Here is a 57,671-nt window from a genome sequence, read left to right as displayed (position 1 = left end):
ATTAGTCAGGTACAGAGTTAAGAATCAAGAGTTAAGAATCAAGACAGAAAATGCCATTTGCGCAACAAGTGAAATAGCGATAATTAATGCCTGTTTATTAATCAGGAATTTACAAATTGTTATTAAAAAATAGAAATCGCAACAGTTAAGCTATTGTTGGCCCTGTTAATTCCTACCACTTTTTTCGGTCTTGATTCTTGACTCTTGATTCTCGATTCTTCATCAATTTTCCCATTTCCCAAACTCAAAGTACCTGGTAATTTTTATGCTTACCTTGCTGCCTACCTTATATTTGCCCCTGTTGTAATTCATTACCCGCAGGGTAACATCGTTATAATCAATAATCAATTCTTCAAAAAAGCCTTTAAACAAAATCATTTTTACCAGCCATTTTTTGCCAATCCTTACAATTTTTACGTGTTCGGCATAAACAACTACAATACCACGGCGGCTTTTAATGCCGCAAACTTTGGCCTGGGTTGATGTAAGCACACTACTGCTGGCCAGTATTTGCGAGGTATACAGCAATTTGGGCGAATGATACAATTGATCTGGCGGACCATGTTCAACTATTTCGCCTTCTTTTATTACAATAAGTTCATCTGCCATTGATAGTATCTCGGCCGGGTCATGAGATACAAGTACCACGGTTGTTTTCCACTCCCGTACAATCTGCCTGATATCATGCTGCAAGGCTTCCCGGTAATAGGCATCAACCTGGTTAAAAGGTTCATCAAGCAGTAACACCTGCGGCCGGCTAATGAGGGCTTTGGCAATTGTAACCCGCTGCTTTTCGCCACCGCTCAGCTTACCAAAGGGATAATCCTTTAGCGGATAAATGTTAAGCATATTAAGGGCCTCGGTAACCAGTTTTATTTCCTGGCTCTTGTCCTCAGGCGCCATTCCATCGCGTACCGTTTCCCAAACAGACGACTTGGGGTTCATATCAACACCGTTTTGGGTAACCATCCGCATTACCTTGTGGGCATGTTGTATACCATGCTCACGGCTCAATACCTGTTCCTCTTTAAAAAAAACCTCGCCATGATCGGGCTGTAGCGTACCAAACAACAAATTAAGTAAGGTGGTTTTACCGCTGCCGCTTTCGCCCACTATCGCGGTTATCTTCCCTTTGGGCACAAATATGGTTATGTTGTTTACCCCGGTTGATTTATCGCCAAAAAAGTTTTTGGTAACAGATATGGTTTCCAGTATCAAATCATCTTGCATTTCTGTATACTTTTTATTGCTTAAGTTTTGATGCAGGCAAATAGTTATGGCCTTAAAAGTACCTAAGCTATAAAAAGTTTGCTACCCGCAAAAGCTAAAGCTTATATTTTGTATCCCGGCAAACAATTTACAACTATGGCTATTCCTATAATAGCGAAACATTTAAAATTATAAACATGAACAAGACCATCGGTATAGCACTTATCATTATAGGCGCTATCATGCTCATCTGGACGGGCTTTACTTATACCAAAAAGGAAAAAGTTATTGACGCCGGTCCGCTCCAGGTTTCTGTTGATAAGCAAAAAACTGTAAACTGGCCCCCGTATTTAGGTGGCGCATTAATTATCGGAGGCATAGCGGTAGTGGCCTTTTCAAAAAATAAATAGCCTGGAATTAAGTAATAAGTCTTTAGTCGAAAGTCTTTAACCTGAGCTGAATTCTCTTTTCTGACTTTCGACTAAAGACTAAGCATGACAAGACACTATTTATTGTCGACCGCCTTGAGCACGCTGATATCTTTACCGGCCAATAACTGCGCGTAATTAATCATCCTGAATTTTTTGCCCTCCATCGCCCTGAATTCCGGCGACAATAACATATTCAGCTCCGTTTGGCGATGAAGGCTGGTAAGGGGTTTACCATCTTTAGTATTCATCATGTTGCTGTTCATATCCACCAGCGCATCCATTTCGGGGCTGGGCGTAGCTGTATGGATAACTACCAGATTTGGCTTGGTAGGGCTAAGTTTGGTGCTTACATAATTCAGAAAAACCTTTTTCTTGGTGGCAATCGGTTCGCCCCACATTTCCATATAAGTTTCGCCAAAATAGGTAACGCTGCTTAGGGTTGATATAGCCAATTTATATTTATGGGCCAGCTTTTCGGTTAACGCCCGCAACTCCGGTGTCGAGAGCGCTATCCCCATGTGCGGGTCTATATAGGTAATTTTAAGCCCCGAGGCTATTGCGCGTTCAATTTGTGCCGATAGTTCGGTTTCTACTTCATCCATTTTATAACCGCTTTTGGCAAATGCCGATGTTGAATGCGGAAAATAGCCCACTTCATCAACTAAACCTGGCACCGCGGTGCGCCCTGTAACCGGCCCCCAGCGGTAGTTTTTCCATTCGGATGTGAGCGTTAGGTGTACCCCAATACTTACGTTTGGATATTTTTTCAAAATCTCCACTGCCTCCTGGTACCACGGACAGGCAAACTGCAACGATACCGAAAAGGGCAATCCCGTTTTAGCCATTTTTTCGGCGGCCATATTTACGGAGTGGTTCATGCCAATGTCGTCAAGCCTTATCAACAACTGTGGTAATTTATCAGCTTGCTGCGCGGTCGCCGGGTTTAACCAAATAGCTATTATTAGTAAAAACAGGTAGCGTACATGTGTTTTTTTCATTAAATCAGGGGTTTATCAATAAGAAAATAAAAGATTAGATTAAAAATAGCCGAAAAAGTATAAAAAACTATCATTAATGACTATAATGCAATATAAATATTATAAAAATCATCCACTGCCGCATTTATTCGTGTAAATTTTACATTTATTTAATATCTTGTAGCGCACAATGCCGGCCTTCCCCTAAAATACCGGCATTTACCGCTATTGATGCATTATATATGGCAATATTATAAAACCCTGGTTAACCGTAACTGTTTAGGTAATACCGAACAACTGCATGGTTTGCCCTACTGGAGCAACAAGTTATTTGCAGTAATAATGACGTACCTTTTGCCGCTTTTTATCGTCGCCCTGGTCCCCGGCGAGTATATGAGCATGGTAAACCATTTTTACGCACTTGCTGTTTTTGATTTACTTATTGTAACTGCTATTTCGGCCGTAGCATTATTGCAAGGTATAAGTATACCGGCCCGTAAACTACTGCTTATTACATTCCTGTACCTGCTTGCCGTGTTTTTGCTTTACTACCTTGGATGGTACGGGCCAGGCTTGCTTTATTTGCTGGTAATAACCATTTTTTGTTTGCTTATATTTCCCGGTAAACGCCCATTTTGTACTGTTTACATCAACGCGGCCATTTGCATTTCGGTAGGCATTTGCATTCACTTTAAACTTTTATCTGATGGTATCGCCTTGCAATACAGTCTTGGCTCGTGGATAGCAGTATCGGTAAACCTTATTATTTTAAGTGCCGTTACAGCGCAACTATTACCCACGCTTTTTAACGGGTTGCAGCAAAGTAACAACAGGTATGAAACGGTTGCGCAGGCCACAAGCGATACCATCTGGGATTGGGATATCATTAACGATACCATTCAGTACAATTATGGCATGAACCAGGCTTTTGGGTACAAATTAAGCGAAGTTGCCAATGTAACCAACTGGTGGAACACCAAGCTGCACCCAGACGATGCCGAAAAAGTTACCGGAGGCCTTACCAGAGCGTTTACAGGCAAAAACAATCACCTACAGCTTGAGTACCGTTTTTTATGCGCCGATGGCAAGTACAAACATATACTTGACCGAGCTTTGATTATCAGGGACACAAACGATAAACCCATACGGGTTATTGGCGCCATGCAGGATATTACCCGCCAAAAAGAAGAAGAACAATGGCTGCGCCTAACCGAATCTGTATTGAAATATGCCAAGGATGCTGTTTTAATTTTTGAGGCGGATGCCAATGAAAATGAGCAAAGGAAAATAGTTTACGTAAACGAGGCGTTTACCAATATTACCGGTTACACCCGGCAGGAAACAATCGGAACTGCAACCGATGTTTTATGGGGCAGCAATAATGCAGGCACAGGCCAAAACGATTTAATAAACACTTTTGATCAGCACGCTGCATTTGAAGTTGAAGTAATTAATTATAAAAAGAATGGCGAGCGTTTCTGGAGCAGTAAATCGGTATCGCCGGTTAAGGATTCTGCCGGCAATATAACCCATTGGATCTCGATTGAGCGCGATGTTACCCAAACAAAAAATCACGTAAATGCTATTGAAAAACAAAACATCAAACTTAAAGAAATAGCCTGGACCCAGGCTCACACTGTACGCACCCCAGTTGCCCGGCTTATGGGCCTGGTGGATTTGCTGAACGATGAAAACAACCTGTCAGCAGATTTTAACCAGGTGCTGCGGTTCATTTCCCTGTCGGTACACGAACTCGATGGTGTCATATTAGGCATCATCCGAAAATCGGAAGATGAGCAGCTGAATTTTAATGCATGAATTAAAACAACCTGGAAGGGAAAGCTTAAATAAAATTCCAAAAACCTAACCTAACTGTAATCTTTCAACCTGAAAGAAAAATCGTGTCATTATTCCAGCAACAGGGTATCCTCGTCGTCCGTTAAGCTAAGCTGAATGCTATCGTTACCGGCAATACCTTCAATACTGCCCTTAATGTGGGCGGCATTCAACAATACTTTATCCAGTTGCTTCTCGCGCGATTTCCACATTTTCTCCATCGCGTCGCGTTCTTTTTGGATAGATAGGCGCATACTCATGTAACCTTCCCTAATGGCTTTCCATTGTTCAGAAAATTCGCTGCTGGTTAGGTAATCATACAACAGGTGCATTTTGTCACCTTTATTGTCCTGCGATTTGATAAGGTTTGATAACTTGATCACGCCATCACGCAGGATATACGATACTGCTTTTACCTCGTCGAAACTACAAATCCAAACCCCGTCCTTCTCGCCAAAACAATCCATTCCTTTAGGGTAGCATTGCGTAACAATAACCGCTACATCAACGCCAACGCTGCGCATGTCTTTTTTGAGTTTATCAATCCAGTCGGCGCCAAAGGTAGCGGTACGCTTACTTTCATAAATAATTTTGCCGCACTCCTGCCCAAACTGGTTACGAACAGTTTGCACGCAATCGGCCCCGCGAACACCCTTGCCAACTTCGCTTATTATATCAAACGGGAAATAGTTACGCAGCAATTCTTCCAGTATCAGCTCCTGTACCTCGCCCTGCAACTGCATACTCCCTTGCTCGGCTTTGCGCTTCATCTCTTCGGCAAGCTTCTTTTGGTCGTCCAGCTGTTTCTCCAGTTCTTTTACCTTTAACTGGTACTCTATATCCTTTATGCTATGCCTTTCGGCTTCCTGGCGGCGTATCTGCTCGCCCAGTTCGTTACGTTGCTCCTGTAACTTGCGTTGCAGGGCAAGCTCCATCTCTTCCTCTTTTAGCAGCAGTTGCTTTTCGCGTTGTAAAAACTCAAGCTCTTTCAGGCGCGAAAGCTTTAATTTTTCTTCGCTCTCCTGTGCCGAATTTTTTAGCATCAGCACCTGGTTTTCATAATCCTGGCTGATGGATTTACGCAAATTTTCCTCCAACACCAGCTGCAATTGTTTTTTTTCGGCATTCAGGCGTTGTTCAAATTCAGCTTTTTGCTGCCGCTCTTTATTTAAAAAATCCTCGTCTTTTTTGCGGTATTCCTCCTCCTTTTGGCGGGTATAATCCTGCATTTTAACCCGGAGCTCTTTTTTATACTCCTCGGCCATCACCTCCTCTATCGGAAAACCAAAACCACAACTGGGGCACTTAACTTCTGTAGCCATACTTATTATCACGCGAAAAACATTTTCGCACCTCAAATATAGGAATTTATACAGCGCCAAAATTTGACAAGAATGTAATACTTGCAGTTATCATTTATTATTTCTATATTACATCAATGCAAATTTTACAAATTGGCAAGGTCTTGTGGAGCTACGATTACGAAATCGCGGCGCTTACATTGATCGACGAAGCCGGAGCCCTTTTTTCGCTAACTCCGCCCCCCCACCATCGTGAGGGTGAAATCATATTGACCCCAACAAGCCTGGTTATTGATGGCTACAACTACTTAAATATCCCTTTAAACAAGCTTGAGCAAGTATACCTTGGATTTGATGAAATTTATAAAAGATCATTAGTCAGAAATAAAGGTTTGTTTTGCCAGCCCTTAAGGTTACGTTACAAACAAGGCGACGATACCGCCGTTGTTTACCTCATTGTAGATCTTCGCTTTTTTGGTACAAAAAACCAGCTTTGGTTTGATACCTTAAAACAACTCCTGGCCGATTAGTGTCGTGTCAACGATAAATTGACGGATATTCTTTAGCCCAAAGTCTTAAGTTCTAAGTCAAAAGAGAAAAAAAAACAACTTTAGACTTACGACTTAATACTGCTGACTTAACTCTACTATTCCCACTTTCCCGTCTAAATTATTCTTCCTAAAATGCATGCGTATGCCAAAAAAACAGGCTGTATTGTGCCATCCACGAAATAACGAATCAATCTCAAGAATACTCCGGACTTTCCGACTACAGACTTCGGACTTCAGACTAACGGCTTAACGGCTTAACGGCAGTTTAAAATACCAAATTGTGGGTATTTTTTGCTAAGCATCAATTTGCCATATTTGAGGCCGCAAGCCATCACTAAAACCTTTATCTCCCGATCCTGATTTAATCGGCCATTTGTAGCGAAGGCTTACATAATTATAAATCATTATGAAAAAACTCGCACTATTAAGATTATTTACCTGCTTACCACTTATCGCCCTCATTATCCCAAACATCACCGAATCATTAATTAACCCCAATTACCAGGTACCGGTTATACATGTTATCACAGGCGCGGCACTGGTAGTAGTGGTTGGTATTTGTACTGTCATTATCTATTACCTGCAAAAACAGCAGCTTAAGGTACAATACCAGCGCAACAAAAATTAGCAAACACAAACGGCGTACCCATTTTACAAGGTACGCCGTTTGTGTTTTAAAACAGTATTGTAATTATTTAGCTTTAGCAAATTCGCCGTTAGCTTTAATAGTAACTTCATCGCTTAACATGGCTGAGCCAAATTTGCTGCCAAAGTTAAAATCGGCACGTTTGATTGTACCTGTTAACTGGAAACCTGCATCATCGGCTTTGCTCATTGGGTTTTGAATAGTACCACGGTACCAAAGGTCGAAAGTAACCGGTTTGGTAACGCCAGCTAATGTAAGGTTACCGGTAACCGCATAATGTTTATCAGATGTTTTTGTGATACCTGTGCTTGTAAAGGTAATTGTTGGTTTATTGGCAACATCAAAAAATTCAGCAGATTTTAAGTGATTGTCGCGGTAATCGTTATCTGTGCTTACAGATGCTGTTTGTACAGTAAACGACACCTTAGCATCGCTAAAATCTGGCTTTGCAGCAACAATGGTAGCATCATAAGTTTTAAAAGTACCATCAACATCATTTACTAATAAGTGGGTAACTGTAAACTTAACGTTTGAGTGTGCTTTGTCAACAGTCCAGGTAGTTTGTGCAGATGCAGCAGTATATAAAAATGCTGATGCCAACAGGATAAAGATTTTTTTCATTTTGTTTAATTTTTTTTGAGACTTGATTTTTTTTATGATCCAAAAGTATACAAAGAATTGGAATAATAAGCGATTAAATGTTTAAACATTTAATTATTAAATTAGCATGACAAATAACGACTGATTTAGTGGGGTAATATACAAATCTCGGTCAACACATACGTTATCAATACTATTAAATTTTAATATCCAGTGATAAAAATCAATAACCTTTATCGGCGGCCATGTTTATTTGAATTAAGGCGGATAAATACTATTCGCTTATCTGCCTTAAATGAGTTAAAATTTATTTAGCGCTAAATACGTAGAAAACAGAGAGTGCCAGGTTATTGCTTATAAAATTAGCGTTAAAATTATCGCTGCTTCCATTTCCCTGTTTATCATTATCAGACTTAGTATGATTATAGGAAAGATTAGCCAAATTGGCCGAAACACCAAGACTTTTAGATGGGTAATATACCAATCCAAGATTGATACCAGCACTGTAACCGTTAATTTTCTCCGAATTATTATAAATGACATCCGCACCACTATAGGTATACTTGGTATTGTATCTGCCATACCCAAAGTAAGGGCCTGTGCGTATTCCTAATTTGTTTCCATACATGAAATATTTTCTTAAAAATATTTGCGCGCTATATTCGTGCGAATCGCGGTTAGTTGGATAGTTTGGGGAATTATCGTCCAGGCTATAACCGGCATAGTTCAAATTAGCACCAATATCTAATTTATCGGCAATAAAATAACTATAGTTGGGCCCTATAGAAAAGCCAGTGGTCTTGATAGTAGAATTAAAGGACGAGTTATCATACGGATTGATAGATAAGTTTTTCGACTTTTGGTAGTTAAAGCCAACATTCACACCTAATGTTTGCGAACCTTTTTCGGTTTGGGCTTTTGAAATTTGAAAAGCCAGTAAAAATGCAGGGATTAAAAGAAGTACTTTTTTCATATTGTAATAATAGTTTGTTGAGCAGTTGAAACGGCGTTTGTTTGCCTATATTTTGCCAAAAAGTCTATTATTAAATAAATATTTTTCGTGATAATATAAGATTATAAGTGACGTTTAATTGGGTTTTGTTCAGCCTCGGCTTACCTTCCCTCCAGGCTATCCCTGTACTCCTTAAGCGCCTTTAATATCGAAGTAGCAATTGAAAACTGACCGTCTTTCGATTTCAGGTATTCTTCATCAGCCGGGTTATTGATAAAGCCTGTTTCAACCAGCACCGCCGGCATACCGCTTTGGGCCAATACCAATACACCCTGCTCTTTTACACCAAAGGTATGGCGACCATCCGCTTTTTTTACCTGGTGAATAATCATATCGCCAAAATGGATGCTTTGCTTACGGTACTTTTGCTGAAAAGCGTTCAACACAATGGTGTTCACCACGTTATCTTCGCCGTAACCATTGTATTTGCTCTTGTAGTCATCTTCAATAAAAATAGAAGCGTTCTCGCGCAGGGCCTCACGCTGTTCCTGGCTGCGGTGAAAACCGTAAACCAATACCAGGGTGCCATGTTCTTTGGCCCTTTTTTTTGGCGATGAATTACAGTGGATAGAGATAAACAGGTTGCCATGGTTGCTGTTGGCAATGTCGGTTCGTTTATGCAGTTCAATAAAAGTGTCTGTGCTGCGGGTCATGATGGTTTTAATTCCCGGCATCTCATTATTTACCAGGTCGCGCAGTCTTTTGGCTATGCTAAGGGCAATATCTTTTTCTTTTGAAGTAGCACCATGCGCGCCGGGATCTTTACCGCCATGGCCGGCATCAATAATAACTGTTTTAAACTTAAAGTGATTTGTAACCGGGTTGGAAGTACCGCTTTGCTGCCCGTATGAACTATTAACATTAGCCAGGCTGATCAAAAAACAAACAAGTGCGGGTATACGGGTACTTTTTAAGCAGATAGCAAACATGAAGAATAATTGTATATAAGTACGCTGATATTTTAATTATAAATGACATAATTAAGATATTGTTTGGTGTACTTAGTTTAAATGTATGTTTAATTAAATTCCGCAAAGGTAGTATTAGTTAACATTTTAACGTCATTTCGGTTCAAAAAATAACAAAACTGCAAAAGCGATACCGGCATGCAATACATATCATATTTAAATTTTTATATTTATGTTTTACTACTTACCATTTGATATGTCAATTAAAAAACTACTATTTACCCTGTTCGTTTCCATCTTTTTTGTACAAACCAGTTACAGCCAGCAAAAACAATTGCCTTACGGCGACAATGCATCGGTAGGCAAATATTACAGCATACGTGGTATTAAGCTGTATACCGAGACTTACGGAAGCGGCAAACCCTTGCTGATGATACATGGCAATGGCGATAAAATGAGCGCTTTCAAAAACAACATCCCATATTTTGCTAAAAAATATAAAGTTATAGCGGTGGATAGCCGGGCGCACGGCAAGTCGACCGATGCAGCCGACTCGTTGAGTTTTGAACAGATGGCCGATGATTTTGCCGCCCTGCTGGATGCGATGCATATCGATTCGGCTTACGTTGTTGGCTGGAGCGATGGTGGCATTAACGCACTGGAACTGGCCATGCGCCATCCTGAAAAAGTGATTAAACTGGCATCTACCGGGGCAAACCTGTGGCCCGATTCAACCGGGTTAATACCCAGCTTATGGAAAGGTATGCAGAAAAACTACGCGGCACATAAAAATGAGGTTTGGAAAACTGCGAAAGAAAAAAACGACTGGAAAGTATTCATGCTGGATTATGACCAACCGCACATCAAATTAACCGAACTCCACCAAATCAAGTGCCCTTCGCTTATTATAGGTGGCGACCGTGACCTTATCCCGGTTGAGCATACGGTAATTATTTCTCAAAATATACCCAAATCCTATTTATGGATTGTACCCAACTCAGGTCATCCTACGCTACAGGAGCATGCAGATGATTTTAACAAACTGGTTGATGACTTTTTTGAACAGCCATTTAATAAACGATGATCTTCTCAGTATAAAAATCAGGTTATAGACTGATAAAGCCGATTATTTATCAGCCTATAACATGAAATACATTTCATATTTTCAGGTTATTACCTTATATTTGATGAACCTTTAAGGAAATAATTTCATGAAAGATAAAAAACAACAGCTGGTTATTGGCCAAATGGACAAAAAACTAACCATGTTTCGACCCGTGGAGCAGGTAATTGTGCCGGACAAAGGCTGGTTAAATGCTGTAAGAACATCTTTAAAAATGACTTTACAGCAGTTTGGATCCCGTTTGCATATTACACCTCAAAGCGTGAATGAACTGGAGTTAAGGGAAGCATCGGGAAACATTACCTTAAACCGGCTGCGGGAAGCAGCGGATGCTTTGGATATGAAATTGGTTTACGGCATGGTACCAAAACACGGTTCTATCGAAGCAATGATCGAGAAACGAGCGAAGGAACTGGCCCGAAAAATTGTTTTAAGAACATCAAACTCCATGAAACTTGAAGACCAGGAAAATTCGGCCGAAAGGATAGAGAAAGCTATAAACGAGAAAGCAGAAGAAATCAAAGAAGAGTTGCCCAAGTATTTATGGGAATAAATTTTGAATACGAGGATGGGCAAACCCCTTTGGACGAAGAGGAAAAAGAGGGTTTGCTCATTACTACCATCACTACACGCGCAGAACTGGATGAGTTTGAACAACTAAATATTCAAAAAGCTATTGAGTGGACCTTAGCAAGAAGATTTAAGGTCGAAAAACTACTGACAGAAAATTTCATAAAACAACTTCACCAAAAAATGTTTGGCGATACCTGGGTATGGGCAGGTAAGTTCAGAAACTCAAATAAAAATATGGGTGTCGACCGTTTTATGATAGCTGTAGAACTAAAATACCTGTTGGATGATGTTAAATTTTGGATAGATCATAACACTTACCAGCCAGACGAAATTGCAATTCGGTTTAAGCACCGCATAGTAAGTATCCATTGCTTTTCCAACGGCAATGGCAGGCATTCCAGGCTGATTGCAGATGTAATTATTGAGCATCTTTTCGATCAGCCTGTATACTCCTGGGGCAGCACAAATTTGATTAAGGCCAGCGAAGCACGCAAACAATATCTAACTGCTGTTAAACAAGCGGATAAAGGTGACGTTTATCCACTAATTCAGTTTGCCCGTTCATAACCATATGTGTTGCAGACAATCCCCCCGCCCCCGCCCAACTCATGACAGTCCATGACAGTTCCCGGATTACTATTGCCTACATTAGCTTTACCAATTTAAACCAGTTAAGAGTATGCAAATTATTTTTGGAGTCTTTTTCCATTTTATCGGCGGGTTCGCTTCGGGGAGTTTTTATATTCCCTACAAAAAAATTAAGGGCTGGGCCTGGGAAAGCTACTGGATAGTAGGCGGCATTTTTTCCTGGTTCATCGTTCCGCCGCTGGCCGCTTGGTTAACCATACCCGGCTTTGCCGATATCATCAGCCACACCAGTGCATCCGTTATCGGGTGGACGTATTTAATGGGCCTGCTCTGGGGTATTGGCGGCCTCACTTATGGTTTAGGTGTGCGATACCTTGGGGTATCATTAGGCAGTACCATCATACTGGGGCTTTGTTCGGTATTCGGGGCTTTAATACCATCGGTATATTATGACCTGGTTCCAAAAGCGGGCAAAGACACTTTTAGCATGATGCTGCATAACCAATGGGGGCAGTTTGTATTATTAGGCATATTACTATGTGTTGCAGGTATAGTTATATGTGGCAAAGCCGGCATGATGAAGGAAAAAGAACTATCATCCGATAAAACCATAGCCAACGAAAACAAAGAATATCGCTTTGGGCTGGGCATCCTGGTAGCTGTAGTATCTGGCGTGTTAAGCGCTTGTTTCAACTTTGGCATCGAAGCCGGCAAATCAATGGCCGATACGGCAAACCATATTTGGCAGGCTGCGCACCCGGGGCAGGGTAACTTTCTGTATCAAAACAATGTAACGTACATTATTATACTATGGGGTGGCTTAACCACCAACTTTATCTGGTGCATGGTGCTAAACGCCCGCAACAAAACGTTTGGTAATTATACCGATAAAAAAACGCCACTGCTTAAAAACTACCTGTTTGCAGCGTTAGCCGGTACCACATGGTTTTTACAGTTCTTTTTTTACGGCATGGGCGAAAGCAAGATGGGCAACGGGGCCAGTTCCTGGATCCTGCACATGGCTTTCATCATCCTGATAGCCAATACCTGGGGCCTTGTGCTAAAAGAATGGAAAGGCGTTAGCAAAAAAGCATTTGCTACTGTAATTGCCGGTATAGCGGTAATTATATTATCTGTGCTTGTGGTGGGCTACGGTAACTCGTTAAAATAATGACTGAATTAGTGAGTCAGTGAATTAGTGAATTGAACTGCAACGCGGCTTTTTCAATATTTGTTAAACAGTAAACATTCACTAATTCACTAAATCGCTAATTCACTAATTCACTAACTAACTCAATCAATAATTCACTAACTCAATAATTCAATAATTAAACACACATATGTCTGTCAAAACAACACAATTTAAGCACGTAAGTTACCTGTGGGATGATGCCAAAGCAGCCGAGCTTGCCGGCGACGAGGTAGCATTATTAATATACCGGTCCAACTTATTAGGTGCCGATCTGAGGTTAACCAATTACGGCGGTGGTAATACCTCCTGCAAAGTAATCTCCAAAGACCCTTTAACCGGCAGCGATGTTGAAGTAATGTGGATTAAAGGATCGGGCGGCGACATTGGCACGTTGAAAAAAAGCGGTTTGGCAGCCCTATATGTCGATCGCCTGCGCAGCCTTAAAAATGTGTACCGAGGCGTGGAGTATGAAGACGAAATGGTTGAACTGTTTAACCATTGTATTTACGACCTTGCCTCCAAAGCCCCCTCTATAGATACTCCTCTGCATGGCTTTTTACCCTTCGCGCATATCGACCACCTGCACCCAGATGCCGCGATCGCTATCGCCGCAGCAAAGGACGGTAAAAAAATAACACAGGAACTTTTTGGCGGCACCATAGGCTGGGTAGAGTGGAAAAAACCAGGTTTTGAGCTGGGCCTGCAATTGAAACAATGCCTGGACGAAAATCCCGGCATCCGTGGCATCATGTTAGGTTCGCACGGTTTATTTACCTGGGGCGATACGGCTTATGAAAGCTACGTTAACACATTAGAAGTAATTGAGCGCTGTGCCGAATACCTGGAAGAAAACTATGGCAAAAAAGCCCCTGTTTTTGGTGGTCAAAAAATTGAAAGCCTGGACGAAGCCGGCCGTAAAAAACAGGCTGCCGCCATTGCCCCAATCCTGCGTGGTTTTTGCTCAAGCCAAAAACATATGGTTGGTCACTTTACTGATGACGCACGCGTGTTAGAGTTCATTAACTCCAATGATCTTGACCGTTTGGCACCTTTAGGCACCAGCTGCCCTGATCACTTTTTGAGAACCAAGATCAGTCCGCTGGTATTAGACCTTACACCGGGCGAAGATTTAAGCGACGTTAAAGCTTTGCAGGAGCGCCTTACCCCCGCGTTTGAGGCCTACCGCCAAATGTATACCGATTATTACAATACCTGCAAACACGATAACAGCCCGGCCATCAGGGATACCAACCCCGTAATCATTTTATATCCTGGTGTTGGTTTATTCTCTTTCTCAAAAGACAAACAAACTGCCCGTGTTGCGGCAGAGTTTTATACCAACGCCATCAACGTAATGAAGGGTGCCGAGGCGATATCGGAATATACTTCGCTGCCACGCCAGGAAGCATTTGACATTGAATACTGGTTATTGGAAGAAGCCAAGCTACAGCGCATGCCAAAACCAAAGGCTTTATCGGGTAAAATTGCCTTAATAACCGGCAGTGCAGGCGGCATAGGCAAAGCCATCGCCAAAAAATTTGTTGACGAAGGCGCTGTTGTGATCCTGAACGACATGAATGCCGAACGTTTGGAAAGTGCAGGCGAAGAATTTAAAAAACTATACGGTAAAGACTCCTATGCCACCGCCGTGCTTGATGTTACCAATAGCGAACAAATTGATTCGGCTTTAGCAGTTGCGGCCCTGGCTTTTGGCGGGGTGGATATTGTAATTAACAACGCGGGCTTATCCATCTCCAAATCCATCGGCGATCATACCGAAAAAGACTGGGACCTGTTATATGATGTTTTGGTAAAAGGCCAGTTCTTTATTACCCAGGCCGCCGTGGCCATCATGAAAAAGCAAGCTATCGGTGGCGATATCATCAATATTGTAAGCAAAAATGCATTAGTTAGCGGGCCAAACAACGCGGGATACGGCTCTGCCAAGGCCGCACAACTACACCTGAGCCGTTTAAACGCTGCCGAGTTAGGCGCCGATCATATCCGCGTGAACGTGGTTAACCCGGATGCGGTTATCAGCGACAGCAACATCTGGGCCGGTGGCTGGGCCGAGGGCCGTGCAAAAGCTTACGGTATCACCGTAGCCGAACTGCCTGCCTACTATGCCAAACGTACCTTATTAAACGAAGTAATTTTACCGGCGGATATCGCCAATGCCTGTTTTGCCTTTACCGGCGGGCTGCTCAACAAATCAACCGGCAATGTGTTGAATGTTGATGGCGGCGTGGCGATGGCGTTTGTTCGTTAAGCAAATGGTTCATAGATCATGGTTCATGGTCTTAAATTAGCCAACAAATAAAATAAATATGTCATTGCGAGGCACGAAGCAATCGCGAACTATGCCGGGCACATATGCAAAGTTCACGATTGCCACGTTCGCAAAACGAAGGCTTGAGACTTACGAAGTTTTAAAAACTTCGTAAGTCTGGGATTTACAGATATGTCATTGTGGGTAAATGACATCAAAATAAAAAACTGTCATCCTGAGGAACGAAGGATCTATTCGCGAACTTTTCTATCGGTCATGCACAGCTGATAGATCCTTCGTTCCTCAGGATGACAGGGAAATTGAAGAGAAGAACATTATAAACCGATAAACATGCAATTAGAGAAGAGCATAATCGAAGAATATAACCATCAGCACCAGGCAGCGCACCAACGCAAGTTTGATTTTATTGCTGCTGATGTAACCGGGCTGGATACCATCCTGAAAAAACTGGTTGATTTTAATATAGCTATACCAAGCTGGGCTTTAGGTACTGGGGGCACACGTTTCGGCAGGTTTTCTGGCGGTGGCGAACCGCGCAGCCTGGAAGAAAAAATTGAAGATGTGGGTTTAATTCATGCATTAAACCGCAGCAGTAATTCAATTTCACTGCACATTCCCTGGGATATCCCTAAAAATGCGGATGCTATTAAGGCACACGCTGCACAACTGGGGTTGCATTTTGATGCGGTTAACTCCAATACTTTCCAGGACCAGGCAACGCAGGAACTGAGCTATAAATATGGCTCATTGCACCATGTAGATAAGGCTGTGCGAAAGCAGGCTATTGCCCACAATATCGAAGTTATTAAGTACGGTGTCGAACTGGATTCAAAAGCTTTATCGGTTTGGTTATCTGACGGATCAAATTTCCCGGGGCAGCTAAACATGCGCGGCGCTTTTGAGCGTACGCTGGAAAGCTTACAGGAAATTTATGAGGCCCTGCCTGCCGATTGGAAAGTTTGGGTTGAGTACAAGCCTTACGAGCCTAATTTTTATTCGACAACTATTGGCGATTGGGGTCAATCGTACCTCCTATCATCCAAATTAGGCGACAAGGCTCAAACCCTGGTCGATTTGGGGCACCATTTGGGCAGCACCAATATTGAGCAAATTGTATCTTTATTGCTGATGGAAGGCAAGCTGGCCGGCTTCCACTTCAACGACTCTAAATATGGCGATGATGACCTTACCGTTGGCAGCATCAACCCATACCAATTGTTCCTTATATTTAATGAACTGGTAGAGGGTATGGACGCCCGCGGCATGAACCATGCAACAGCCATTGGCTGGATGATTGATGCATCGCATAACGTGAAAGACCCTATCGAGGATCTGATCCAATCGGTAGAAGCCATTAAAATTGCCTATGCACAGGCCTTATTGGTTGATGTAACTGCGCTAAAACAAGCGCAACAGGATAACGATGTGGTTAAAGCACAGGAAATATTACAGCATGCTTACCGCACTGATGTACGCCCGCTATTAGCCGAGGCTCGTTTACGCGCGGGTGGGGCGCTGGACCCTCTTGCCTTGTACAGGGCACAGACGGTACGTAACCAATTGATTAAAGAACGCGGAGCAAAAGCTGTGTCAACCGGATTATAATATGGCGCAAATACCCGTTATAGCTGTTTTTGATGTGGGAAAAACCAACAAGAAGCTGTTCCTGTTCGATGAGAACTACAAGATAGTTTTTGAACGCACAGCCCGCTTTACTGAAACCCACGACGAAGATGGCGACCCATGCGAAAACCTCGATAGCCTGCGCCTGTCGGTATTTGATTCGCTGCGCGAGATTTTTAAGCATAAAGAGTTTGATTTAAAAGCGGTCAATTTTTCTACCTACGGCGCAAGCTTTGTTTATGTAGATGAAGATGGCACCCCGCTAACCCCCTTGTATAATTACCTTAAACCATATCCGCCAGAGCTGAGCAGGCAGTTTTACCAAACCTATGGCGATGAAGCGCGGTTTGCACGTGAAACTGCCTCGCCGGTTTTGGGTAACCTCAATTCGGGTTTGCAATTGTACAGGCTTAAATACCAACAGCCGGAGGTATTTAAAAAACTTAAATACGCCCTGCACCTACCCCAATACATGAGCTACCTGTTAAGCGGCCAAATGGTTACCGATTTAACCAGCATAGGCTGCCATACAGCCCTTTGGAACTTTGCAGGCAATGATTACCATCAATGGGTAAAAGATGAGGCTATACTACCTAAAATGGCCCCGTTAAAACCTGCCGATAGCATTTTACCTTCTGTATTTCCGGGTACCACTTTTTGTGTGGGAGTTGGCCTGCATGATAGCTCGGCAGCGCTTATCCCCTACCTGGTAAGTTTTAACATGCCCTTTGTGCTCATATCAACCGGCACATGGTCTATTAGTTTAAACCCATTTAACCAAACACCCCTTACTGCTGATGAACTAAAAAACGATTGCCTCAACTACCTGCAATACAAAGGCAGCCCGGTAAAAGCATCGCGCCTGTTTACAGGGTACGAATACGAGCAACAGGTAAAGCGAATTGCAGACCACTTTAACCAGGATGTAATTGTTTACCGGACCATTAATTATGATACAGCTGTAGCCGCAAAGCTAACCCGGCGTGATAGCGCTTTAACAAGTAACAAAAAGGATGGCGAGCTACAAAAATCAGCTTTTGAACAGCGGGATTTAAATGATTTTGCCGATGATATTGAAGCCTATCACCAACTGATGATAGATATTGTTAACCAGCAAACCATATCAACTAACTACGTATTACAAGGCTGTAAAGTACAAAGGATTTTTGTTGATGGCGGGTTCAGCAAAAACAGCGTGTTCATGCACCTGCTGGCGCTGGCGTTTCCGCAACTGGAGGTTTATGCCGCATCAATGGCCCAGGCTACAGCTGTGGGCACGGCTTTGGCTATCCATTCCTGCTGGAATAGCAAAACACTGCCGCATGATTTGATTGAGTTGAAGTATTATTCGGGAGTTCAAAATGAGGTTGCTTAACACCCCCCATGTCATTGCGAGCGCAGCGTGGCAATCGCGGACTATGTATGCATTGCGAATATGCATTGTCCGCGATTGCTTCGTTCCTTATAATGACATCGATATAAGTTATTGATTATCAAACGCATTTTTTATTCCCCTCTCGAGAGGGGGCGGGATTGGGAGTGCGTTGCAGGGGTGTGTTTTTCCGCGTTTCATTGCGCATGCATTAACACACCCCTCCGCCCCTCTCAAGAGGGGAATCGCACATTTCCACCGCTTTTTTAAAAGGGATCCGCAAAATTTTTCGTCTCTACATTAAGCCCCATTTGCAATCATGTCATCTCCATTTTTTTCAGGTTTACCTGATGGATACTCGCAATGACATAGTTTTAAATCTTCTTCACCTATTTTATACCTCCTTCACCAACCCCACTATATCCCCCACAATCCCGGCATCTTTAATAATCCTTTCGTGCCCAAGTCCAAAATATTCGTGTGTAACAATCTCCGGGTTAAAGGTCAAAAACTCCTGCAGATAGTCATAAGGCGATACCTTATCTTCCTTATCAAAAGCCAGCCAATGCTTTAGTGCCCCGGTTATATGTTTGGTGTTGATATCAAAGTATGAAGCATCCAGTTCAAAAAGCTCCCTGAAACTTTCAAAAAACTTTTCCTGCGCCGATAACGGTACTTCGGCGGCATTCATCGTGGCTTTAAAGTTTTCTTTAAGTTTAATTAATGGGGCAATGCTTATCTGCAGGGCCGGTTTAATATTAGTTTCGTTTATGGCGATCACGTTGGCCATAGCCCCCAATGAATGGCCTATCATAACCTCCGGTGCGCCATACCGGCTGATAATCGCCTCGGCAGCTTTTGCAAATAGTATCAGGTTGGATAGTTCTCCTTCCGAACTGCCATTACCCGGCGCATCAAAAGCAATGATCTGGATATCGTCAATTGCTTTTAACCCGGTTATCACCTCATCAAAATCAATGGCTTTTGATCCCCAGCCATGGCTTATCAAAACCTTTTTACTGCCATCGCCCCAAATAAAACCATTAAAGTTTAATACCGATTTTGCAAAATGCGGATCATCAACCGGCAATGTAAACTTTTGGGCTTCATCTAACAATTGCTGTTGCTGTAACCTCGGCAGCATTTTGGGCGAATAGCAGATGAGTTGCCAAAGCATATCTGTTAAATCAACATTTTCTTTATTCTCTAAAGCGAGGATGTGGCGGTGCAATAGTTTTAGTTTCTTCATTTGGCGGGTAGCATGTTTGGAAAGCTAAGGTATTAAAACATTGCATCCGAATCACCTGCTACCGGCTCAGAAACTTACGAAGTTTTAAAAACTTCGTAAGTTTGGTATAACCAGTTAAAACTTCTCCTTTATAAACCGGAACTCCTACTTCCCCCTCCCCAACCACAACAAACTATTGATAAGCAACTGGTTTTGCGTATCGTTATCAAAAGTGTATGATAAAGTACGGTCGGTTCCGCCATCATAATCCATATCATTATGGCCCATATTAAAATAAACCATACGGTATTTTTTGTTTGTCCATACAACAGGATAATAGCCGCTGTGCCAAATCTCATGGGGTTTAGGACCATTGCCCAGCGGGAAACTGGTTGAATCCACGGATAATAAAATATCGATATCCGGATTTTTACGCAAATCATGCTCCCAGCGGTACCACTCGTTGGGTTGCGTTTTAAAAGTTACCGGTATGCCTTTGGTTACCGGGTGCTTGGCATCCTCAACCCTTAAAATAGCTGCTGTAGGGTGCCATGTATTGCTTGCATACTGCCCCGATCCCAGGAACTCATTGTGATACCAGTTCCAGTTTTGAGGATAATCTGATGGTGTAAGCGCAAAGGCCGAGAAATGGAACCCCATCCAGCCGCCGCCGTTTTTCATATATTGTTCAAACGCTGCACGTTGTGCAGGGTCATCCGGCCGGGTATCTAAAAACAACACTACCTGGTATTTGGCCAGGAAAGCAGCATTCATATTACTCCAGTTACTGGTAGAATCATAAGTAAAATTGTATTTTTTGCCCATCTCCGGGAAACGTTTATTGGCCTCGTGCATAAAACTGATGTGCGCCTTATCGTTACGACCGGTATAAAAGGCTATTACTTTAAAAGGCTTATTATTTTGAGCGCAGGCCCTATAAAAACCAAGGCAAACGATACACAGTACAATTACGGGTACAACAAGTTTTGAAATACGGATAGTCATGGTTGATGCTTTGGTTTATTTGGCATAAAACTAAGTCATTTTTATTTAAAGTGGATGGATGCCTGCCTGTTAAGCAGGGAAATCGCTTTTAAAGCGAAAGATAAAAAGGAGGCACCTACGGAGCCAAAATTGTGTGGGTGGATGTAATGCTATAAACACGTGACTCCGCTGGAGTCGAAGGCTCCGGGTTTATAACTCCAGCGGAGTTTCGTGTTTATAGTAAAAAAAACAATAGTTTTAGGCTCCGTAGGTGCCTCCTGTTTTAAAAGCGATTTCCCTGGCCTGTTAAGATTAAAGTAGGCGTCCCATGAGCCACAAATCGATGAAATCTAAACTAAAAAAACAGCCGCTGCATGAATGCAAACGGCTGCCCTAAGCTATTGTCCCTGATTTCATAACTTATTGTTCAAAAGTATCCTATCTACAATTTAAAACAACCAGGGGTACTACGGATTTACCATTCGGGTTTTACGGTTTTATAATTGGGGGATTTTACGCGCAAACACAGTTGCACCCAACAAAGATGCCCGGCCCGGGATAACCGAATATCCGGTGTATAATTAACTACAAGCCAAAGTAGTCGTCGATGCCTTTACCTATTAATTGCAGGGGAATTTGCCGATTGCCGAAACGGTGCTCAACCACCTCCCAGCAATTGGCATCTGCCTTGATTATGGTATGAAATGAGGAGTGGCTAAAAACGCTAAAAACCGTAGTTTTGCCAATAGCCGACTGGATAATCTTATAGGTTCTTTTATAAACTTGTAGTTCAAATGATTCCATTGTATAGTTTACCAAAACTATTACGCGGAGTACTTATATGCAAGCGTAACCACCCCGTGTTTTAACCCATAGCGCAGTAGGTGTTTTAACGGGGTGCCGGGATGAATCAGAAAGGCATGGCCCGCACCAATTTTAAAATATTTTGTTTTACCGCCGGGTCATTATCGATAATTTGCTCCAATTCCATGTCAGATGCTACATGTACAATTATAAAATTGCGGGCCTGGTTCCAAAAGTTGCCGCTTAACAAAACTTTCCCATCCCTTTTAAGGTGCTGATAGTAAGCGGCACGTTCGGCCATGCAGGTATCATTAACCTGGTTTTCTTCAAAAAACAACATTACATGGTGCGGATTTTTATAGGCTGATGCTGGTGTCATAAATAATGAATTAAATTTTAATTGATATTATTACAGGTTACCTCGGTAAGTATATTACCAGGGGCCTTAAAATAAAACCCGTACCCGCCGCGCATAGGGGCCGGGGCCTGCCCTACTTCAAAACCATCCTGTAAAAGCCGGTTATGTATAGCAGTTACCTGCTCCCGGCTATCTACAAAAAAACCGATATGAAAAGCATCAGGAAATGTGGTGTTGCCGTCGCGGTTAAAACTATTGGCCATTAATACCAGCGTAAACCCATCGGTTCCCTGTAATATGGCAATCAGGTTATCTCCTTTTTTGCCGGTACATTCAAAATCAAAATATCGTTCAAAAAAAGCGCAGCTGGCGGCTACATCGTTAACAGGCAGGTTAATATGGTTAAGTTTCATAGGTATTTAGTTTTTATTGTCAGAAATATTCATTGTTATCAGCCACTCTTTTTTATGGTTTAAGCGCTTTTAAAACCAATTGCAGCGTTTGCATCATCAACTCCTCGCTCAGTTTAAAGCTGCTGTTTACATAAGTACGCCCCTGGAAATGGAATTTTATCAGCTGATATAAAGGGGCAAAAGCAATTGACCAGTACACCTCAAATGGCAGCGAAACAATCTGCTTTTTTTTTATGGCATTTTGCATGAACGGGCCTAACACCGACCCGAAGTTTTTTGTGATGGTTTTAGTAGCTTCTTCATAATATTGTGTATAGCGCATAATTTCAATAAACTCCATCTCGAGCGGGAAGTTTATAAAATATGCCATGCGGTTGCGCCATTGTATTTGTAACCCTTCGGCAAAGTCCATTTCCGGGCTAAAATCTTTAAAGCTGTAATCCATCATTTTGCCGGCAACTTCTATACCCAATTGAACTATCAAATCGTCTTTATCCTTATAATAAATGTAAATGGTAGCCGGCGATACACCCGCTGCCTTGGCAAGTTTATTTACACCAAAACCATCAACGCCATGCTCAACTATCATTTCTATAGCTTTTTGGCGTATCAATAACTCCTTGTTTTCATCGCGCGGTCTCATGCAATAAATATAAGTGAGCGTTCGCTTATTTAAAAATATATTTTTCTTTTTTTTCAATATCAAAATCCCTCTTCAAAAACTATTATTTTGCACTATGAATATCCTGCGTTCCCTTGTAGTTTTCATACTTGCCGGTTTGTGCGAAATTGGCGGCGGCTATCTTATCTGGCAATGGTTAAAACAAGATAAACCACTTTGGTATGGTATTTTGGGCGGCATTATACTGGCGGGCTACGGCATAGTAGCAACATGGCAATCGGCAGGCTTCGGCCGGGTTTATGCTGCTTATGGTGGTATTTTTATACTAATGGCGCTGATATGGGCCTGGCGGGTTGACGGGTTTAAGCCCGACAAGTATGATATAATTGGCGCCCTGGTAGCTTTGGCAGGTGCCTGTATTATAATTTTCACGCCACGCACCAAATAAACACCGGCAGCACCTTTCAAAAACCGGCCGCATACTTTAGGCTGATTAATTAACAGCACAAGGCCCCAACCACATAAAATATTTTATTTAAAAAACCCCAGAAAGGCAAACAAAGTATGTTTTGATTTGTACTACAGTTAAATTTTAATTATTGTTTAAATAATAACAAAATAATCACTACCTTAGTATAATCATACTAAATGTTAATAATTATGGAAAAATTAATAATATTGAGAATGTTTTTTTGCTTCCCGCTATTTGGGTTGCTATTGCCGGACGCGGGCATTTTACTGACTAAAAACGCGGGCAGTATACCTTTAAGCCACATCGGTATTGAAATCGGGCTCATTTTTTGCATCCTGGTTTGTACTGCTGTAATCACTTATGGTAAAAAAAGGGGCCAAATATTGGAAGAGTAATACAAAACAACTCTTTTGCCCGAAAACTATCGCCGTTAATTTGGTACTGTCCGCGCTGCTCAACAGCGCTACTGCAAATGGGGCTATTATGCCCCAAATTTCCTCCACACTTTATTTCCATGGGTATTTTAGCGTAAATTTTAATACATTGGCTTTCGGTATGGCCTTTGCTCTACCGTTATCGGTATTTTTATCGACATTTGATTAGCAGCCATTTCTTAAATGAAAAAAGTCCTATTCCTCCTACTTTTACCCATTACTACATTTGCCCAAACAGCAGGCACCTATATTCAAAACGGAAATGCCAGGGCTAATGAAAAAGATTATAAGGGGGCTGTTCAGAATTTCACCCGTGCCATCGAACTAAATGATAAAAGCAGCGATGCCTATTTCTATCGCGCAAATGCAAACGGCAACCTCCGCGATTTTAAATCGGCTATTGCCGATTACGCCAAAACCATTACACTAAAGCCTGATTTTACAACCGCTTATTTTTATAAAGCCAACGCCGAAAGCAACATTCAAAACTACCAGGCAGCCATTGATGATTTTAACAGGGCGATAGCATTGGGGCCAAAAACAGCCGAAATGTTTCTTTATCGCGGCAACGCAAAATCAAACCTTAAGGATTATGCCGGCGCCATTGCCGATTTTACTATAGCTCTACAATTTTCACCCAACAACGCAGAAATTTACGAATACCGCGGCCTTGCTAAAAACAACAAAGGAAATTATGCTGCCGCTATTGACGATTACGATATCGCCATTAAATTAAATCCTAAAAAAGGCGCCGTTTACGGGTACCGGGCCGGCGCAAAAGCCAGCATAGGCGACCAAAACGGAGCTGTGGCCGATTATACAACGGCCATCAGCATGAACCCGCAAAACGGCGAGGCCTATCTATATCGCGCAAACGCCAAAGCCGAACTACAGGATTTTAAAGGAGCTATTGAGGATTATAAAATGGCCGCCTCTATAAACCCCGAACTCAAAAACGTATTTCTTTACCTGGCAAACGCCCAAAGCAAAATGGGCGACAACAAAGGGGCGCTTGATTATTTTAATAAATCGATTGCACAGCACCCCCAGTTTGCGCTGCTATACCTGTATCGCGGTATTGTTGAAAGCAACATGAAAAATTATGCCCCCGCTATGGACGATTTTAACAAGTCGATTTTGTTGGGTAACAAAACCGCCGAAGCCTATCAAAGCCGTTCATATGCAAAGCTATCTGCAGGCGATGCTTCCGGGGCCAAGCTGGATGCAGATACCGCGATAGCTATTGACCCTAAAAATATTATTGGCTACATAAGCCGTAGCAAAGCAAAACTGGCCATGAAGGATACCACGGGTGTAATGGCCGACCTGGCCCTGGCCATAGCTATCAACGGCAAAAGCGACGAGGCCTACCTGGTACGCGGCGACACCCACCGCGACCTTGGCGATATGACAGCCGCTATAAATGATTATACAAAAGCCATACAGGTAAACCCTAATTACACCTATGCCTATTTAAACCGCGCTATTGAAAAAGATAAAATGAATGATAAAAATGGCGCGGTAAAGGATTTTGAAAAACTAATAGCCATAGCGCCTAAAAAAGAAGAAGCATATATGCGCCTGGGCAAGGTGACCGATTTTTATAAATATACGCCCAACGGCATACAGCTATTTACAGCGGCCATTACCTTAAACCCGGCCAATTCAAATTTTTACCTGCACCGTGGCGAGGCCAAAGCTGCAGCAGGCGATATTCCCGGCGCCATGGCCGATTATAATGCCGGTTTAACCAAAGACCCTAAAAACACGGCCATATTGCTTAAACGCGGGTTGGTTAAGGCCGGCAAAGAGGATTACACAGGCGCCATGGCCGATTTTAATACATCGCTAAAAATCGATTCTACATCTGATGCTGCCGCGTTACCCTATCAAAACCGGGGTTATGTAGAAACCAAACAGGGTAATTATAAAGCCGCGATGAAAGATCTTGACAAAGCAGTTTCGATATTCTCAAACGAAGAAACGTTTTTATTCAGGGGCGATTTAAAACTCATTTTAAAAGACTATGCCGGCGCAGCCGATGATTATCATAACGCCATTTATATTAACCCTGCTTATGCAAAGGCACTGGCACATAGCGGTATTGCCAAAAGCTACCTGGGCGACGCACCAGGTGTTAATGAAGATTTTACGGCAGCCCTAAAAGCCGACCCAAACAACGCCGATACCTATACCGACCGCGCCGCAGCCAAAGTAAATTTAAAAGATGCCACCGGCGCTGTTGCTGATTGTAACCAGGCCATAAGGCTTAACCTTAAACACGCCCGCGCCTACCTGCAACGTGGCCTGGCCAAAATAGCCCTTAACGATAAACTGGGCGCCTGCGCCGACATGAACAAAGCCGCCGAATTTGGATCGAAAGAGGCGCCGGCTGTTATAGCTAAATATTGCAAATAGCTGATGGTTCATGGGTCGTGGCAAAAGTTTACGATAATATCAACTTGCTAAGCTTAGATTGACTTCAGCATTTAGCCTGGAGCTCGAGATAAAAAACAAATGGCTTTACTGTCCACTTAACCCATTTATTACAACCTGCGCCAGGCAACCTCGGCAATAACAGCCTGCCCGCCCTGGGTGGTGTGCGTTACCACATATTTAATTTGACTGCCCGTATAGGTGTATGAGCGCTTTTGTACAGTACCCTCCCAATTAGGGAACGATGCATGGGCTATGTTAAAAACAATGGTTTTGCTTTTTTCATCAACCAAATACCTGCCAAAATGTGCATTGCTGCCCTGCACCATTGCAGCATTTTCTTCGGGTGTACTCTTATTTTTATCGCCCGATGCAACCTGCGGCCGTAATGCTTTATAAATCTGGATGGCGTAATTTCCCTGAGCATCAAATATCAGCAGCCCCTGCGGGTTATCGCCATAAGGATGTATCCTGTTGCCATCCGGGTAAATATTATCAACAGATACAAGCACCCAGGTACCTGTTAACTCATCGGTTAATGGCTTCTTATTTTCCTGGGCATGCAGGTTAGTTGCTGCAAAAACAACCAGCAGCATAAATGTTATTTTTTTCATGATTTTTGTTAATTTTTTATCTCTTAATGTTCTATTTGTATAACTTAAATGTCTATATAGTACATCTAAATTCGTTCTGACGATGCAAATTTATACAGACTTTGGCATGCATATCCTGTAAGTTTTTTCACTAATTCTGTATTTTTGAAATAATGAGAAAAGAGAATTTATACCGTCCGTTTGAAGTTGATTTTAAAGTACTGGAGCATTTTCCCAGGGTAACAAGGAGCAACAACTTTTTTGAGCTGATATATATTGTGGATGGCACGGGTGTGCAGTTCATCAACAAAAACAAATTCAATTACCGCAAAGGAAATTTGTTTTTATTAACCCCGCAGGATACACATTCATTTGAAATAAATACGGTAACCAAATTCTTTTTCCTGCGGTTTAATGAATATTACGTGCAAAACAATGCAACAAAAGATAAAGCCCTGGTACAAAGGATGGAGTATATCCTTCAAAATGCAAGTCACCGGCCGGGCTGCATTTTAAAAAACAAAGTTGATAAGCCGCTGATAGCCAATTTGATTGAAAGCATTATCCAGGAACAAACAAATCAACAAATTTATTGCGATACCATTATTACCCAGATAGTGAATACCATTATCACGATAGTTGCCCGCAACATAGCACTAAAACTCCCTAAAAACATTAAGGAAAATACAGGCGAAACAGTATTGGAGATTTTGCATTACATACAGGAAAACATATTCGACCCCAAAAAGCTGCGGGCCGAGAACCTGGGCCTGCATTTTGGCATTTCGTTAAGCTACCTGGGCCGGTATTTTAAAAAACAAACCGGCGATACGTTACAGCAGTACATTTCGATGTATAAAATAAGGCTGATTGAAATGAGGTTGTTACACAGTGATATGCGTATAAACGAAATTGTTAACGAACTCAATTTTGCCGACGAAAGTCACCTCAACAAAATATTCAAAAAATATAAAGGATTGAGCCCCACCGAATACAAGAAGCAATTTTGCTGATAATATATAGAAGCTAAAAGCAGAATGCACAAAGCTTAAAGCTAACTCATTGATTTCTATTTGATAAAAGAATATATGTGAAAATTAATTAATATATCTTAGAACCTGTCTAAATTTGATTTAGATTATTTATGTCACATATAGAAATCATTGCCGTTGACTTTAGTCAACGGAATAATGACTAAAAGGCAAATGGCTTTAGCCAAATTCCACTGAATAATTTGGCTAAAGCCAGCAATGATACCTTCTTTTACCGTTGACTAAAGTCAACGGCAATAAATAAAACTCGCTTTTAGACAGCTACTTATACATCACAGAATATAAATGAAAAAGCCGGGCATCTTCACGAAACCCGGCCACTATATTTTTGAATTTCTACTTACTAAACCGCTTTTCTATCATTGCCCTGCAGCTGTTGGCGTAATTCCTTTAGTTCCATTTCATAAGCGCGCATCCTGGCTTGAAGAATATCTACTTCGGTACGCATCATTTGTATTTCGGTAATGAGCTTGGCCGACTCGGGCTTATTGATTTTTTTTTCGCCTGTACCAAGAATGAGCCATTCGGGTGAGTATTTAAGCTGGAAACAAAGTTTACGGATAAGGTAATAACTGATGTCCTGCTTTTTGTTAACCACCTTGCTGATAAAACCCTGGTCGACACCGATAGCAGTGGCTAAGCCCATTTGGCCGCCATGTTCCTGTACAATTACTTTTAACCGTTTTATTATTGCTTCGTCAGACATATTATGCCTGCAATAATAAACAATTTGTTCATTAGTTTATTAGTCATTGGTTCATTGGTCATTGGAACGCGGGCATAGTGGGCATGCAGGACAAAAAGCTTTCCGGCAGGAGAGTACCAGACTTACGAAGTTTTTAAAACTTCGTAAGTCTTCCGACGACACTAATGAACTACAGAAGGCGCCTACCCTATTTGCAAAGCGATACTAATGAACCAACAAACTAATGAACTTCTACCGTGCGCAATAATTCGCTGAGGTGTTTATTGTAGGTGGTAATACTTATCCGGCCTGATTTATAATCGGAGGTAAATTTCTGAAGTTGCTGTTCGGCATTTACGGGTGCAGCGGTTTTACTGAGGGCCTTATTTAACCTATCCAGTTTTTGGCCAAGGCTTTGCATCAGCAACAATGGCTCAACATCGCTGGTTTGATGTAGCATTTTATTTACTTTACGGCGCTGTTGTTTATCAAAATGTAATATTAAAAATACAGCAGCCGATCCCAGGATTGCGAAAAAGTAAAAAGCGTCCATAACATTAAAATAAATTTGAATACTGATGTTAATACGCTTAATTGAAACTATTGGTTACGGCTTATTTAATAAAAGTTGTTAACAGCTTAATGAATGGTTAAATAAAGGCCCTGCCCGGCACTATTTAATTACTTTATTACGCCGTAATTTAGCGCAAGGGTTTTTAAAATTTGCTTTAAAAAGCGGTACTTTGTATTGACTTAACATGGCGAAAACAAACACCATTTTAAAACGCTTATAAAACTATGAAACCAGGAGATAAGGTAATTTGCATTAACGATAAGATAGATCCCGAAAAAAGCGAAGAGATACGCCGCGATTTTGAGATTTGGATAACCCGGGATAAGGAATATACCATTCGCGAGATACTGGATAATAATGGCATTGTTACCGGCGTATTGCTGGAAGAAGTGCACAATTTTCCCAAATTTTTTAAACTGATAAACCGTTTCCAGGAACCAGCGTTTGCCCAGTGGCGTTTCCGCAAACTCAATTATGCCAGCCAGCCCGCAGAGGTGCTAAGCGAGGTAGAGGAGTTGATAGAGCAACTGGAAAAAGAACAACAACAGGTAAAAGTAAAATAAGCTAACCAGCCAAATTGATTTTACCAGGTAACCTTTTAAAAAATCCATGCTTTTTAGATTGACAGGCAATAAACCCTGCATAGTAAATATTTACCGTGCAGGGTTTAAACGTTTTTAGCTGTTCCCAAAAAATAAACCGTAATAACAATGCATTCGCCCATGTTTAAGTTATTTAACATATGCTTAAAATGCCAATTAGCATATATCAGTCGTAATTTCCGGCGGCTTCTGTTTCTACAAGTTGAGTAAGTATAGCTTTTAATGTTGCTTCGCGCGCCCATTGCTGCTCAACGCCCGAAGCATCCTGCTGGTACCATTTAAGCGGGCTGTTAATTTCAATACGGGCTTTATAAACAAAATTTTTCGTGGGGTGCATTTTACTGCCCTCGTAGCTGTTCAGGTTCTCGGCCTTAATGATCTTTGCAAAGTCGCGCCCTTTTATATCAAGCTGCAAGCATTCATCCAGCGAATTTTTAAAATCCTGCTTATCCTCCAGCCACAGGATTAGCATGTCGTCGGCAAACTCATGGTCGGCAATGGCTATGCGGCTATAATTATAATCAACAGATATGATCATCCACCATAATTGGTCTTTTAGTTTTTGTGTAATTTTCATTTTTTTATTTAGTTTATTGGTTCACTTTTTTTGGTTCATTGGTTCACTTGTTCATTAGTTCATTGGTCGATTTTGGTGAGACCTGCCATCGTAAAGAGTTGCAACTGCTATCTACAAACTGCTATCTGCCAACCGGCAACTGCAAACTGCTATCTGCCAACCGGCAACTGCAAACTGCTATCTACCAACCGGCAACTGCAAACTGCTATCTGCAAACCGGCAAACCGGCAACTGCAAACTGCTATCTGCAAACTGCTATCTGCCAACCGGCAACTGCAAACTGCTATCTGCAAACTGGCAACTGCTATCTGCAAACCGGCAACTGCAAACTGCTCACCGGAAAGCGGGCTGCCAGCCGGGGCTGTATTTTTGAATGGCGATAATCTCTTTACTAAGTTTTTGGCAGGCAGCCAGGTAAGCCTGGTAACGCAACAGCGGTTCGGGCAAATCGCTGTTATCATTATTGGATTGTGATGAAAATGCTGCCGTTGCATTTGGTTGGTTTAAGGCTGAGTAAGCAATATGCATATGAGTAGATTTTTGGATTATTGTAGATTCTTGTTATTAATTGATTAAATATTTCTGTATTAACTTTCTTTAAATTCTATGTAATTAAATTTGTTATTGATTTAATTTATCTTAAATTAGCAGAAGAGAACAGGACAAATATAAAGAATTATCTTTAACATAATCAAGAAAAATCTGTAAATAATATTTATCATGGATAATGCATTAAAACCAAACAAAATCAAAACCATTCGCCCGGAAACGTTGGAGTTTATTATATTATATACTCAATTGAAAGGAAAAGCATTTGCCGGCAATGCGCAGCTTGCGGAGGCGTTAGGCTTTAACTCGCCCAGTTCCATTACCGAAATTGTAAAAAGCAGGCAAAATATCGATCCCGATAAATTCAGAATTTTTAAAGAAAAGTACAAGGAATTCATATCAGGCAAAACAACAGCATTAAATCAAGAAAAAAATACAGAAAATAAAGCAAAAGAAGGGATTCCGATGTATGAAATTATTGCAACCGCGTCGGGCGTTGAGGTGTATAATGATATAAATGATTCCCAGCCTGTGGGGCGCATGAACTTTCCGGGTATCGAGGATTGCGATTTTGCATTACCCGTTTGGGGGCACTCCATGTATCCGTACCTGGAGAACGGATGCTGGGTAGCCTTAAAAATAATTCACGATAAGAAGATATTACCCGGCGAAGTATATTACATTGAATGGGGCGATTATCGCATGTACAAAAGGCTGCTGGCCGGCGATAACCCGGATGAAGTGATAGCACACTCAGATAATACTACCGAGATGGTGGGTAACCGCCTTAAGTATGCCCCCTTCCCTATCAACGTTGCCGATATCAAAAAGCTTTGCCTGGTAAAAGACATTCATAAAAAGCATAATCATTAATAGGAAAAGAACTTGTATGCAGAATTTCAAATTTCAGATGTACAGATTTGGGGTATGCAGATGCTGCATTCAAGCTAAAGGAGGGCTCATTCTGAAGATGATACAGTCGAGGTCTGTCTTCACACTCTCAACCAGTTCGTCAACTTCGGCCTGGGACAGGCCTTCCCTGAAATCGTCCCGGCTGGTATTACTTAAATATTGCAGGTAAGGAGTAATCATAAGGTTGTGCTTTTTATTTAAACGATTGCCGTCATAAGCCAACATTTTAAACAATTTATCAAGGTGCACGAAGTAATTGCGCTTAGTTAAACCCCCGATATCAGCCGATTCCTTTTTTATTTGTTTCAAAAATTCTTCGGGAATCATAATTTATTATTTACCTTTAATGCCCGCTATTTATATACCCTGGCAAAGATATAAACAAACGGACTACTACCCTGCAACAATCGAATTTATATTGCACCGGTATTTGTACTAAAATAAAAGCTTAAACCTTTATAAAATTCCTAAAAGTTGTATAACAATTTAATAAGCACTTCGTTTATCTAATATAGCAACACATTATGGCAAGCAGGGCATCACAATTTATCTCCGACCAACTCAGCGTTGGCAGTGTCTTGCAAAATATTCTTTTTTACGGAATGCTGGCTTTTTTAGTTTGCCTGGTAATAACACAGTTGCAAACTAAACATGCCCATGCCCGGCAACGATCAATTTCTAAATAAAACAACAATCCACCATTTACGCGGCATACCATAATAAATTTCTTGTAGTGCTTATACCAGCACCTATAACCAGACTATACAAAAGCTATTCCCAAAATTGGATACATTGCCAGGGCTAAGATTTTATTACTACGAAAAATGGCTTGATTAAATCAATTTGTTAACAGGTAAAAATCACCCGGCAAATTCCAATAAATACCGTGACTATCGGCTATAAACCACTTAATAAGGCCCATTTAGGCCATAGTTATTAACATTTGACCAATTTATTAACACATACTAAATATTCGTACACAATAACCATATATTTATTTCAGCCAATGCCACGGTTGATACTCCAAAACCGGGCAAACTAAAATTATAAACGAAGAGAAAAGAATAAAGATGGATCCTGTAATGTCGCTTTTAATTAGTGGTATAGTTGCCGCAATTATTTTAGTAATCTTTAACAAACAACAAGTTAGTAAAGTAAGTAACAATATCTATACCGATGATGTGCAACAACTTTACCTGCTTACCGCTGCCGAATATAAAATTAACGCGTTGGAAAACCAGCAACAGCTTAGGGAGGGGAAACCTGAAAACAAAACCACCGTTTTGCCAGAAATTGAGCTTGAAATAGCACAACTAACCCAGGCATTTAACGAAGGTAAAATTCAGTTAAATGAGCTGAATAGCAAACTTGATAACTTATTGAACAAATTCAACGTCAATAGCGCAGCCTTATCCCAGGCCTGTTAATTATCTTTACCAGGTTAAAAGCGACCTGCTTTAGGCGGCGGGCTTTGCTTGCTCTGCTTTTTATCGTGCTATCTTATGACAACTACATACCCGGACAATTTTGCCTGCCCTTTTTTGGGTTCGATAATATAATAGTACGTTCCGGATGGTACTACGCCGTTGTTGTAATTTCCGTTCCAGGCCTTTGTATAATCTACTGATCTGAATACCGAAATACCGTGACGGTTAAACACGCTTACTATGCAGCCCGGATAATTTGCCAGCGCAGGTATGTTCCAGGTATCATTACGGCCATCGCCATTGGGCGTAAAAGCATTGGGGATAACTATAGGCGCTATTATACAGCCAACTTCGGGCGTAAGGCTTATATCAATGGTATTTGATTGGGCCGGCGTGGGGGCAACACATTTGCCATAAGTAGTCATAGCGCAATACACCTGGTCGCCATCAGCTAACATTTTAGTAGTGTAAGTATCGCTGTTGCTTACCAGCGCGCTATTTACATACCATAAGTACGTTGGTGCACCGCTGCCTGTTTGATAGTTTGCCGGTGTAGGTGTAAAGGTTATTTCTTTACCCTGGCATACAGGCATGGGCACAGATGCCGCTATGGTAACCGTACTCACCTGAACAGGATCGGCAATAATATTGGCGGCTTCAGATACCGGCGAAGAAACAGGTGTACAACCATCATTATTTACAACCACGCACGTTACTTTATCGCCCCCGGCCAACATACTGGTGGCATATACACTGCCCGGATTATTAATTTGCTGCCCGTTTACCATCCATTGATAAGTTGGGATACTGCCCGCGTTTGTGGCGGTAGCGGTGAAAGAAAGCGCAGCTCCCAAACACGAGCTGATTGTCCCGTTTGGACTGATACTAACCGTTGGCGAAACAGCCTGCTTTATTAACACCTTAATTACATTTGATTGAACAGGCGCAGGCGCAACACATTTACCATATGTAGTCATAAGGCAATACACCTCGTCGCCATCGGTAAGGGCATTGGTGGTATAGGTATTATTACTGCCAACAGGGGCGCCATTTAAATACCAAACATAGGTTGGTAAGCCTTCTGATGTTTGATAGTTGGCAGGCAATGGGGTAAAAGTAACCGTGCTGGCTGCACATACGGGCATAGCCACCGATGAACTGATGGTTACAGTACTTACCTGCACCGGTGTGATAATGATATTTGCCGGCGCCGATACCGGTGAAACAACTGGTGTGCAGCCATCATTATTGATAACTGCACAGGTTACCACGTCGCCATTGACCAACGTATTAGTGGTATAAGTTTTGCCAGGGTTGTTAACAACCGGCAAGCCATTTAAAAGCCATTGATAAGTTGGATTAAGGCCTTCATTTACTACAATAGCCGTAAACACAAAATCACCGCCCGCACAGCCGCTAATGTCACCTGCCTTATCAATACTTACCGTTGGCGGGGCAGCATCGGGCTTATAAAATACCCTGAGTATATTTGACATTACTGGTGTACTGCAAGGCAGGCCCGCGGCGGTTACAGTACAGGTAACTGCGTCATTGGCTTGTAAAGTGCTGCTGGCAAAAACTGCGTTATCAGTTCCTGCATTTGCCCCGTTTACCTGCCATTGATAGGCGGGATTAAAACCTGCATTGGCTGCCGTAGCATTAAAAGATACCAACTGGCCGGCACATGGTATATTAACCTGGTTTATGACAACTGTTGGCGTTGCCGCGGGGTTAACTGTTACGGTAAAAGTAACCGGTTTACCGGCACACATTGCGCCTGTGGCCGAACTGGGCGTAACAGTTATGGTAGCTATTAAAGGCAAACTGGTTTTATTAACCGCTGTAAAAGATATATTTCCTGTACCGGCAGCCGCCAGGCCAATGGCCGGGTTATTATTTGTCCAGTTATAAACATCGCCGGTACCCGTAAAAACTATGGGTGAAGTTACTGCGCCATCGCAATAAGGCTGCGGGTTTGTAACCGGGTCAGCTACCGGTAATTTATTTACCTGGGCCGTAAGCGGCACATTAACATTTCCTGCACCGGCCGATGATAATATCAAATCGCCTGCATATGTTGCGGCTGGCGGATTGTCTTTTAATTTCACATACAGTGTTATGGGCTTAACTTTATTACCCTGCAATACCAGGAACATAAAATCACTATAGCCCGCCGCTGGGCTGGCAGATACCTGGAAACCGGCCGGAGGTGTAACATCTATATTTGCGGCTAAATTTGTACCCTCAACCGTAAACTGTAAGTAAGTTGAAGGTGAGCCCTCGCAAATATTTATATCTCCCGTTACTGCCGATGCGGTAATGTTGCCCACAAATTCTCTTACTTCAATGTTTAGGGTAAAACTGCTGCTGCCCCCTGCATTATAAGCTGTAACCTTATAATCGGTAGGTGGCCATAAAACTGTCGGTGTTCCTGTTATAATGCCTGTTTTAGGATCAAATACCAAACCGGCGGGCAGGGCCTTATCAATAATGTAACCCGTGGTTATTACTTTTTTTAAATAATTGCCGTCGAATTCAGATACAATCAAATTGCCATCGGGATCCAAAGTAATGCCTGCCGGGCTACTAAAATAAACACCTGTTCCAACTCCACTCTGGGTGCCCCTTGGCCCTCCGCCTGCAATGGTGGTAACCACCTGGTCGGGCGTTATTTTCCTTATCGTACCGTTGCCCCGGTCGGCTACGTACAGGTTTCCCGATTTATCAATTGTGATACCTGTTGGAAAAGCAAACTTTGCTGCCGCGCCCGTACCATCGCCGGCACCAAATGTACCGCTTCCTGCAAAAGTTGTTACATCGCCAAAAGGGCCTACTTTTCTTATAACATTGCCCCCTTGTTCGGCAATATACAGGTTGCCTGCGGCATCAACCACAATCCCTGCCGGCTTGTTAAAGCTTGCTGCATTGTATTTTCCATCCACAGTGGCTGCGGCGCCGCTACCCACAAATGTGTATACGTAGCCCGTAGGCGAAATTTTACGAATAAGGTTACTACCGTCAGATACATAAAGGGTACCGGCAGCATCTATAGCGATGGCGTTAGGGTTAATAATACTGGCAGCCGTACCTTGCCCATCCAGGGGCGTTCCAATTAATAAGCCGGCGGCAAACACTGAAATTGTTCCGTCGGGTATTATCTTTAATATGTTATGCCTTGCATAATTAGCAACATACAAATTACCTGCCGCGTCTCTGGCAATACCATACGGGAGGTTAAATTTGGGCGAAGCAAAATTAGGCCCTCCCGGAATTCCATCGGGCGCCAGGGTTGATACCATACCCTCCGGGGTAATTTTACGGATACGGTAATTATCGGCATCGGCCAGGTAAATATTGCCTTCGGCGTCGGTCGTCATTCCATACGGCTCTGTAAACTGTGCCTGGGTGCCATCACCATCGGCAGTGCCGTTTCTGCCGGTACCAGCAAATACGGTAGTTTCGCCATAAATTGTTGCAGGTACCTCGCCGCCGCTATTAGTTGGCTTTAACGGTACAATGGGTGAATTTTTTTTGTACACATTAGGGGTGCTGTAGCTAATATCAGGCGCACTAACCACCGGGGGCAAAGCATTGGTCTTTACCTTTATCATGAGCGGGAAACTACTTTCTCCACTTAAATTATAGGCCGTAACTGTATATTTGGTAAGCGCCGATACTTCTGCAGGGGTGCCGCTGATGGCCCCCGTTGCCGGGTCAAAAATCAATCCGGCAGGCAAAGGTTTATCAATGCAGTATCCGGTTACCTGTATTTTTCTTATTATATTATTGCCTTGGTCTGCTATAAACAAATTGCCTAAGGCATCAACGGCAACACCCAACGGAGCAAAAAACTTTGCTTTTTTCCCGATATCGTTAACCTTACCGGATGAACTGCCCGCCACGGTAGTTACCACGCCATCGGGTGTTATCCGGCGTATGAGATTGTTCCCCGTATCGGCAACGTATATATTCCCCAATACATCAATTGTTAAACCATTTGGCGACTTGAAGCTTGCATCGATGCCTTTACCATCAATAGCGCCGGCTATACTTTTGTTGCCGGCAAACGTGCTTACCGTACCATCGGGAGCAATTTTGCGGATTATAGAATTTCCGCCATCGGCAACGTATATATTACCTGCAGCATCTGCAACAAGTCCTGTAGGGACATTAAAACTTGCTGCTGTACCTTTACCATCCTGTGTTCCCCTGTTTCCGCTGCCTGCAAATGTAGTTTTTACGCCACCAGGGGTGATTTTTAAGAGAACGTGGTTAAAAGCTTGCGATATAAACAAATTGCCCAACGCATCTACAGCCACGCCATAAGGCTGATATATGCCTGTTGCAGCAGATGATACGTCTGCCGCCATGGTAATTTTCCTGATGCTTGAGTTTAAGCCATCGCCCACGTATAGATTGCCTGCCGCGTCTTTATTTATATATACCGGGACCGAGAACCTGGCGGCAATGCCTTTACCATCAACATTTCCTTGTGAGCCGTCGCCTGCAAATACAGACACTTCTCCGGCAGGCGTAATTTTCCTGACCTGGTGATTTTTAGAGTCGGCCACATAAACATTGCCTGCAATATCGGTAACAACACTTACAGGCACATGAAATGATGCCACCGCACCTTGCCCGTTTGCATTGCCAATAAGGCCGCTACCTGCCAAAGTACTGACACCTCCATATGCATTTGCCGGAACCACGCCACCTTCATTTTTAGGTTTTAATATATTTATAGTTTTACCGATTGTAAAAACAGGCGGAGCGGTGTAACTGATATCCGGGGGCTGGCCAAAAGATATGAATACCGTAAATAACAGTAAAACTATAATGGCCAACGCTTTTACAGATGCCCCCACTTGATTATGCTAATTTATAAGACAACCAAAGCAATAAGGGCTTATATGTACCAAAGTTTAAAGATTTGTATAGGTTAGGCATATAATATACTTTAAATACAAAAGCCGAAGGTAGTGGTTGATAAGTAATACTAAATTAGGTATTTATCTGTCAAATAATCAAATTAAAAACCATGTATTTAAAGAAGAAAAGCAGGGCCGGTTTAACCTTAATTTTTGCACAAAAAAAAGCCGGACGAATGCCGGCTAATATTTAAAAAAGAATAAATTTTAAAGCTCTTAGTTGCGCCTGAAACCGCCTTTGCCACCGCCAGTGTTGCCACCGCCGTTAAAACCAGGACCTTTGTCTTCGGCTATGTTAACCGTAATCCTGCGTCCGTAATAACTTGCGCCATTCATACATCTTATCGCTTCTTTCGCTTCGTTATCGTTCACCATCTCTACAAACCCAAAACCCTTACTCTCTTTTGTTTCGCGGTCCTTAATGATCCTGAGGGACTTAACCGGCCCAAAATCACCAAAAACTGCTGTTAATTCGGCCTCATCTACTTCTAAAGGAAGCCCTGCAATAAATACTTTCATCAATGTCTTTAAAATTTGCATAAAGGTACAAAAAATAAGGGGCATTTTACCTGTTACCTTTGTAAATAGCTTGGTTGCAACGGCTTTTTTACCTTTAAATTACGCAGGCATTTTAACCTGCACAACAAATAACCGCTATGAAAACGAATGTTGATTTATTTAAGTTGTAGTTCAAAACTACCCTCTACGCGATAAAATGGTGAGTTTTCTTTATCGTCTTTAGCCAAAAAAGTAAAGAATGTACCTTTTGCTATCGTATTATCCTTATTGTATTGATCAATAGTTATTTTGCCCGAATCATCCTTACCGACAAATTTGGTAAGTGTATATTGCAGCAGCGGCTTTTTTTCATCAACCGTAAATAAAAACTGGCTACCGGCAACTTTACTATTGATATTGGCCGATGCAAAACCTTCTGAGCTTATGCCAAAACTCATGGTATGCGCCTTGTTAATGGCTGTAATGCCAAAATATTTGTTATCGTCGTTATGTACGTTGATGAATGCTATCGAATCTGTCCCTGCATCAAAAGTGTAGGTAGAATCTTCGATGGTTACTTTTAACGTTCCTTTTGCGGCCAAAAAATTACCGGGGCTATTAATAATACCTAAGGCCGCACTATCGGCTGCAGTGGCCGGTTTGGTAGTCTCCATATCCTTAACACTCTCATCTTTCTGACATGATGAAACCACCACCGAGATAAGTAAAGCATATAAAACAAACCATTTAGTAAACCGGATACTCATAGGCTATATTGATGGTTAAAGCTAACAATAAAAACTCTAAAAATTTATCAATACAAATCAATTTAGTAAATATTTAACGTTTTTTAACGCCCTTATGATAAATAAACAGTGTTATGATATTATTGTTACCTAATTCTAAAAAATACATTTCCGCAAAATGAATTTCATCCCGGTATTTGACTGATATCTTCAGGCTTGGTTTAAGTCAAAAAAAACAAACAGACTTAATCTTTCAACTAAAAAACTTCACCTACGTTAATGAACAATCCCTTTGATCCTTCCCGGCCAAAGCCATAATCAATGGCGATATTTGTTTTTGATACTTTATTAAGCTTAATACGCAAACCCGGGCCAAAGGCGGGTTGTATCGCCTGTAACCTGGTGCCCGGCGCCGCCGAAAAGGATTGTCCGTTTACAAACAGTACGCCGCCTAATAAACCATTCCGGCTTATTTTAAAACGGTATTCGCTTTCAAAGTATACCATTTGCGCGCCCCTGAACCTACCCTGTATATAACCCCGCCCGGTAGTAAAACCCGGATCGTGCCCGGTAGCCGGCAGATCAAGATAGGCCGGCCGGCCGTTAAGCACCAACCAGTTGTACGACCAAAAGGCAATTACATTATCAGAGTTTGCAGGCAGCCGGTAATACTTCCGCACATCAATAATTAACGATCGCCATGACGTAGTACTCCCCAGGAAAGTAAAATTATCACGATAATTTATTAGTGTATAAAAACCGCGCGATGGATTGATAGAGTTATCGCGGCTATCAAACAAGGCGTTAAAGGTTACCCCTGTTGATATGGCACGGGATACAGGTCCGTATTTTTCATAATCTGATACACCTCCATTTAACTGCCCTTTTTCGGCCATGTTCCAGCGATCATCAAAAATATACCCAAGGCCTGCAAAAAAATTGCCCCCTATGTGCCTTAATACAGTTTCGTTAAACCTAAAAAAAGAGTAAACAAGCGGGTTCTCATTGCGTATGTCTGATTGGGAGCCCAGGCCAAAACTGCTTTGAGGGTATTTGTAAAACCTTAAATCGCCAATGAAAGCGAATTGATTATCTTTTGTATAGATATAGGATTGCAGCGGAATGATTACCTGCTTTTTTTGAGTATAAGCAGGATTTATGGTTATGGTAGATATGCGTGCTTCCGGGCTGGTACGAAAAGCTATATTGCCCGAAATAGTAGCGGCCAGGCCGGTTTGCAATGTATAACCAACCGCCGGCAAAATCGACAAAACAGGCTTTGTGGTAATTGAATCAACTTTTACATGCTTATCTGCTTTAACAAAAACAGCTTTTATAACATCAAATATATCTTTTTCATAAGCCGTATCAACGGGGGCGGCAACAATGGTGTCCTTAAGCTTTGAATGGCCAAGCGGTATATACTTTTTATCCTGCGCGTATGATACCGTGCAACTGAACAGCAGGACAATGAGCGCAAAGCTAAAAGTGACTATTTTTTTGCCAGGCATTATTATTTGGCATTTTTAAGTTTGGTAAAATTGCAAGTATAATACAATTATAACACTTACCTATTTATATCAATTTAAATACCAGTTTTTTTATTGCGCCTTTAACCTCGGGTCGAAGGTAAATTTGTTTACGCTGCGAATTTTTATTTTTTCGAAATCAGGGTGGGCCGGGTTAAGCAGGTAGTTATATTCCAGGTCAATAATTGCCGATGGCACTTTTAAAATCGCGGTTTCCATTTTACGCAGCCACTCATCTCCAAGTTGTTGGGTAAGGGGATAATTGATCACCTTAGCCCATTGCTCGTTGAGTTTGTTAAGTTGCCTGATTGTTATTTCGGTAATGGGTAGTTTATCAGGGACGTCAATAATGATCACCGAAAAATTGCCGCTTTGTAACGACGTACCCACCGAATGGGCAAGTTTTTCCAAACAGGAAAGCGCCAGGGAACCGCCCGTGTAAATAACATACTGCCCGGCCGAATTCCATCGCCCGTCGATACCAGACCCTTTACGGTCATGGGCATATTTGGTTTGGCTTATGCGGTAGGTGAGCACTGCGTGGTGAGTGGTAAATAGTTGATTAAGTGAGTAGTTATATTGACGATTTTAAAATCGGCTAAAATATCATGAAATGATTGACAAATTGAGCGATTGCAGCTACTAACCATTCTCCACTCACCCAATCAACCATTCACCAACATTAAGCTAAAACCCCGTAATCGATACGGACAAGCTGGGCTATCACAATGTTGATGCCGGTGATGGTATCAAGCAAATCAAAGGGGATAGCATCAATGCCGGGGTTATAATGTTTTAACCAGCTTTTAAATTCATCAAGCGTACCAAAGGTATCAAGGCCCTTATTAAAAAGTTCAAAAAGCTGGATGATGTGCTCGCTCAGGCCCTGGTTTAAATCCCGTGAGCCCTGGATGTGTTTACGCAGGGTTGGCTCGGTGATATCAAGCCATTTGGCAACATCAATTTGCGTGGCCCCCGTAACACGAATTAAATCGGTAATGGCTCCAGATTGCAAACCGTGTTTTATAGCACCAAGCTTGGCCAGGGGCGATTTAAAATAAGTTTCATAAGGCACAAACAAATCATGTAACATAAATGCCGATGCATCATGCTCAGGTATTACATACGGCTTTGAAGGCGCCTGCTTAGCGCTTGTTGTGGTATACTGCCCTTTTTCTGATTTCATACACAAATGTAAATATTTTCTTTTTAAAAAGAAAATATTTAGTTCACTGGTTCATTAGTTCATTAGTATCGCTTCGATATATTAAAATGGTGATATCACCCGGAAAACACTATGAACCGGCCGTATTAGACGGCATGCACCACCAGACAAGACCAATGAACTAATGAACCAGTGAACCAATGAACCAACAAACAAGATCAATGAACTAATGAACTAATGAACCAGTGAACCAATCAAGTAAATTATTTTACCAAAAAAATTAGCATAATTAAAAAATAATTCTTACATTTGATTCTACTTTATGCCAATCGGCATTTTAAACATAACACATGAAAACTTCTTTTAAATACGCATGTGCATCCCGGAGGATGCAGATGGTGAATGATTATTTTGAGTATGTTAAAGGTGAACCCTCGCCGGATACATCTGCAAAAACAACTGGATTGAAAAAAAGCTGGGTCCGCGAACCGGAGATACCTACAATTCGCGGTCTGGCATTATTTCTAAACTTCAAAAATATTGCTGATTTTGAAGAGTATGAAAAAAAACGAAGCCACAGAAAGCCACTCCGGTATGCCCGGTTTAGAATTGAGGCAGCTTACGAACAACTTTTGTTTGAAAAACCCACAGGAGCCATATTCGCACTGAAAAGCATGGGCTGGAATGATAAACCCGAAGCAACCAAAACATCAACCGAAAGCCACAAAACCCTCAAAGTCGAGATAACCAGCACCGGCCCCCAACCCGCATCTACCGAAAAGGAAGTGGATGATTTAATTTGAGAACCCTGAGAATTTGAGAATTTGAAGATTTGAGAATTTGAAAATGGATACCTCAACCCCAATGACCTAATGACAGCGAAGCAAATGACTAATGACAGCGCAGCGAATGACCAATGACAGCGAAGCAAATGACCAATGACAGCGAAGCGAATGACTAATGACAGCGAAGCGAATGACCAATGACAGCGAAGCGAATGACCAATGACCAATTAACCAACGACCCCAAATTTGAAGTATCCATCCTGTTTGGGCAAAATTACAATACCGATGCACATGTTGTGGTAAACCAGGGTGGCACAAGCTCGGGCAAGACTTACGCCATTGGGCAGGTGCTGTTTTGTATAGCGTGCCAGGCGCCCAAACAGGTTATAACCATAGTGGGCCAGGATATTCCAAATTTAAAAGCAGGCGTACTGCGCTATGCTTTAAGTATTTACAATAGTTCGGCAGTATTACAAACGGCGGTAAAAAGCTATAATAAAAGCGACCGGATATTTGAGTTTCATAACGGTACTTTAATCGAATTTAAAAGCTATGCCGATCCGCAGGACGCCAAATCGGGCAAGCGCGATTACCTGTTTATAAACGAAGCCAATGGCATAAGCTACGCGGTTTATGCCGAACTGGCCTTGCGAACCCGTAAGCGCATTTACATAGATTATAACCCCAACAGCACCTTTTGGGTTCATGAGCAGGTAATAGGCAGGCCGGGAGTGCAAACCATTATATCCGATCACAGGCATAACCCCTTTTTGGACGATGGCGTAAGGGCCAAAATAGAATCGCTAAAAACAGACGATATCGAATTATGGAAAGTTTACGCCCGGGGCCTTACCGGTAAAATATCGGGTCTCATATTCCCTAACTGGTATATCTGTGAACAGATACCCCCCGAAGCCAGGCTAATTGCCACCGGCCTGGATTTTGGTTTTACCAACGACCCAACCGCCTGCCTGCAGGTTTACCTGCAAAACGGCGAACTATGGATACACGAATTGATATACCAAACCGGGCTTACCAATACCGATATAGCCACCAGGCTGAAAGCCGAAGGCCTGAGCCTTAAAACCGAAATTATTGCCGATAGCGCCGAGCCAAAATCGATAGAGGAATTTAAACGCATGGGATGGTACATTACCGGGGCAAAAAAAGGCGCCGACAGTATCAATAATTCTATTGATATACTCAAACGGTACAAAATGAACATAACCCGCGCCAGCGTTAACCTGCGTAAAGAGCTCGACCGCTACAAATGGCGTGTCGACCGCAGCGGCAAAACCATCAACGAAGCTGTAGATTCCTACAACCACTTGATAGATGCGCTAAGGTACGTGGCTTTAAATAAACTGACGATAAATCGCGACACCAAACTAAAATCGAGGCTGCCATATAATGCTAAATCAAATGGCCGCAGCATGTTCGATGAGTTAATTGGCTCACGTTTTTAATTGCCCACTAAAACCTCCCTTTCAAGGTGGCTGGGGGCTAACAACTAACACTATCCCTGTAAATTAACCAATCAAAAACGCCCCCTTCAGGGGGCTGGGGCCTCAACCATGATAGAAAAAACACTAAAAACAACCACCGGCAAACTGCACATCAAAATTCCCACGCAGTTAAGCGATGTCACCCTCGGCCAAATGATGACCATGCAGGCCAAACCCAATTTAAATGATATTGAAGCCATCAGCATCTTATCGGGCATTGCCGTTGAACAGCTTCAACAAGTAAAAGATGCCAACGATTTTCTCGTTTTTGCTGATAGTGTACTGGCACTGGCATACCAGATCAAATACCTGTACAATAGCGACGTGATACCTAAACAAGTAAGTTTCCTGCTGCCCGGCAAAAACCGGCCAAAAACAGTAAAAGTACTGGATAACCTATCAGTTGAACCGGCCGGTGCTTTTATGGCCGCGCGGGAGATTATTGCCGAAGAAGTAAACACCCACATTAAACAATTTGGCGAAGAGGATTGGAAAGAAAACTTCAACCCATCATTAAACGCCTGCTGCCAGGTACTGGCCCACTATTTTTACTGCCGGGCAACAGGCAAACCCTACAACGAATACCAGGCCGAAGAATTTAGCAACCATATAAAAAACATGCGGGTAACGGAGGCACTGCCCATCTCAAAACATTTTTTTTATTGCTTTCCCGGCTTATCGACACCGAAAATAAGCTCCTGGCATCGCCTGCAACAATTTTGGAAAAACGTGCGGGCATACAATCGTTCGAAAAATTTAAATACATCAACACCATAAATGCCCTTGCCGATGGCGATATCACCAAATGGGATATCATCCTGAACATGCCCTACGAAAGGGTACTCACCAAACTCCTGCTCAACAAAACCGAAGCAGAATACCAGAAAAGGTATGGGGAAATTAATCGGGAGTCTTGAGTTCTAAGTTTTGAGTTTAAACCCTTGAGTGCCCGAAACCCTAAAAATAAAAGAGTCATGCCGAACTTGTTTCGGCACCCCACATGCTAAGTCTGCTACCTGCAAATCGAAAGTATGTCGGCTACCGTCCTATAGGATCCTGAAACAAGTTCAGGATGACTATACGTTCAACGTTTTCAACTCTCCAGCTTTAAAATCAATAATTCACTAAATCAATAATTCACTAATTAAAAAATGCGCAACCAAATAGAAACCATCGTACAATCATTAACCGGCAGCCCAACATTTGCTTACGGTACCCAAAACGAGCTAAACACCCTTGCCGATGATAAAACTTTTCCGTGTGTGTTTATGTACCCCCTGCAGCCCATCGAGGTATCGCCGCAGGTAAACGGATCTGTGGATAACACATTTACAATCTATCTTGAATTTTTGTTCAAAACCGATTTCGGGCAGTTTACGGCCGATAACGAAACCTATGTGCAGCAGGCGCTGCAAATGGCCAACCAGTTTATTGTAAAAGCATCAAAGTACCGCGAAGGCGAAGGCCGGTATTTCCGCATCAAGGCCGGCATCAAGGCAAAATGCTTGCCGGTATACAATAAGTTTGATGTAAATACTACAGGTGTTGGATTAACTATCACCCTCCCAACCATGTACTATGATACATTTTAACCCGTCCAGGGAAATCGTTTTTAAAAGGAGGCACCTACGGAGCCAAAAAACAAGATTTTTCCGCTATAAACACGTAACTCCGCCGGAGTTGGAAAACGGCCTGTGTGCCATTGACTCCATAGGAGTCGCGTGTTTACAATAAAACCCAAAATCCGGGCTCCGTAGGTGCCTCCTTTTGCTTTCGTTGTAAATACGATCCTCTTGTTAACCAAACTGCATAACGTACTAAAAATCAAAACAATAAAAAGATGGCTATAGTAGCAAACATCACCATTACCAACACCACCAGCCCCAGCGACGACCAGGTTTATGGCGACGGGCACATTTTTTTAACCGATTCTGAAACCAACCAGCCTGTAAACGGCAACAACGTTGTTGTAACCTTTACCCAGAATATTAACGGCAATATTTCCACACGGTCGGTTGCCATACCGGGGCAAAGCATCAAAATATTTTCGGGCCTTGTTGCCGATAAAATAACGGGATATTTTGTCACGTTCAGCACGCCGCAGCTTGGTACGGTTCCTGATCCGGAGCCACCGGTTAATACCTGCGACCTGAAGATCAATTTTATCCATGTAGATAAGCCCGAATCGGCACCCGGGACAGCTGATGCCCAGGTAACGGCTAATGCATCGTCAACCTATGGCCCTATCCTATACAGTACTGATGCTGGTACCACGTGGCAAACCGGGGCTACGTTTACAAACCTTAGCGGGGGTATATTCGCAGTCGAAGTTAAAGATGGCAACAGCCTGGGCTGTACGGCCTATGGTTCGGTAAACATCCCTACCCTATCCGATCTGCTGATCAGCGATCCATCAGTAACCATCGGCGGCAATATCTCCCGCTGGAACGCGGCATTTAATCCGGTGGTGTTCACCTATCAGCGTAAGGATTTTAGCGTATCGGCCGTTACCGCCAATTACGAAGCCGGCTACGCCTGCATCACGCTAAACACAAACCTAACCAACCTTGCCGGCGACTACCTGGTGAGCGCCGGCGACAAAATTTACATCAACGCCGGCTTTTACCAGGGTGTTTATGAAATAGTAAAACCTTATACGTATAATCAGCTGGTTATAAAAACCCCATTTGTTGGCAATGCAACAGGTTTTATCAACATTAATAATTTACGGCCGTACTATAAGGTAATTACCCAAATTACCTACATAGATAAACTAACCGCACGCCAGGAAACCATCACTTCAAACAACCGGCCCGATGGAACGGGACTGGTAAAGGCCGACCTATCCAACTTTTTGCAAAGCCTTTTATTACCCGCCGATAACAGCGATTATACCCAAACCAATTTCCGCGACGATAACCTGAGCGCCAGCTACCAGGTACAATATGCCCAGCATTGGGACGATGGCACAACCAACGGACATACATCAACATTTGTAAACTTAACAAACCCATATTATGTTGTTTACGCTGCAAAGCAATTAGGCGAACGCTATGCTGGTAACCTGGCTGCATATGTCCCCTTTGCCCAGGTTAATGATGTTAACCAACGGGCCCGCTGGATAACCGACTTTGCCGAACCTGCCTACTCCATTGGCTATCCCTTTGATATTGGTTTTATTTACAGCGAAGAAATGGTTGGCCAGCAACTCTACTGCGAATTAACCTTGTTAAATATTAACCGCCAGCCCCTGGCCGGCGGAACCGAAGTAAGCAGCCTGCTTAACGAAGATGGCTCATGGCTCCTAAACCAGGATGGCAGCAAATACCTCATTGCCGGGCAAAACCAGGTAAGCTTTCCTATCCCTGGCCAGTTAGGCTTAAACCGGGTAATGATTAATAACAGCTTCCCGCGCGAGGCATTTTACTTTAACCTTACCCTTAAGTATGACGATGAGCATGACACACATACCGTTACCCAAACACAAACAATAAGGATAGACGACGCGGTTGACGACCAATCGGTTTACCTCCGCTGGATAGGGCTGAGCGGTTCATGGAACTATTACCGTTTTGTTTTTAACCAGGAGCTTAGCCTCGATGTGCAAAACGCCACCATCATCAAAAATTACGTGCACGATTGGGAAAACCAGCAGGGTATTGAAGAAGTAATCAGCAAAACCGCCGGCCAAAAAATGAAAGTAATGGCCGAAGACCTGACCGTAAACGACATTAAAGGCCTGCAATCCATCAAGTACTCGCCCAAAGTACAAATGCTGACAAACAAAAACCCGGTAAAATGGCAAACTATCGTTATCAACACAGCCACTTTCAGCGAGTACGAAACCCGCAACGGCCAGGCGCCTTTCAGCATCACGTTTAATATGCCGTCTATCAATATACAAACGCAGTGATGGTTCATTAGTTCACTGGTTCATTAGTTCATTGGTCTTGTCTGGTTGGATAAGGCGGGGCTAATGGATCAAAACTAACGGCTATTACGCCTGCGTTTGCTAGTGAACTAATGAACGCAGTGAGCGTTCATTAGTTCACTGGTTCATTAGTTCATTGGTCTTGTCCGGTTGGATTAGGCGGGGCTAATGAATCAAAACTAACGGCTGTTACGCCAGCGTTTACTAATGAACTTTGCACCAATGAACTAATGAACCAGTGAACCAATGAACCAACAAGATGAACCAACAAGATGAACGATTTACAATTATATATTAACGACCAACCTGTTGATCTGAGCGACGACAGCCCTATCGCGCTTACCTTCCAGATTAATAACCTGGCCGAGGTAAAAAATCAGCAGGGCAATACCAGCAACCAGTTTAAGTTGCCGCTTACCCAGCGCAACCGGCAAATATTGGGTTTCCCTGATGATGTGGCCTTTACTACTGCCCTACCCTACAGTTACTACGATGCCCGCATTATACAGGATGGGTTAGAGATTGTGCCTTACGGCATTGCCCAGTTAAACACCATCGAACAAAATACAGCCAGCATAACCGTACTAAGCGGCAATGTTGATTTTTTTGACGCCATTGAAGGTAAAATGTATGATATGGGCGATAGCACAACGCCGTATGGCATTAACAAACCGTTCGATACCTATCAGCACAAATGGACTGTGGAAAATGCGGCAAAATCGCAGGTAAAAACAGACGGCTGGATTTGGCCTGTTGTTGATTATGGCAACCTGGTTTACAACTTTGCGGGCGATAACGAGATTAACGTACGAAATTTAAGGCCTGGCTTTTTTATTAAAACGGCCATTGATTTGATGCTGGCGGCCAATGGCTATAAAGGCACCGGATCATTATTGAGCAACCCGGTTTACCCGCTGCTGATAGCCCAGTTCAGTAATGATAATTTTGTACATGGCGCCGATTATCAAAATCAACCGGCCACTAATGGCAGTATTGTTTATAACGGCTTAAACATTAGTATATCGCGGGCGAAAAATTCAGGTTTACAGCCTGGCGGCGAAATCGGTTTTAGCAATATCCAATCCGACCCTAACAGCCATTATGCCAACAACAGGTATACAGCAAAGGAAATCATCACCGTTGACGCTGCGCTCACTATCCCCACATTCTATTTTTATGGCCGGGCCTCGGGCGATCATAAAAGCAGCGTAGATATCAGCATTGTTTTGGATACCCCAGGCTTGCCGAGGCAATATTTAGCAACCACTACATTTAATTTTAACGATGGTTACGATGCCCCGAGAGATAGCGGCAGCGGCGGATCAATACAGGCCCACAAAACCTATTTAAACACCGCGATAAAAGCTACAGATATTGAAATGGGGGTTGGCCAACAGTTATTGGTTGAATATGATTTTCATGGTGATGCCCCGTACAATTTCACCATTTACGCCGGGGCAACGTTTGCCATTACCGCGCAAAATGAAACGGTATTATATGGCCAGGAAATACAATGCGAAAGGATCTTCCCGGATATCAGTCAGAAAGATTTGCTGAAAGATGTTTTACAGCGTTTCGGCATTATTTGCCAAACCGATAATACCACGCGTACCATCAACTTTGCATCGTTTAAAGATATTGTGGGCAATATGCCGGTGGCTAAAAACTGGACCAGCAAATGCCTTGACCAGGGTAAAACCGTAAGCTTTCAGCTGGGTGGCTACGCGCAGGTAAACAACATGAAATACAAAACCGACGACAATGTGCTGCCCAAAAGCTTTGCCGATGCGCAAATAAAAGTAGCCGATAAAACCCTGCCCGCCACTGCCGATTTGTTTGAAAGCCAGTTTGCCCCCACCCTTAACCGGCCTTATATTGGCGGCACCGTTGCCCAGATAAAAATGATTGACGATACATCCGACGATAACAGTTTCAGCATCGGCGTCACGCCACGGATATTGATAGATAATAAACTGCCGCTGGCAGGCAAAACCATCAAATTTACCGATGGTGATGCAGCCAACGATATGTTTGTGAACGACTTTATATCGGCCCCTTATTTTTACAAGCCCGACGGCGAACACAACCTATGCTTTACCGATATGCCCGGCAACGGCCAGGGCAAAATGCTGCCGGGTTTAAAAACCCTATATTATCCCGAACTTGAAAAAATACTACAGCAAAGCAAAAAAGTAGTGCGTTATTTTTTACTCACCCCACGCGATATCCTCGAGCTCGATCTGCTGATACCCGTTTACCTGGAGCAGGATAGCTGCTATTACTACATTAATAAAATTGACAGCTGGCGTAAGGGACAACCTACCAAGGTGGAACTGGTGAAGCTGGGCTAATGCTTTACGTTTAAGAGAACCACCCATGAGTTATCATTTCAGTTGCTGAATCTGAATAGAAAAAGAGCGTATACTGATCACTACTAACGTTTGTAAAAATATTAGTAATAGATAAAATATCTTCTTTTTTGATGTTATTCTCATTTATAAATTGAGTGAGTTTATCGGCGCTGGAAAATACCGATGACTTTAATATTATCATGATAATTAGGGTAAGTGTTAGTGAAAATGTTAAAATAGTTTTTTTTTAATAATTGAGCTGTATCAGTATGTCGTTTTGCATTATACTACTGGTTGATGTTTTCAGGCTGACCGAGAATTCAAATTCAATAGTAAAGTATTCGGCCAGGTATCTGAAACAAATTGCTTTTATGCGATTCAGCCGCTGGTCGGTGTTTTCACCGTACCAGTTCCGCTTTATTTTCAATAACTTATAAATTTAATTTGCTATAAATAGTTCAACCAATTATATTTACCAATAAAATTAGCAAACAACTATAATGCAACAGACTACCAAAAGACCCCAAAAAAAATACTGGATTATAGCAATCTGTATTTGTGCTATCGCAATAACTGGATATTTAAGTAAGCACTATTTATATATGGCTTATTACTATACATCTAAATACGATCACTATAATACGGACGATAAAGTATATGTTGCGCAAAGTTATTTTGATGATAAGAAGGTTGGTGTTTTGATGGGAATGCAGGTAATTCGTCCATTAACAAAAGAAGAAATAGATACAATGAGCACTAATTCCTATAAGCATTTTAATGTTAAACCTGTAGCAGACCGTACATCAATTCCTTATGCCTGCATTACAGGCATAAATTTCGATATAGCTAAAATGAAACAACAAAAATCAGGGTGCATTGGTACGTTTATCAAATACAGTATAGTATATGTAAAAGACGTTAGTAATAAGTATAATGTTTCTGTTATACTTTGTGCAATAAAACCAAATGAAAAAATTTTCAATAACAAAATTGCAAACGTTTATATTCCTGATAATTTCACCCTTAAAGATAGTGTAGTTTATGTAGATCCCTTTCAAATCTCCAATAAAGAGCTTTCAAACTTTTAATTTATACTTTATCCTCCTTTTAATTAAACAGTAAGCAATATCGCATTTTTAAATATGCCAAATGCATAGTAAAAAGTAAATAAAAGTGAGCGGTCCATTGTGGCCGTTTTTTCAAATCCAATTATGCAAAATAGCATTATAAACATAATTACCGAGTAATTATTCACCTTCTGGTCGGTGTTTTCACCGTGCCAGTTCTGCTTTGTTTTTTATTTTATAACCAATAAAGTAAATTTGCAATTGATAATTCTGTTTATTACTTTTACCAATAAAATTAGCAAAACATCAATTAACCGAGACAAAAAAATCAAGTATCACTTTTAAACAAAAGTGTAGAATACATTTCAACCATTTATATTCAGCAACAAAACCGAAAACTTATATCCACATGAATACCGATAAAGAATCAGTACTAACGAAAAAGAAACCTCGCCAACGCAGAGGCTGGATCATTGGAGGCGGGGTCGTTTTATTGCTATCATGCCTGGTTACCCTTAATTGGAATTTAGTGAACTTAGGACTTTATTATATTTTTACGGCCGATCATTTTAGTGAGGGAGACAAAATGTATTTATCACTATCGGCATATAACGTTCAGGCAGATGCTTTAACTGCTTTCCGGTTAATCCGTCCGTCAAAACAAACTGACATCGACACCATGAACGTTAACGAATTCATCAAGGAAGGGCTTCGGAAAGGTGTAGATACAACTTTAAAGCCGTTTGCAAAACCGTTCAATATTACTTTTAATAAGCATGATATAGTGAAACAAAAGTCTGCGTTCATAGGTACATTTGTTAAAGCCAGCCTTGTAAATGTTAAAAGCCCCGATGGCAAAACTTTTTTAACTATGATGTATATTATTAGACCTAACAGCAAAGTTTTCCACACCGAAGAAGCAGAATATAAACGCCCAATACAATTACCACAAACTTATAGCCTGGCCGACAATAATGTGTATATATATCCTCCGTTGGTGTCGGCACAGGAACTTAAAACATTTTCAACTCAATAAAAAGCCAAAGCTTTTTATTGAGTTGAATTATGCCAAATAGCATTTAAAACATAAAACAATGTCAGATCAAAAAATTAACGTTGATATAAATATCAACGCCGACAGCCTTAGGCAAATTCCAGAATATAAAGCTGCCTTCGATAATTTAAGCAGCGCTATAAATAACCTTAATAAGGAGGTTTTAAAATACAACACACAAAATAAAGAATCCGTTAACTGGGGCACTAAAATTAAAGCTACGGTAAAAGATCTGGTAGATACATTTAAGAGTTTTAATGACATTATCGACATCGCTACAGATGCTTTTAAAGGCTGGCAAGGGATTCTATCTGCTGCCTTTACTATTATTACTACGTATGGTCCTCAAATATTGGATTTCTTAGGCGACATGTTCCAATCTGATAAAACGAAGGCAGCAGCGCAGGCTTTAAAAGACTATAAGGAAGTGATGGAATCTTATATCGAAAACGTTTCAGGTGAAGTTTCGCAATTGGGGATATTGATAGGTATTGTCAACAATAAAAATATTGCACACGAAACTCAAATCGAAGCAATAAAACGATTAAACAGTTTGTCGCCAGAATATTTAAAAAACCTTACCCTCGAAAATCTTAAAACTAAAGAAGGCAAACAAATGATTGATGAATACACAAAAGCGCTCAATCGTAAGGCTATGGAGGAGGCGGTTCAGGAAAAGAGAGCAGAATATGTAAAACAGAGGCTGTCTTTAAAGCCTGAATATGACGCGGCAAAAGCTGAAAAAGAAGCGTATCGGACGGGTAAAAAAAAGGATACACCTTATAAAGTAGGTGGATATACGATCAACGATGTTTACACACCTGCACGAGAGGGAACCACCGAATTCAAAAAGGAATCTTACGCAACTTTTGCAACGATTGCCGACCAAGACAAGGCTTTATTAAAGAAAATAAAAGACCTTGACGATAGCCTGGCAAATTCCCTTATAAAATATGGCCCAAAATCAAATCTTAACCAACCACATGACAAAAGTTATTGGGAAACAGCGTTAGTGAACCAACAACTGGCTTTAAATAAGTTAGAAGCTGGCACTAAAGATTTTGAATCAAAATCGAAACCCATCATAAACCGGATTAGAGTTATCAACAAAATGTTAAGTAGCTACGCTGTAATTGAAATAAAGGCAACAGATAAAAAAAAGACAAATAAAAAAGATCCTACGAAAGAGCAATTAGAAGCACGGGAAAAAGCCTACCAGGATTCCCTCATCAAACAAATGCAAGCCACTGCTAATGGCCTGGCTAAAAAGGCAGAGCTACAGCACAACGGCTATACTGAAGAACAGAGTACTTTAAAGCGCCTGTACGATAACAAGCTCATCAGCCAGGAACAATACGAGCAGGAAAGTACTCAACTGGAAGAAAAATATCACGTTGGCATTGGCGAGATAATAAAACGGATGAATGCCGAAGACCTGGAAAAAGTTCAGAAACAGCAAAAAGAATTAGTAGAAGCCCAACAGCAAAAAGAGCTATTAACCAAAGATCAACATGATGTTGACAAAGCCATTCTCCCCTGGAACAAGCTGGAAGCCGAAAAGAAGCTGATAACCGATAAATATAATTTCGAGATTCAGAAAGCTGCTGAGGCCGGTCAGGACACCGCCCAACTGAGGATCGAATACCAGGAAAAAATTACCGAGGCTACCAAAAAATCAGAGGAGCAGCGTAAGGCTCTTGCTATACAAGCCGCCCAGCAAATATCCAGCGCCGCTTTTTCCCTTATCAGCAACAGCATTAAATCATCCAGCGAGGCTAAAATAAAAGGGTTGGAAAGCGATAAGGCTAAAGAACTAAGCAACACTAACCTCACCAAAAGTCAGAAAGCAGCCATCGAGGCCAAATACAAAAAAAAGGAAAACGACGAAAAAGTAAAAGCTTTTAAAGCCGAGCAAAAAATGCAAATAGCCCAGGCGGTTATTAACGGCGCCATCGCTGTAACAAAAACATTGTCGACCATGGCCCTGCCAGCTGCCATTCCGTTTATAGCAGCAGATATAGCCATGACAGCAATGCAAATAGCCACCATAGCATCGCAAAAGCCGCCAAAATTTGCAAGGGGTGGCCAGTTTATATCTGATGGCCGGGGCGCATTATTACCCGGCTATAGCCGTACCGATAATACCAATGCCTACCTGCGTTCGGGTGAGGCGGTTGTGGTATCCGAAGCTATGCGCAACCCCTGGGCCCGCAACCTGGTAAGCGCCATAAACGTAGCCCACGGCGGCCGTGATTTTTCGGCACCCAATACCGGCAATGGCTACGCTATAGGCGGCATATTTACCGATGGTGGCAACGCCAACCGCTACTATAACCAACCGGTAAATGATGTAAAAGAACTGGCCAACACGGTAGCCTACCAGATGATAAACAACTTCCCCCCGATCTACGTTGATGTGAAGGACGTTAACAACCAGCAAAATATACTGGCGCAAACGGTGGATAGGGTGAACTTATAGGCGAAGCCCCCCACCCCCCTGAAGGGGGAGCAATAAACATAATCAAAAAGTATCCCCTTTAGGGGACGGAAGGGGATACCCCCAACCCCCTGAAGGGGGAGTTACAAAATCTTATTATTCAATTTATCTACAACTAAAAGCATCCCCTTTAGGGGACGGGAGGGGCTCATGAACATCAAACTCGCAAACACACTATTCGACGATGGCGTATTTTCAGCTATGTACAAGGCCGGGTTTATCACTGCCAAAATTTTCACTTACCGTGAAATTTACCTTTGGATCCACGCCCAGATGCAGATCCGCAATATCACCAAAAACCAGGCGGTGCTGGAAGCCGAGGTAAAATTTGGCAAGGATGAGCGTACCATATGGCGGGCGTTGAATTGTTTTACAGAATGATCAGTTGCGGGGAGCGGGTTGCCGGGTGCGGGGAGTATCTGAACCGGAATTTATCGGATTAAGGAATTAACAGAATTTTAAAAATTCGAAAAATTCAACTAATTTGTTTAATTCGAGTTCAGACAAAAAAATAGGCCTACTGACAAAGTAGTGTCACCATCAAACTAAACCCTTGTACCGATATTTGTATAGATCGGTTGTCTGAACCGGAATTTGTCGAATTAAGGAATTATCAGAATTTCTAAAATTCGAAAAATTCAACTAATTCGTTTAATTCAGGTTCAGACAAAAAAATCAGCTTACTGACAAAGTAGTGTCACCATTGCATTGAAACATTGTACCGATATTTGTATAGTTCACTCATCTGAACCGGGATTTTTCACCCTTTGTTTGTTTTTAATGGCGTTCAAGAGGGCTACGCCGTTCATCGAATTAAGGAATTAACAGAATTTTTAAAATTCAACCAATTCGTTTAATTCCGGTTCAGACAAAACCACTGACAAACTACTGTCACCACCAAAACAAAAACTAATTACGACCTTTGAATTATGCCAATCGGCATTAAAAACATCAACAGGATTTCATTCTGAAAATTCTAAAATCCTGAAAACGGCGTAGCCTTCTTGAACGCCCCTTAAAAACAAACAAAAGGTGAAAAATTCTGATTCAGAAAAAAATCTCAAATCTCATATCTAACATCTCAAATCTAAAAAAGATGAGCTACAAAATCTACTTATACGATACCGAAACCGATTGCATTGGTTCGGGCAGTTTATCATCGGCATACATACAAACGCAGCTGCAGGAAGCCGCCGGGCAGGACCTGGAAGTGCACATCAGCTCGGTAGGCGGCAGCGCGTTTGATGCCATAGCCATATATGATCTGCTTAAAAAATATCCGGGCAATGTAACTACCTACATTGATGCCCTGGCTGCCTCGGCTGCCTCTATAGTGGCTATGGGCGGCAAAACCATTATTATGAGCAAATATGCCCTGCTCATGATTCACAAACCCATGGTAGGCAGCGGCGGCAATGCCGATGAGCTTTTAAAAGATGTGCAGATGTTGAATGTAGTACAATCGCGCCTGGCGCAAATCTACATGGACAAGTCCGGGTTGGACGGAGTAACAGTAAACAGTTTAATAAACTCCGTCACCTGGATGACTGCCGACCAGGCCCTTGACATGGGCTTTATTGACCAGGTGGAGGATTACAGCCCCGAAATTACCAACAGCGCACTCATCAAAAAATACACTACCACGGCCCCCGCGGTTTATCAGCGATGCATTAACAAAATCTTAAACAATAAAAACAACATGAACATCGAAAACAAAGAACTTATCGAAAAAACCACGTCGGTTTTGGATAAGATTATGAACTTCTTCAGAAAAGTGGTAAACAAGCAAACCATTACCGACAAAGGTACCCTGCACCACGCCGGTGAGTTGGGCGAAGGCACCGAAGTGTACAACGACGACGACATGAGCAGCCCCGCCCCTACCGACACCTACACCAGCGCCGAAGGCAAAAAGATTGAGGTTAAAGAAGGCCAGGTGCAAAAAGTAGCGCCCGCGCCGGAAGCCGCCCCTGAGGCCGAAGATGAGGACGATGATGTACCAACAAGCAAATTAAACCCGGCAAAAAAAGCGACCGAAATTCAAAACCGCCTGCAGCAACTAAAAGCCAGGTTACATGCCCAAAACGCGCTGTTAACCGAAGCCCGCACAACCCTTGAAGAGGCAAGTAACCGCCTGCAAAAAACCCGCATCGAGGTGAAAAACGAAATAAAATCAACCTACAGCCCCGAAGGCTCCAAACGCAGCAACAAAGCAAAACCCGAAACCACTCCCTTCTTCGCCCCGCAAAGCGAACTGGCTAAGAATGCCGTGAAAAGGGCAGTTTCTAAATAGTATCAATGTGTAGTATCAAGTCGCGAGTATCAAGTATCAAGACCGCTGCACGAGGTTTTTAAATCCGAAAGTCTTTTGTCCGAAAATCCAAAAGTCAAAAATCTTGATACTTGATACTTACTAATGCGAATCAAGGGTTAAAAAGCTATAGAAACTTTATGGATTAAACACCTGATTATGAGCTTTTTATTTGTGATTTTATTTGTTTAAAGCCTTGAAAATCAGTATCTTAAAGAAGATTTCCACATCAAACTTTAAGAATGATTCCCAAGGCTAAAGCACTTAGACTAATCGCTATCTATTTACATATCTGCAAGTTACATAACGAAGAACTTCAATACTTATATCAAAGATACACCAATAATGAT

General features: G+C 42.1%; 56 protein-coding genes (1 of these 56 running past the window's edge). 31 read left to right on the top strand and 25 right to left on the bottom strand.

Annotated features, from left to right (window positions below):
* Positions 1-5: the final stretch of an EamA family transporter gene (locus AC1DXF_RS20040; protein WP_477450478.1), read on the top strand. Its footprint begins 949 nt before the window's first position; 5 of the gene's 954 nt are visible here — the last part of the coding sequence; its start codon lies beyond the left edge, outside the window; the stop codon is at positions 3-5.
* Between the two features lie 217 nt (positions 6-222).
* Here AC1DXF_RS20040 and AC1DXF_RS20035 read toward each other — a convergent pair whose 3' ends face one another.
* Positions 223-1,230 (bottom strand): ABC transporter ATP-binding protein, encoded by a 1,008-nt coding sequence (locus AC1DXF_RS20035; protein WP_477450477.1) that lies wholly within the window; start codon positions 1,228-1,230, stop codon positions 223-225.
* A 176-nt stretch (positions 1,231-1,406) separates the two neighbouring features.
* Here AC1DXF_RS20035 and AC1DXF_RS20030 point away from each other — a divergent pair, with 176 nt between their 5' ends.
* Complete coding sequence (locus AC1DXF_RS20030; protein WP_477450476.1) at positions 1,407-1,619, top strand: hypothetical protein; 213 nt, start codon at positions 1,407-1,409, stop codon at positions 1,617-1,619.
* Between the two features lie 95 nt (positions 1,620-1,714).
* Here AC1DXF_RS20030 and AC1DXF_RS20025 read toward each other — a convergent pair whose 3' ends face one another.
* Entirely contained in the window at positions 1,715-2,638 is a 924-nt protein-coding gene (locus AC1DXF_RS20025; protein WP_477450475.1) for a ChbG/HpnK family deacetylase, read from the bottom strand.
* Between the two features lie 210 nt (positions 2,639-2,848).
* Between AC1DXF_RS20025 and AC1DXF_RS20020 the strand changes: the two genes are divergently transcribed.
* Complete coding sequence (locus AC1DXF_RS20020) at positions 2,849-4,435, top strand: PAS domain-containing protein (protein ID WP_477450474.1); 1,587 nt, start codon at positions 2,849-2,851, stop codon at positions 4,433-4,435.
* A gap of 89 nt (positions 4,436-4,524) precedes the next feature.
* Here the strand turns inward: AC1DXF_RS20020 and AC1DXF_RS20015 are convergent, their stop codons facing one another.
* Complete coding sequence (locus AC1DXF_RS20015; protein ID WP_477450473.1) at positions 4,525-5,775, bottom strand: DUF2130 domain-containing protein; 1,251 nt, start codon at positions 5,773-5,775, stop codon at positions 4,525-4,527.
* Between the two features lie 116 nt (positions 5,776-5,891).
* Between AC1DXF_RS20015 and AC1DXF_RS20010 the strand changes: the two genes are divergently transcribed.
* The gene (locus tag AC1DXF_RS20010) at positions 5,892-6,284 is read left to right on the top strand and encodes a hypothetical protein (protein WP_477450472.1); all 393 of its coding nucleotides are present in this window, start codon (positions 5,892-5,894) and stop codon (positions 6,282-6,284) included.
* 427 nt (positions 6,285-6,711) lie between these two features.
* Complete coding sequence (locus tag AC1DXF_RS20005; protein ID WP_477450471.1) at positions 6,712-6,933, top strand: hypothetical protein; 222 nt, start codon at positions 6,712-6,714, stop codon at positions 6,931-6,933.
* Positions 6,934-6,996: 63 nt separating this feature from the next.
* On the opposite strand, the gene AC1DXF_RS20000 is transcribed toward AC1DXF_RS20005, so the two are convergent.
* From AC1DXF_RS20000 to AC1DXF_RS19990, 3 genes are all read right to left on the bottom strand, one after another.
* The gene (locus AC1DXF_RS20000; RefSeq protein ID WP_477450470.1) at positions 6,997-7,572 is read right to left on the bottom strand and encodes a YceI family protein; all 576 of its coding nucleotides are present in this window, start codon (positions 7,570-7,572) and stop codon (positions 6,997-6,999) included.
* 286 nt (positions 7,573-7,858) lie between these two features.
* Positions 7,859-8,524 carry an autotransporter outer membrane beta-barrel domain-containing protein gene (locus AC1DXF_RS19995; protein ID WP_477450469.1) on the bottom strand — a complete coding sequence of 222 codons (666 nt, stop codon included), beginning with the start codon at positions 8,522-8,524 and terminating at the stop codon, positions 7,859-7,861.
* Between the two features lie 140 nt (positions 8,525-8,664).
* Positions 8,665-9,492, bottom strand: a complete 828-nt coding sequence (locus AC1DXF_RS19990) for an N-acetylmuramoyl-L-alanine amidase family protein (RefSeq protein ID WP_477450468.1) — start codon at positions 9,490-9,492, stop codon at positions 8,665-8,667.
* A gap of 235 nt (positions 9,493-9,727) precedes the next feature.
* On the opposite strand from AC1DXF_RS19990, the gene AC1DXF_RS19985 reads away from it, so the two are divergent.
* The 7 genes from AC1DXF_RS19985 (at position 9,728) to AC1DXF_RS19955 (ending at position 18,235) form a co-directional block, all read left to right on the top strand.
* A complete protein-coding gene (locus tag AC1DXF_RS19985) occupies positions 9,728-10,555 on the top strand; it encodes an alpha/beta fold hydrolase (protein WP_477450467.1) in 828 nt (275 codons plus the stop codon).
* Between the two features lie 127 nt (positions 10,556-10,682).
* Complete coding sequence (locus tag AC1DXF_RS19980; RefSeq protein WP_477450466.1) at positions 10,683-11,147, top strand: mobile mystery protein A; 465 nt, start codon at positions 10,683-10,685, stop codon at positions 11,145-11,147.
* On the top strand, positions 11,138-11,734 hold the full coding sequence (locus AC1DXF_RS19975; RefSeq protein WP_477450465.1) for a mobile mystery protein B: 597 nt from the start codon (positions 11,138-11,140) through the stop codon (positions 11,732-11,734). The genes AC1DXF_RS19980 and AC1DXF_RS19975 overlap by 10 nt, the downstream gene beginning before the upstream one ends.
* A gap of 112 nt (positions 11,735-11,846) precedes the next feature.
* The gene (rhaT, locus tag AC1DXF_RS19970) at positions 11,847-12,926 is read left to right on the top strand and encodes an L-rhamnose/proton symporter RhaT (RefSeq protein ID WP_477450464.1); all 1,080 of its coding nucleotides are present in this window, start codon (positions 11,847-11,849) and stop codon (positions 12,924-12,926) included.
* Between the two features lie 169 nt (positions 12,927-13,095).
* On the top strand, positions 13,096-15,216 hold the full coding sequence (locus AC1DXF_RS19965) for a bifunctional aldolase/short-chain dehydrogenase (RefSeq protein WP_477450463.1): 2,121 nt from the start codon (positions 13,096-13,098) through the stop codon (positions 15,214-15,216).
* A 351-nt stretch (positions 15,217-15,567) separates the two neighbouring features.
* Complete coding sequence (locus AC1DXF_RS19960) at positions 15,568-16,842, top strand: sugar isomerase (protein WP_477450462.1); 1,275 nt, start codon at positions 15,568-15,570, stop codon at positions 16,840-16,842.
* A 1-nt stretch (position 16,843) separates the two neighbouring features.
* Positions 16,844-18,235 (top strand): FGGY-family carbohydrate kinase, encoded by a 1,392-nt coding sequence (locus tag AC1DXF_RS19955; protein ID WP_477450461.1) that lies wholly within the window; start codon positions 16,844-16,846, stop codon positions 18,233-18,235.
* A gap of 391 nt (positions 18,236-18,626) precedes the next feature.
* On the opposite strand, the gene AC1DXF_RS19950 is transcribed toward AC1DXF_RS19955, so the two are convergent.
* The 6 genes from AC1DXF_RS19950 to AC1DXF_RS19925 all read right to left on the bottom strand — a co-directional run bounded on the left by AC1DXF_RS19950 (position 18,627) and on the right by AC1DXF_RS19925 (position 22,662).
* Entirely contained in the window at positions 18,627-19,481 is an 855-nt protein-coding gene (locus AC1DXF_RS19950; protein WP_477450460.1) for an alpha/beta fold hydrolase, read from the bottom strand.
* A 144-nt stretch (positions 19,482-19,625) separates the two neighbouring features.
* Positions 19,626-20,465 carry a ThuA domain-containing protein gene (locus AC1DXF_RS19945; protein WP_477450459.1) on the bottom strand — a complete coding sequence of 280 codons (840 nt, stop codon included), beginning with the start codon at positions 20,463-20,465 and terminating at the stop codon, positions 19,626-19,628.
* 564 nt (positions 20,466-21,029) lie between these two features.
* Positions 21,030-21,248, bottom strand: a complete 219-nt coding sequence (locus AC1DXF_RS19940) for a hypothetical protein (RefSeq protein ID WP_477450458.1) — start codon at positions 21,246-21,248, stop codon at positions 21,030-21,032.
* A 106-nt stretch (positions 21,249-21,354) separates the two neighbouring features.
* The gene (locus tag AC1DXF_RS19935) at positions 21,355-21,627 is read right to left on the bottom strand and encodes a muconolactone Delta-isomerase family protein (RefSeq protein WP_477450457.1); all 273 of its coding nucleotides are present in this window, start codon (positions 21,625-21,627) and stop codon (positions 21,355-21,357) included.
* Positions 21,628-21,644: 17 nt separating this feature from the next.
* Positions 21,645-22,019, bottom strand: coding sequence for a VOC family protein (locus AC1DXF_RS19930; protein ID WP_477450456.1), 375 nt, complete (start codon positions 22,017-22,019; stop codon positions 21,645-21,647).
* Between the two features lie 52 nt (positions 22,020-22,071).
* Positions 22,072-22,662 (bottom strand): TetR/AcrR family transcriptional regulator, encoded by a 591-nt coding sequence (locus tag AC1DXF_RS19925; protein WP_477450455.1) that lies wholly within the window; start codon positions 22,660-22,662, stop codon positions 22,072-22,074.
* Positions 22,663-22,756: 94 nt separating this feature from the next.
* On the opposite strand from AC1DXF_RS19925, the gene AC1DXF_RS19920 reads away from it, so the two are divergent.
* The 3 genes from AC1DXF_RS19920 (at position 22,757) to AC1DXF_RS19910 (ending at position 25,965) form a co-directional block, all read left to right on the top strand.
* The gene (locus tag AC1DXF_RS19920) at positions 22,757-23,089 is read left to right on the top strand and encodes a YnfA family protein (protein ID WP_477450454.1); all 333 of its coding nucleotides are present in this window, start codon (positions 22,757-22,759) and stop codon (positions 23,087-23,089) included.
* A gap of 212 nt (positions 23,090-23,301) precedes the next feature.
* The gene (locus tag AC1DXF_RS19915; RefSeq protein ID WP_477450453.1) at positions 23,302-23,508 is read left to right on the top strand and encodes a hypothetical protein; all 207 of its coding nucleotides are present in this window, start codon (positions 23,302-23,304) and stop codon (positions 23,506-23,508) included.
* A gap of 222 nt (positions 23,509-23,730) precedes the next feature.
* Entirely contained in the window at positions 23,731-25,965 is a 2,235-nt protein-coding gene (locus tag AC1DXF_RS19910; protein WP_477450452.1) for a tetratricopeptide repeat protein, read from the top strand.
* Positions 25,966-26,093: 128 nt separating this feature from the next.
* On the opposite strand, the gene AC1DXF_RS19905 is transcribed toward AC1DXF_RS19910, so the two are convergent.
* Entirely contained in the window at positions 26,094-26,597 is a 504-nt protein-coding gene (locus AC1DXF_RS19905; RefSeq protein WP_477450451.1) for a lipocalin-like domain-containing protein, read from the bottom strand.
* Between the two features lie 152 nt (positions 26,598-26,749).
* Here AC1DXF_RS19905 and AC1DXF_RS19900 point away from each other — a divergent pair, with 152 nt between their 5' ends.
* A complete protein-coding gene (locus AC1DXF_RS19900; protein WP_477450450.1) occupies positions 26,750-27,589 on the top strand; it encodes an AraC family transcriptional regulator in 840 nt (279 codons plus the stop codon).
* A 382-nt stretch (positions 27,590-27,971) separates the two neighbouring features.
* On the opposite strand, the gene AC1DXF_RS19895 is transcribed toward AC1DXF_RS19900, so the two are convergent.
* Both AC1DXF_RS19895 and AC1DXF_RS19890 read right to left on the bottom strand, forming a co-directional pair.
* Positions 27,972-28,334, bottom strand: coding sequence for a hypothetical protein (locus AC1DXF_RS19895; RefSeq protein WP_477450449.1), 363 nt, complete (start codon positions 28,332-28,334; stop codon positions 27,972-27,974).
* 220 nt (positions 28,335-28,554) lie between these two features.
* Positions 28,555-28,866 carry a hypothetical protein gene (locus AC1DXF_RS19890; RefSeq protein WP_477450448.1) on the bottom strand — a complete coding sequence of 104 codons (312 nt, stop codon included), beginning with the start codon at positions 28,864-28,866 and terminating at the stop codon, positions 28,555-28,557.
* A 245-nt stretch (positions 28,867-29,111) separates the two neighbouring features.
* Here AC1DXF_RS19890 and AC1DXF_RS19885 point away from each other — a divergent pair, with 245 nt between their 5' ends.
* Complete coding sequence (locus AC1DXF_RS19885; RefSeq protein ID WP_477450447.1) at positions 29,112-29,450, top strand: hypothetical protein; 339 nt, start codon at positions 29,112-29,114, stop codon at positions 29,448-29,450.
* 205 nt (positions 29,451-29,655) lie between these two features.
* Here AC1DXF_RS19885 and AC1DXF_RS19880 read toward each other — a convergent pair whose 3' ends face one another.
* Entirely contained in the window at positions 29,656-30,066 is a 411-nt protein-coding gene (locus tag AC1DXF_RS19880) for a hypothetical protein (protein WP_477450446.1), read from the bottom strand.
* Between the two features lie 333 nt (positions 30,067-30,399).
* Positions 30,400-30,594 carry a hypothetical protein gene (locus AC1DXF_RS19875; protein WP_477450445.1) on the bottom strand — a complete coding sequence of 65 codons (195 nt, stop codon included), beginning with the start codon at positions 30,592-30,594 and terminating at the stop codon, positions 30,400-30,402.
* A 192-nt stretch (positions 30,595-30,786) separates the two neighbouring features.
* Between AC1DXF_RS19875 and AC1DXF_RS19870 the strand changes: the two genes are divergently transcribed.
* Positions 30,787-31,488, top strand: a complete 702-nt coding sequence (locus AC1DXF_RS19870) for a S24 family peptidase (protein ID WP_477450444.1) — start codon at positions 30,787-30,789, stop codon at positions 31,486-31,488.
* Positions 31,489-31,557: 69 nt separating this feature from the next.
* Here the strand turns inward: AC1DXF_RS19870 and AC1DXF_RS19865 are convergent, their stop codons facing one another.
* Positions 31,558-31,854 carry a hypothetical protein gene (locus AC1DXF_RS19865; RefSeq protein ID WP_477450443.1) on the bottom strand — a complete coding sequence of 99 codons (297 nt, stop codon included), beginning with the start codon at positions 31,852-31,854 and terminating at the stop codon, positions 31,558-31,560.
* Between the two features lie 755 nt (positions 31,855-32,609).
* Between AC1DXF_RS19865 and AC1DXF_RS19860 the strand changes: the two genes are divergently transcribed.
* On the top strand, positions 32,610-32,954 hold the full coding sequence (locus tag AC1DXF_RS19860; protein WP_477450442.1) for a hypothetical protein: 345 nt from the start codon (positions 32,610-32,612) through the stop codon (positions 32,952-32,954).
* A 68-nt stretch (positions 32,955-33,022) separates the two neighbouring features.
* On the opposite strand, the gene AC1DXF_RS19855 is transcribed toward AC1DXF_RS19860, so the two are convergent.
* From AC1DXF_RS19855 to AC1DXF_RS19830, 6 genes are all read right to left on the bottom strand, one after another.
* Positions 33,023-37,819 carry an NHL domain-containing protein gene (locus AC1DXF_RS19855; protein WP_477450441.1) on the bottom strand — a complete coding sequence of 1,599 codons (4,797 nt, stop codon included), beginning with the start codon at positions 37,817-37,819 and terminating at the stop codon, positions 33,023-33,025.
* Positions 37,820-38,098: 279 nt separating this feature from the next.
* Positions 38,099-38,401 carry an RNA recognition motif domain-containing protein gene (locus AC1DXF_RS19850; protein WP_090651108.1) on the bottom strand — a complete coding sequence of 101 codons (303 nt, stop codon included), beginning with the start codon at positions 38,399-38,401 and terminating at the stop codon, positions 38,099-38,101.
* 155 nt (positions 38,402-38,556) lie between these two features.
* Positions 38,557-39,147 carry a hypothetical protein gene (locus tag AC1DXF_RS19845; RefSeq protein ID WP_477450440.1) on the bottom strand — a complete coding sequence of 197 codons (591 nt, stop codon included), beginning with the start codon at positions 39,145-39,147 and terminating at the stop codon, positions 38,557-38,559.
* Between the two features lie 236 nt (positions 39,148-39,383).
* Positions 39,384-40,637, bottom strand: coding sequence for a BamA/TamA family outer membrane protein (locus AC1DXF_RS19840; protein WP_477450439.1), 1,254 nt, complete (start codon positions 40,635-40,637; stop codon positions 39,384-39,386).
* 90 nt (positions 40,638-40,727) lie between these two features.
* Positions 40,728-41,192, bottom strand: a complete 465-nt coding sequence (locus tag AC1DXF_RS19835; protein WP_477450438.1) for an RES family NAD+ phosphorylase — start codon at positions 41,190-41,192, stop codon at positions 40,728-40,730.
* A gap of 145 nt (positions 41,193-41,337) precedes the next feature.
* Positions 41,338-41,841, bottom strand: coding sequence for an antitoxin Xre/MbcA/ParS toxin-binding domain-containing protein (locus AC1DXF_RS19830; RefSeq protein WP_477450437.1), 504 nt, complete (start codon positions 41,839-41,841; stop codon positions 41,338-41,340).
* A gap of 329 nt (positions 41,842-42,170) precedes the next feature.
* On the opposite strand from AC1DXF_RS19830, the gene AC1DXF_RS19825 reads away from it, so the two are divergent.
* From AC1DXF_RS19825 to AC1DXF_RS19795, 7 genes are all read left to right on the top strand, one after another.
* Positions 42,171-42,623, top strand: coding sequence for a hypothetical protein (locus tag AC1DXF_RS19825; protein WP_477450436.1), 453 nt, complete (start codon positions 42,171-42,173; stop codon positions 42,621-42,623).
* A gap of 194 nt (positions 42,624-42,817) precedes the next feature.
* Complete coding sequence (locus tag AC1DXF_RS19820) at positions 42,818-44,071, top strand: PBSX family phage terminase large subunit (RefSeq protein WP_477450435.1); 1,254 nt, start codon at positions 42,818-42,820, stop codon at positions 44,069-44,071.
* 108 nt (positions 44,072-44,179) lie between these two features.
* A complete protein-coding gene (locus AC1DXF_RS19815) occupies positions 44,180-44,887 on the top strand; it encodes a hypothetical protein (RefSeq protein WP_477450434.1) in 708 nt (235 codons plus the stop codon).
* Positions 44,830-45,027: a hypothetical protein gene (locus tag AC1DXF_RS19810; protein WP_477450433.1), complete on the top strand. Its 198-nt coding sequence runs from the start codon at positions 44,830-44,832 to the stop codon at positions 45,025-45,027. The genes AC1DXF_RS19815 and AC1DXF_RS19810 overlap by 58 nt, the downstream gene beginning before the upstream one ends.
* Before the next feature lie 234 nt (positions 45,028-45,261).
* Positions 45,262-45,702, top strand: a complete 441-nt coding sequence (locus AC1DXF_RS19805) for a hypothetical protein (protein ID WP_477450432.1) — start codon at positions 45,262-45,264, stop codon at positions 45,700-45,702.
* A gap of 248 nt (positions 45,703-45,950) precedes the next feature.
* Positions 45,951-48,023 carry a hypothetical protein gene (locus AC1DXF_RS19800; protein WP_477450431.1) on the top strand — a complete coding sequence of 691 codons (2,073 nt, stop codon included), beginning with the start codon at positions 45,951-45,953 and terminating at the stop codon, positions 48,021-48,023.
* A gap of 290 nt (positions 48,024-48,313) precedes the next feature.
* On the top strand, positions 48,314-50,392 hold the full coding sequence (locus tag AC1DXF_RS19795) for a hypothetical protein (RefSeq protein WP_477450430.1): 2,079 nt from the start codon (positions 48,314-48,316) through the stop codon (positions 50,390-50,392).
* Positions 50,393-50,639: 247 nt separating this feature from the next.
* Here the strand turns inward: AC1DXF_RS19795 and AC1DXF_RS19790 are convergent, their stop codons facing one another.
* Entirely contained in the window at positions 50,640-50,819 is a 180-nt protein-coding gene (locus AC1DXF_RS19790) for a hypothetical protein (RefSeq protein WP_477450429.1), read from the bottom strand.
* 73 nt (positions 50,820-50,892) lie between these two features.
* On the opposite strand from AC1DXF_RS19790, the gene AC1DXF_RS19785 reads away from it, so the two are divergent.
* From AC1DXF_RS19785 to AC1DXF_RS19765, 5 genes are all read left to right on the top strand, one after another.
* On the top strand, positions 50,893-51,480 hold the full coding sequence (locus AC1DXF_RS19785; protein ID WP_477450428.1) for a hypothetical protein: 588 nt from the start codon (positions 50,893-50,895) through the stop codon (positions 51,478-51,480).
* Between the two features lie 388 nt (positions 51,481-51,868).
* Entirely contained in the window at positions 51,869-52,495 is a 627-nt protein-coding gene (locus AC1DXF_RS19780) for a hypothetical protein (RefSeq protein WP_477450427.1), read from the top strand.
* Positions 52,496-52,553: 58 nt separating this feature from the next.
* Positions 52,554-54,992, top strand: a complete 2,439-nt coding sequence (locus tag AC1DXF_RS19775; RefSeq protein ID WP_477450426.1) for a hypothetical protein — start codon at positions 52,554-52,556, stop codon at positions 54,990-54,992.
* A 168-nt stretch (positions 54,993-55,160) separates the two neighbouring features.
* A complete protein-coding gene (locus AC1DXF_RS19770; RefSeq protein WP_477450425.1) occupies positions 55,161-55,391 on the top strand; it encodes a hypothetical protein in 231 nt (76 codons plus the stop codon).
* A gap of 715 nt (positions 55,392-56,106) precedes the next feature.
* The gene (locus AC1DXF_RS19765) at positions 56,107-57,303 is read left to right on the top strand and encodes a head maturation protease, ClpP-related (RefSeq protein WP_477450424.1); all 1,197 of its coding nucleotides are present in this window, start codon (positions 56,107-56,109) and stop codon (positions 57,301-57,303) included.
* Positions 57,304-57,671: the final 368 nt, after the last annotated feature.

The sequence above is a fragment of the Mucilaginibacter sp. P2_A5 genome, assembly GCF_056404995.1.
This window is presented reverse-complemented; position numbering and strand designations above follow the sequence as displayed.

What these genes read in the sequence shown, in the direction of transcription:
- AC1DXF_RS20035 (WP_477450477.1), bottom strand. Translation starts at nt 1,230, where the DNA reads ATGCAAGATGATTTGATACTGGAAACCATATCTGTTACCAAAAACTTT.
- AC1DXF_RS20030 (WP_477450476.1), top strand. Translation starts at nt 1,407, where the DNA reads ATGAACAAGACCATCGGTATAGCACTTATCATTATAGGCGCTATCATG.
- AC1DXF_RS20025 (WP_477450475.1), bottom strand. Translation starts at nt 2,638, where the DNA reads ATGAAAAAAACACATGTACGCTACCTGTTTTTACTAATAATAGCTATT.
- AC1DXF_RS20020 (WP_477450474.1), top strand. Translation starts at nt 2,849, where the DNA reads ATGCATTATATATGGCAATATTATAAAACCCTGGTTAACCGTAACTGT.
- AC1DXF_RS20015 (WP_477450473.1), bottom strand. Translation starts at nt 5,775, where the DNA reads ATGGCTACAGAAGTTAAGTGCCCCAGTTGTGGTTTTGGTTTTCCGATA.
- AC1DXF_RS20010 (WP_477450472.1), top strand. Translation starts at nt 5,892, where the DNA reads ATGCAAATTTTACAAATTGGCAAGGTCTTGTGGAGCTACGATTACGAA.
- AC1DXF_RS20005 (WP_477450471.1), top strand. Translation starts at nt 6,712, where the DNA reads ATGAAAAAACTCGCACTATTAAGATTATTTACCTGCTTACCACTTATC.
- AC1DXF_RS20000 (WP_477450470.1), bottom strand. Translation starts at nt 7,572, where the DNA reads ATGAAAAAAATCTTTATCCTGTTGGCATCAGCATTTTTATATACTGCT.
- AC1DXF_RS19995 (WP_477450469.1), bottom strand. Translation starts at nt 8,524, where the DNA reads ATGAAAAAAGTACTTCTTTTAATCCCTGCATTTTTACTGGCTTTTCAA.
- AC1DXF_RS19990 (WP_477450468.1), bottom strand. Translation starts at nt 9,492, where the DNA reads ATGTTTGCTATCTGCTTAAAAAGTACCCGTATACCCGCACTTGTTTGT.
- AC1DXF_RS19985 (WP_477450467.1), top strand. Translation starts at nt 9,728, where the DNA reads ATGTCAATTAAAAAACTACTATTTACCCTGTTCGTTTCCATCTTTTTT.
- AC1DXF_RS19980 (WP_477450466.1), top strand. Translation starts at nt 10,683, where the DNA reads ATGAAAGATAAAAAACAACAGCTGGTTATTGGCCAAATGGACAAAAAA.
- AC1DXF_RS19975 (WP_477450465.1), top strand. Translation starts at nt 11,138, where the DNA reads ATGGGAATAAATTTTGAATACGAGGATGGGCAAACCCCTTTGGACGAA.
- rhaT (WP_477450464.1), top strand. Translation starts at nt 11,847, where the DNA reads ATGCAAATTATTTTTGGAGTCTTTTTCCATTTTATCGGCGGGTTCGCT.
- AC1DXF_RS19965 (WP_477450463.1), top strand. Translation starts at nt 13,096, where the DNA reads ATGTCTGTCAAAACAACACAATTTAAGCACGTAAGTTACCTGTGGGAT.
- AC1DXF_RS19960 (WP_477450462.1), top strand. Translation starts at nt 15,568, where the DNA reads ATGCAATTAGAGAAGAGCATAATCGAAGAATATAACCATCAGCACCAG.
- AC1DXF_RS19955 (WP_477450461.1), top strand. Translation starts at nt 16,844, where the DNA reads ATGGCGCAAATACCCGTTATAGCTGTTTTTGATGTGGGAAAAACCAAC.
- AC1DXF_RS19950 (WP_477450460.1), bottom strand. Translation starts at nt 19,481, where the DNA reads ATGAAGAAACTAAAACTATTGCACCGCCACATCCTCGCTTTAGAGAAT.
- AC1DXF_RS19945 (WP_477450459.1), bottom strand. Translation starts at nt 20,465, where the DNA reads ATGACTATCCGTATTTCAAAACTTGTTGTACCCGTAATTGTACTGTGT.
- AC1DXF_RS19940 (WP_477450458.1), bottom strand. Translation starts at nt 21,248, where the DNA reads ATGGAATCATTTGAACTACAAGTTTATAAAAGAACCTATAAGATTATC.
- AC1DXF_RS19935 (WP_477450457.1), bottom strand. Translation starts at nt 21,627, where the DNA reads ATGACACCAGCATCAGCCTATAAAAATCCGCACCATGTAATGTTGTTT.
- AC1DXF_RS19930 (WP_477450456.1), bottom strand. Translation starts at nt 22,019, where the DNA reads ATGAAACTTAACCATATTAACCTGCCTGTTAACGATGTAGCCGCCAGC.
- AC1DXF_RS19925 (WP_477450455.1), bottom strand. Translation starts at nt 22,662, where the DNA reads ATGAGACCGCGCGATGAAAACAAGGAGTTATTGATACGCCAAAAAGCT.
- AC1DXF_RS19920 (WP_477450454.1), top strand. Translation starts at nt 22,757, where the DNA reads ATGAATATCCTGCGTTCCCTTGTAGTTTTCATACTTGCCGGTTTGTGC.
- AC1DXF_RS19915 (WP_477450453.1), top strand. Translation starts at nt 23,302, where the DNA reads ATGGAAAAATTAATAATATTGAGAATGTTTTTTTGCTTCCCGCTATTT.
- AC1DXF_RS19910 (WP_477450452.1), top strand. Translation starts at nt 23,731, where the DNA reads ATGAAAAAAGTCCTATTCCTCCTACTTTTACCCATTACTACATTTGCC.
- AC1DXF_RS19905 (WP_477450451.1), bottom strand. Translation starts at nt 26,597, where the DNA reads ATGAAAAAAATAACATTTATGCTGCTGGTTGTTTTTGCAGCAACTAAC.
- AC1DXF_RS19900 (WP_477450450.1), top strand. Translation starts at nt 26,750, where the DNA reads ATGAGAAAAGAGAATTTATACCGTCCGTTTGAAGTTGATTTTAAAGTA.
- AC1DXF_RS19895 (WP_477450449.1), bottom strand. Translation starts at nt 28,334, where the DNA reads ATGTCTGACGAAGCAATAATAAAACGGTTAAAAGTAATTGTACAGGAA.
- AC1DXF_RS19890 (WP_477450448.1), bottom strand. Translation starts at nt 28,866, where the DNA reads ATGGACGCTTTTTACTTTTTCGCAATCCTGGGATCGGCTGCTGTATTT.
- AC1DXF_RS19885 (WP_477450447.1), top strand. Translation starts at nt 29,112, where the DNA reads ATGAAACCAGGAGATAAGGTAATTTGCATTAACGATAAGATAGATCCC.
- AC1DXF_RS19880 (WP_477450446.1), bottom strand. Translation starts at nt 30,066, where the DNA reads ATGAAAATTACACAAAAACTAAAAGACCAATTATGGTGGATGATCATA.
- AC1DXF_RS19875 (WP_477450445.1), bottom strand. Translation starts at nt 30,594, where the DNA reads ATGCATATTGCTTACTCAGCCTTAAACCAACCAAATGCAACGGCAGCA.
- AC1DXF_RS19870 (WP_477450444.1), top strand. Translation starts at nt 30,787, where the DNA reads ATGGATAATGCATTAAAACCAAACAAAATCAAAACCATTCGCCCGGAA.
- AC1DXF_RS19865 (WP_477450443.1), bottom strand. Translation starts at nt 31,854, where the DNA reads ATGATTCCCGAAGAATTTTTGAAACAAATAAAAAAGGAATCGGCTGAT.
- AC1DXF_RS19860 (WP_477450442.1), top strand. Translation starts at nt 32,610, where the DNA reads ATGTCGCTTTTAATTAGTGGTATAGTTGCCGCAATTATTTTAGTAATC.
- AC1DXF_RS19850 (WP_090651108.1), bottom strand. Translation starts at nt 38,401, where the DNA reads ATGAAAGTATTTATTGCAGGGCTTCCTTTAGAAGTAGATGAGGCCGAA.
- AC1DXF_RS19845 (WP_477450440.1), bottom strand. Translation starts at nt 39,147, where the DNA reads ATGAGTATCCGGTTTACTAAATGGTTTGTTTTATATGCTTTACTTATC.
- AC1DXF_RS19840 (WP_477450439.1), bottom strand. Translation starts at nt 40,637, where the DNA reads ATGCCTGGCAAAAAAATAGTCACTTTTAGCTTTGCGCTCATTGTCCTG.
- AC1DXF_RS19830 (WP_477450437.1), bottom strand. Translation starts at nt 41,841, where the DNA reads ATGAAATCAGAAAAAGGGCAGTATACCACAACAAGCGCTAAGCAGGCG.
- AC1DXF_RS19825 (WP_477450436.1), top strand. Translation starts at nt 42,171, where the DNA reads ATGAAAACTTCTTTTAAATACGCATGTGCATCCCGGAGGATGCAGATG.
- AC1DXF_RS19820 (WP_477450435.1), top strand. Translation starts at nt 42,818, where the DNA reads ATGACCAATGACCAATTAACCAACGACCCCAAATTTGAAGTATCCATC.
- AC1DXF_RS19815 (WP_477450434.1), top strand. Translation starts at nt 44,180, where the DNA reads ATGATAGAAAAAACACTAAAAACAACCACCGGCAAACTGCACATCAAA.
- AC1DXF_RS19805 (WP_477450432.1), top strand. Translation starts at nt 45,262, where the DNA reads ATGCGCAACCAAATAGAAACCATCGTACAATCATTAACCGGCAGCCCA.
- AC1DXF_RS19800 (WP_477450431.1), top strand. Translation starts at nt 45,951, where the DNA reads ATGGCTATAGTAGCAAACATCACCATTACCAACACCACCAGCCCCAGC.
- AC1DXF_RS19795 (WP_477450430.1), top strand. Translation starts at nt 48,314, where the DNA reads ATGAACGATTTACAATTATATATTAACGACCAACCTGTTGATCTGAGC.
- AC1DXF_RS19785 (WP_477450428.1), top strand. Translation starts at nt 50,893, where the DNA reads ATGCAACAGACTACCAAAAGACCCCAAAAAAAATACTGGATTATAGCA.
- AC1DXF_RS19780 (WP_477450427.1), top strand. Translation starts at nt 51,869, where the DNA reads ATGAATACCGATAAAGAATCAGTACTAACGAAAAAGAAACCTCGCCAA.
- AC1DXF_RS19775 (WP_477450426.1), top strand. Translation starts at nt 52,554, where the DNA reads ATGTCAGATCAAAAAATTAACGTTGATATAAATATCAACGCCGACAGC.
- AC1DXF_RS19770 (WP_477450425.1), top strand. Translation starts at nt 55,161, where the DNA reads ATGAACATCAAACTCGCAAACACACTATTCGACGATGGCGTATTTTCA.
- AC1DXF_RS19765 (WP_477450424.1), top strand. Translation starts at nt 56,107, where the DNA reads ATGAGCTACAAAATCTACTTATACGATACCGAAACCGATTGCATTGGT.